67 protein-coding genes and 3 pseudogenes (1 of these 70 only partly in view) are annotated in these 56,778 nt (G+C 41.4%); 10 read left to right on the top strand and 60 right to left on the bottom strand.

Going from position 1 to position 56,778, the window contains the following annotated elements:
• The 11 genes from EV212_RS11645 to EV212_RS13575 all read right to left on the bottom strand — a co-directional run.
• On the bottom strand, nt 1–397 hold the 5' portion of the coding sequence (locus EV212_RS11645) for a DUF4365 domain-containing protein (protein WP_132093532.1). It extends 41 nt beyond the left edge of the window; the window shows 397 of its 438 coding nt (coding positions 1–397); the start codon lies at nt 395–397; its stop codon lies beyond the left edge, outside the window.
• A 12-nt stretch (nt 398–409) separates the two neighbouring features.
• Entirely contained in the window at nt 410–1,045 is a 636-nt protein-coding gene (locus EV212_RS13775) for a hypothetical protein (protein WP_243115550.1), read from the bottom strand.
• A gap of 73 nt (nt 1,046–1,118) precedes the next feature.
• Nucleotides 1,119–3,146, bottom strand: a complete 2,028-nt coding sequence (locus tag EV212_RS11635; RefSeq protein ID WP_132093529.1) for a DUF4357 domain-containing protein — start codon at nt 3,144–3,146, stop codon at nt 1,119–1,121.
• 220 nt (nt 3,147–3,366) lie between these two features.
• Nucleotides 3,367–4,485 (bottom strand): AAA family ATPase, encoded by a 1,119-nt coding sequence (locus EV212_RS11630; RefSeq protein WP_132093526.1) that lies wholly within the window; start codon nt 4,483–4,485, stop codon nt 3,367–3,369.
• Nucleotides 4,472–5,269, bottom strand: coding sequence for a DUF6414 family protein (locus tag EV212_RS11625; protein WP_207669109.1), 798 nt, complete (start codon nt 5,267–5,269; stop codon nt 4,472–4,474). Before EV212_RS11625 ends, EV212_RS11630 begins: the two co-directional genes overlap by 14 nt.
• Before the next feature lie 2 nt (nt 5,270–5,271).
• The gene (locus EV212_RS11620) at nt 5,272–8,082 is read right to left on the bottom strand and encodes a DNA methyltransferase (RefSeq protein WP_132093520.1); all 2,811 of its coding nucleotides are present in this window, start codon (nt 8,080–8,082) and stop codon (nt 5,272–5,274) included.
• Between the two features lie 12 nt (nt 8,083–8,094).
• Entirely contained in the window at nt 8,095–8,304 is a 210-nt protein-coding gene (locus tag EV212_RS11615) for a helix-turn-helix domain-containing protein (RefSeq protein ID WP_132093517.1), read from the bottom strand.
• A 158-nt stretch (nt 8,305–8,462) separates the two neighbouring features.
• Nucleotides 8,463–8,876 carry a single-stranded DNA-binding protein gene (locus EV212_RS11610; RefSeq protein WP_132093514.1) on the bottom strand — a complete coding sequence of 138 codons (414 nt, stop codon included), beginning with the start codon at nt 8,874–8,876 and terminating at the stop codon, nt 8,463–8,465.
• Nucleotides 8,877–8,896: 20 nt separating this feature from the next.
• Nucleotides 8,897–9,181 (bottom strand): hypothetical protein, encoded by a 285-nt coding sequence (locus EV212_RS11605; RefSeq protein WP_132093511.1) that lies wholly within the window; start codon nt 9,179–9,181, stop codon nt 8,897–8,899.
• Nucleotides 9,182–9,253: 72 nt separating this feature from the next.
• Nucleotides 9,254–9,409, bottom strand: a complete 156-nt coding sequence (locus EV212_RS13580) for a hypothetical protein (RefSeq protein WP_207669108.1) — start codon at nt 9,407–9,409, stop codon at nt 9,254–9,256.
• A 199-nt stretch (nt 9,410–9,608) separates the two neighbouring features.
• Entirely contained in the window at nt 9,609–9,752 is a 144-nt protein-coding gene (locus tag EV212_RS13575) for a hypothetical protein (protein ID WP_207669107.1), read from the bottom strand.
• 373 nt (nt 9,753–10,125) lie between these two features.
• Here EV212_RS13575 and EV212_RS11600 point away from each other — a divergent pair, with 373 nt between their 5' ends.
• A complete protein-coding gene (locus EV212_RS11600) occupies nt 10,126–10,365 on the top strand; it encodes a DUF6061 family protein (RefSeq protein ID WP_132093508.1) in 240 nt (79 codons plus the stop codon).
• A gap of 58 nt (nt 10,366–10,423) precedes the next feature.
• Here EV212_RS11600 and EV212_RS11595 read toward each other — a convergent pair whose 3' ends face one another.
• On the bottom strand, nt 10,424–11,737 hold the full coding sequence (locus EV212_RS11595) for a sensor histidine kinase (RefSeq protein WP_132093505.1): 1,314 nt from the start codon (nt 11,735–11,737) through the stop codon (nt 10,424–10,426).
• A gap of 23 nt (nt 11,738–11,760) precedes the next feature.
• A complete protein-coding gene (locus tag EV212_RS11590) occupies nt 11,761–12,483 on the bottom strand; it encodes a LytR/AlgR family response regulator transcription factor (RefSeq protein ID WP_132093502.1) in 723 nt (240 codons plus the stop codon).
• A gap of 293 nt (nt 12,484–12,776) precedes the next feature.
• On the opposite strand from EV212_RS11590, the gene EV212_RS11585 reads away from it, so the two are divergent.
• A complete protein-coding gene (locus tag EV212_RS11585; RefSeq protein WP_132093499.1) occupies nt 12,777–13,520 on the top strand; it encodes an ABC transporter ATP-binding protein in 744 nt (247 codons plus the stop codon).
• 16 nt (nt 13,521–13,536) lie between these two features.
• Entirely contained in the window at nt 13,537–15,663 is a 2,127-nt protein-coding gene (locus tag EV212_RS11580) for an ABC transporter permease (protein WP_132093496.1), read from the top strand.
• Between the two features lie 129 nt (nt 15,664–15,792).
• Here EV212_RS11580 and EV212_RS13980 read toward each other — a convergent pair whose 3' ends face one another.
• The 20 genes and pseudogenes from EV212_RS13980 to EV212_RS11485 all read right to left on the bottom strand — a co-directional run bounded on the left by EV212_RS13980 (nt 15,793) and on the right by EV212_RS11485 (nt 27,461).
• Nucleotides 15,793–15,948, bottom strand: coding sequence for a DUF6040 family protein (locus EV212_RS13980; protein ID WP_456298271.1), 156 nt, complete (start codon nt 15,946–15,948; stop codon nt 15,793–15,795).
• Nucleotides 15,949–16,112: 164 nt separating this feature from the next.
• The gene (locus EV212_RS11575) at nt 16,113–16,406 is read right to left on the bottom strand and encodes a hypothetical protein (protein ID WP_132093493.1); all 294 of its coding nucleotides are present in this window, start codon (nt 16,404–16,406) and stop codon (nt 16,113–16,115) included.
• 2 nt (nt 16,407–16,408) lie between these two features.
• Entirely contained in the window at nt 16,409–16,690 is a 282-nt protein-coding gene (locus EV212_RS11570; RefSeq protein WP_132093490.1) for a hypothetical protein, read from the bottom strand.
• Between the two features lie 25 nt (nt 16,691–16,715).
• Complete coding sequence (locus EV212_RS11565) at nt 16,716–17,009, bottom strand: hypothetical protein (RefSeq protein WP_132093486.1); 294 nt, start codon at nt 17,007–17,009, stop codon at nt 16,716–16,718.
• A 15-nt stretch (nt 17,010–17,024) separates the two neighbouring features.
• On the bottom strand, nt 17,025–17,213 hold the full coding sequence (locus EV212_RS11560) for a hypothetical protein (protein ID WP_132093484.1): 189 nt from the start codon (nt 17,211–17,213) through the stop codon (nt 17,025–17,027).
• Nucleotides 17,214–17,226: 13 nt separating this feature from the next.
• Entirely contained in the window at nt 17,227–17,574 is a 348-nt protein-coding gene (locus EV212_RS11555) for a TnpV protein (protein WP_132093481.1), read from the bottom strand.
• Between the two features lie 85 nt (nt 17,575–17,659).
• Nucleotides 17,660–17,809 (bottom strand): annotated as a pseudogene (locus EV212_RS11550) (Maff2 family mobile element protein); the annotation flags it as partial.
• A gap of 74 nt (nt 17,810–17,883) precedes the next feature.
• Complete coding sequence (locus EV212_RS11545) at nt 17,884–19,734, bottom strand: VirD4-like conjugal transfer protein, CD1115 family (protein WP_243115551.1); 1,851 nt, start codon at nt 19,732–19,734, stop codon at nt 17,884–17,886.
• Nucleotides 19,735–19,805: 71 nt separating this feature from the next.
• On the bottom strand, nt 19,806–20,297 hold the full coding sequence (locus EV212_RS11540) for a PcfB family protein (RefSeq protein WP_132093476.1): 492 nt from the start codon (nt 20,295–20,297) through the stop codon (nt 19,806–19,808).
• An 82-nt stretch (nt 20,298–20,379) separates the two neighbouring features.
• Nucleotides 20,380–21,177 (bottom strand): ATP-binding protein, encoded by a 798-nt coding sequence (locus EV212_RS11535; RefSeq protein ID WP_132093473.1) that lies wholly within the window; start codon nt 21,175–21,177, stop codon nt 20,380–20,382.
• Nucleotides 21,174–21,989 (bottom strand): replication initiator protein A, encoded by an 816-nt coding sequence (locus tag EV212_RS11530; protein ID WP_119201465.1) that lies wholly within the window; start codon nt 21,987–21,989, stop codon nt 21,174–21,176. The genes EV212_RS11535 and EV212_RS11530 overlap by 4 nt, the downstream gene beginning before the upstream one ends.
• A 13-nt stretch (nt 21,990–22,002) precedes the next feature.
• Complete coding sequence (locus EV212_RS11525; RefSeq protein WP_132093470.1) at nt 22,003–22,926, bottom strand: replication initiator protein A; 924 nt, start codon at nt 22,924–22,926, stop codon at nt 22,003–22,005.
• Complete coding sequence (locus EV212_RS11520) at nt 22,916–23,308, bottom strand: hypothetical protein (protein WP_132093466.1); 393 nt, start codon at nt 23,306–23,308, stop codon at nt 22,916–22,918. The genes EV212_RS11525 and EV212_RS11520 overlap by 11 nt, the downstream gene beginning before the upstream one ends.
• Before the next feature lie 12 nt (nt 23,309–23,320).
• Entirely contained in the window at nt 23,321–23,731 is a 411-nt protein-coding gene (locus EV212_RS11515; protein ID WP_132093464.1) for a single-stranded DNA-binding protein, read from the bottom strand.
• 14 nt (nt 23,732–23,745) lie between these two features.
• Nucleotides 23,746–24,144, bottom strand: a complete 399-nt coding sequence (locus tag EV212_RS11510; protein WP_132093461.1) for a hypothetical protein — start codon at nt 24,142–24,144, stop codon at nt 23,746–23,748.
• Between the two features lie 216 nt (nt 24,145–24,360).
• Nucleotides 24,361–24,672 (bottom strand): DUF6050 family protein, encoded by a 312-nt coding sequence (locus tag EV212_RS11505; RefSeq protein ID WP_132093458.1) that lies wholly within the window; start codon nt 24,670–24,672, stop codon nt 24,361–24,363.
• The gene (locus EV212_RS11500; RefSeq protein ID WP_132093455.1) at nt 24,650–25,579 is read right to left on the bottom strand and encodes a ParB/RepB/Spo0J family partition protein; all 930 of its coding nucleotides are present in this window, start codon (nt 25,577–25,579) and stop codon (nt 24,650–24,652) included. Before EV212_RS11500 ends, EV212_RS11505 begins: the two co-directional genes overlap by 23 nt.
• Entirely contained in the window at nt 25,569–26,354 is a 786-nt protein-coding gene (locus EV212_RS11495; RefSeq protein WP_132093452.1) for a ParA family protein, read from the bottom strand. The genes EV212_RS11500 and EV212_RS11495 overlap by 11 nt, the downstream gene beginning before the upstream one ends.
• A gap of 306 nt (nt 26,355–26,660) precedes the next feature.
• Nucleotides 26,661–27,251: pseudogene (locus tag EV212_RS11490) on the bottom strand (tyrosine-type recombinase/integrase); the annotation flags it as partial.
• A 15-nt stretch (nt 27,252–27,266) separates the two neighbouring features.
• Complete coding sequence (locus EV212_RS11485) at nt 27,267–27,461, bottom strand: ICEBs1 excisionase (RefSeq protein ID WP_132093449.1); 195 nt, start codon at nt 27,459–27,461, stop codon at nt 27,267–27,269.
• Between the two features lie 177 nt (nt 27,462–27,638).
• Between EV212_RS11485 and EV212_RS11480 the strand changes: the two genes are divergently transcribed.
• Both EV212_RS11480 and EV212_RS11475 read left to right on the top strand, forming a co-directional pair.
• A complete protein-coding gene (locus tag EV212_RS11480) occupies nt 27,639–28,184 on the top strand; it encodes a helix-turn-helix domain-containing protein (protein WP_132093446.1) in 546 nt (181 codons plus the stop codon).
• A gap of 18 nt (nt 28,185–28,202) precedes the next feature.
• A complete protein-coding gene (locus EV212_RS11475) occupies nt 28,203–28,967 on the top strand; it encodes a nucleoside phosphorylase (RefSeq protein WP_132093443.1) in 765 nt (254 codons plus the stop codon).
• Nucleotides 28,968–29,312: 345 nt separating this feature from the next.
• Here the strand turns inward: EV212_RS11475 and EV212_RS11470 are convergent, their stop codons facing one another.
• The 24 genes and pseudogenes from EV212_RS11470 to EV212_RS11355 all read right to left on the bottom strand — a co-directional run bounded on the left by EV212_RS11470 (nt 29,313) and on the right by EV212_RS11355 (nt 50,570).
• Nucleotides 29,313–30,173 carry a KilA-N domain-containing protein gene (locus EV212_RS11470; RefSeq protein ID WP_132093546.1) on the bottom strand — a complete coding sequence of 287 codons (861 nt, stop codon included), beginning with the start codon at nt 30,171–30,173 and terminating at the stop codon, nt 29,313–29,315.
• Nucleotides 30,174–30,296: 123 nt separating this feature from the next.
• Entirely contained in the window at nt 30,297–30,611 is a 315-nt protein-coding gene (locus EV212_RS11465) for a DUF3784 domain-containing protein (protein ID WP_132093440.1), read from the bottom strand.
• 149 nt (nt 30,612–30,760) lie between these two features.
• Nucleotides 30,761–31,113, bottom strand: a pseudogene (locus EV212_RS11460) (TnpV protein).
• A 25-nt stretch (nt 31,114–31,138) separates the two neighbouring features.
• Nucleotides 31,139–31,645, bottom strand: coding sequence for a hypothetical protein (locus EV212_RS13765; protein WP_243115549.1), 507 nt, complete (start codon nt 31,643–31,645; stop codon nt 31,139–31,141).
• 3 nt (nt 31,646–31,648) lie between these two features.
• Nucleotides 31,649–32,428, bottom strand: a complete 780-nt coding sequence (locus tag EV212_RS13760; RefSeq protein WP_243115548.1) for a MobA/MobL family protein — start codon at nt 32,426–32,428, stop codon at nt 31,649–31,651.
• 196 nt (nt 32,429–32,624) lie between these two features.
• The gene (locus EV212_RS11445; RefSeq protein WP_132093437.1) at nt 32,625–34,103 is read right to left on the bottom strand and encodes an NHL repeat-containing protein; all 1,479 of its coding nucleotides are present in this window, start codon (nt 34,101–34,103) and stop codon (nt 32,625–32,627) included.
• Between the two features lie 40 nt (nt 34,104–34,143).
• Complete coding sequence (locus tag EV212_RS11440) at nt 34,144–34,884, bottom strand: hypothetical protein (RefSeq protein WP_132093434.1); 741 nt, start codon at nt 34,882–34,884, stop codon at nt 34,144–34,146.
• A 242-nt stretch (nt 34,885–35,126) separates the two neighbouring features.
• Complete coding sequence (locus EV212_RS11435) at nt 35,127–35,936, bottom strand: TPM domain-containing protein (protein WP_132093431.1); 810 nt, start codon at nt 35,934–35,936, stop codon at nt 35,127–35,129.
• 13 nt (nt 35,937–35,949) lie between these two features.
• A complete protein-coding gene (locus tag EV212_RS11430) occupies nt 35,950–37,044 on the bottom strand; it encodes a hypothetical protein (RefSeq protein ID WP_132093428.1) in 1,095 nt (364 codons plus the stop codon).
• Nucleotides 37,045–37,065: 21 nt separating this feature from the next.
• A complete protein-coding gene (locus tag EV212_RS11425) occupies nt 37,066–37,827 on the bottom strand; it encodes a hypothetical protein (RefSeq protein WP_132093425.1) in 762 nt (253 codons plus the stop codon).
• 58 nt (nt 37,828–37,885) lie between these two features.
• On the bottom strand, nt 37,886–39,193 hold the full coding sequence (locus EV212_RS11420) for a zinc ribbon domain-containing protein (protein ID WP_132093417.1): 1,308 nt from the start codon (nt 39,191–39,193) through the stop codon (nt 37,886–37,888).
• A gap of 116 nt (nt 39,194–39,309) precedes the next feature.
• On the bottom strand, nt 39,310–39,903 hold the full coding sequence (locus tag EV212_RS11415; RefSeq protein ID WP_132093414.1) for a hypothetical protein: 594 nt from the start codon (nt 39,901–39,903) through the stop codon (nt 39,310–39,312).
• A 22-nt stretch (nt 39,904–39,925) separates the two neighbouring features.
• On the bottom strand, nt 39,926–40,408 hold the full coding sequence (locus tag EV212_RS11410; protein WP_132093411.1) for a DUF3592 domain-containing protein: 483 nt from the start codon (nt 40,406–40,408) through the stop codon (nt 39,926–39,928).
• Between the two features lie 21 nt (nt 40,409–40,429).
• Nucleotides 40,430–41,875, bottom strand: coding sequence for an SPFH domain-containing protein (locus EV212_RS11405; protein WP_132093408.1), 1,446 nt, complete (start codon nt 41,873–41,875; stop codon nt 40,430–40,432).
• Nucleotides 41,876–41,965: 90 nt separating this feature from the next.
• On the bottom strand, nt 41,966–42,316 hold the full coding sequence (locus tag EV212_RS11400) for a hypothetical protein (protein WP_132093405.1): 351 nt from the start codon (nt 42,314–42,316) through the stop codon (nt 41,966–41,968).
• Between the two features lie 234 nt (nt 42,317–42,550).
• Entirely contained in the window at nt 42,551–44,173 is a 1,623-nt protein-coding gene (locus tag EV212_RS11395; protein WP_132093402.1) for a helix-turn-helix transcriptional regulator, read from the bottom strand.
• Between the two features lie 17 nt (nt 44,174–44,190).
• Nucleotides 44,191–45,561, bottom strand: coding sequence for an extracellular solute-binding protein (locus EV212_RS11390; protein WP_132093399.1), 1,371 nt, complete (start codon nt 45,559–45,561; stop codon nt 44,191–44,193).
• Between the two features lie 15 nt (nt 45,562–45,576).
• Entirely contained in the window at nt 45,577–45,969 is a 393-nt protein-coding gene (locus tag EV212_RS11385; protein WP_243115547.1) for a hypothetical protein, read from the bottom strand.
• Between the two features lie 186 nt (nt 45,970–46,155).
• Nucleotides 46,156–46,821 carry a response regulator transcription factor gene (locus EV212_RS11380; RefSeq protein ID WP_132093393.1) on the bottom strand — a complete coding sequence of 222 codons (666 nt, stop codon included), beginning with the start codon at nt 46,819–46,821 and terminating at the stop codon, nt 46,156–46,158.
• Nucleotides 46,818–47,825, bottom strand: a complete 1,008-nt coding sequence (locus EV212_RS11375) for a sensor histidine kinase (RefSeq protein WP_132093390.1) — start codon at nt 47,823–47,825, stop codon at nt 46,818–46,820. Before EV212_RS11375 ends, EV212_RS11380 begins: the two co-directional genes overlap by 4 nt.
• A complete protein-coding gene (locus tag EV212_RS11370) occupies nt 47,822–49,477 on the bottom strand; it encodes a histidine kinase N-terminal 7TM domain-containing protein (RefSeq protein ID WP_165873367.1) in 1,656 nt (551 codons plus the stop codon). The genes EV212_RS11375 and EV212_RS11370 overlap by 4 nt, the downstream gene beginning before the upstream one ends.
• A 16-nt stretch (nt 49,478–49,493) precedes the next feature.
• Nucleotides 49,494–49,694 carry a MerR family transcriptional regulator gene (locus tag EV212_RS11365; RefSeq protein WP_132093384.1) on the bottom strand — a complete coding sequence of 67 codons (201 nt, stop codon included), beginning with the start codon at nt 49,692–49,694 and terminating at the stop codon, nt 49,494–49,496.
• A gap of 244 nt (nt 49,695–49,938) precedes the next feature.
• Nucleotides 49,939–50,127: a helix-turn-helix domain-containing protein gene (locus tag EV212_RS11360; protein WP_132093543.1), complete on the bottom strand. Its 189-nt coding sequence runs from the start codon at nt 50,125–50,127 to the stop codon at nt 49,939–49,941.
• Between the two features lie 2 nt (nt 50,128–50,129).
• Nucleotides 50,130–50,570 carry a sigma factor-like helix-turn-helix DNA-binding protein gene (locus EV212_RS11355; RefSeq protein WP_132093381.1) on the bottom strand — a complete coding sequence of 147 codons (441 nt, stop codon included), beginning with the start codon at nt 50,568–50,570 and terminating at the stop codon, nt 50,130–50,132.
• Nucleotides 50,571–50,971: 401 nt separating this feature from the next.
• On the opposite strand from EV212_RS11355, the gene EV212_RS11350 reads away from it, so the two are divergent.
• Nucleotides 50,972–51,307: a helix-turn-helix transcriptional regulator gene (locus tag EV212_RS11350; RefSeq protein WP_207669105.1), complete on the top strand. Its 336-nt coding sequence runs from the start codon at nt 50,972–50,974 to the stop codon at nt 51,305–51,307.
• A gap of 160 nt (nt 51,308–51,467) precedes the next feature.
• On the opposite strand, the gene EV212_RS11345 is transcribed toward EV212_RS11350, so the two are convergent.
• The 3 genes from EV212_RS11345 to EV212_RS11335 form a co-directional block, all read right to left on the bottom strand.
• Nucleotides 51,468–51,830 (bottom strand): hypothetical protein, encoded by a 363-nt coding sequence (locus EV212_RS11345; protein ID WP_132093378.1) that lies wholly within the window; start codon nt 51,828–51,830, stop codon nt 51,468–51,470.
• Between the two features lie 5 nt (nt 51,831–51,835).
• Nucleotides 51,836–52,627: a ParM/StbA family protein gene (locus EV212_RS11340; protein WP_243115546.1), complete on the bottom strand. Its 792-nt coding sequence runs from the start codon at nt 52,625–52,627 to the stop codon at nt 51,836–51,838.
• Nucleotides 52,628–52,914: 287 nt separating this feature from the next.
• Nucleotides 52,915–53,562, bottom strand: a complete 648-nt coding sequence (locus tag EV212_RS11335; protein ID WP_132093375.1) for a Crp/Fnr family transcriptional regulator — start codon at nt 53,560–53,562, stop codon at nt 52,915–52,917.
• A 91-nt stretch (nt 53,563–53,653) separates the two neighbouring features.
• Between EV212_RS11335 and EV212_RS11330 the strand changes: the two genes are divergently transcribed.
• From EV212_RS11330 to hcp, 4 genes are all read left to right on the top strand, one after another.
• Nucleotides 53,654–54,364 (top strand): ATP-binding protein, encoded by a 711-nt coding sequence (locus EV212_RS11330; RefSeq protein WP_132093372.1) that lies wholly within the window; start codon nt 53,654–53,656, stop codon nt 54,362–54,364.
• A gap of 13 nt (nt 54,365–54,377) precedes the next feature.
• A complete protein-coding gene (locus EV212_RS11325) occupies nt 54,378–54,710 on the top strand; it encodes a cupin domain-containing protein (protein WP_118348728.1) in 333 nt (110 codons plus the stop codon).
• A gap of 12 nt (nt 54,711–54,722) precedes the next feature.
• Nucleotides 54,723–54,926: a ferredoxin gene (locus tag EV212_RS11320; RefSeq protein ID WP_330570504.1), complete on the top strand. Its 204-nt coding sequence runs from the start codon at nt 54,723–54,725 to the stop codon at nt 54,924–54,926.
• Between the two features lie 88 nt (nt 54,927–55,014).
• Nucleotides 55,015–56,655, top strand: a complete 1,641-nt coding sequence (gene hcp / locus EV212_RS11315) for a hydroxylamine reductase (RefSeq protein ID WP_132093369.1) — start codon at nt 55,015–55,017, stop codon at nt 56,653–56,655.
• The last annotated feature ends 123 nt before the right edge of the window (nt 56,656–56,778 follow it).

The raw sequence follows: 56,778 nt of genomic DNA, 5'->3' as shown, positions 1-56,778 counted from the left end.
ATGCCTGATTCTTATTTGAAAAATTAATGCCCCACTCAGGTTTATCATAATTTCTGTCTACAAGAACAGCGTTCGGGTTCTTCCAAGCTGTCGCTGGAATTACATATATTTCCGGCAGTTCATTTTCTATAAAATGCAAAAAACAAACAAGATGCCTATCATCCATTACCAGCTTATCTTTTTTTATAAACACGTATTTTCCTTTGAACATTGATTTCACTTGCACTTCATAGAAAATACCGGTCTTTATATCTCTGGCAATAAAGTCTACACCATGATCATCCACTTCAGATGTATATACATCGAATCCGTAAGAAGCAAATTCCATTTTCGCATAATATTCCCCAAACTGACCAAGCTGCATATGATTCAGCCCTGACCATTTCTTACTCGGCATTGTGGTAACCTCCTACATTATTCCATGCTTCATAATAATATCTTCAATAAAACGTGCAGTTTTTATTTTTCCATAATATTTAAAAGGATCAACTGCAATATCCTGGTTATCATGTAGTTGCCATGCAAATGGCACTCCCTGTGAATTTTCTTTCAGCCATGGATCATAAATAGTTTCTTTTTTAAATTTGAACGAAACATAATCTGCTGAATTATAATATCCGTTACTATGATGTAATTCGTCGAGCTGTCTTATCGCCAGTTCCTCCGCTCTGGAAATATGACTTTGTACCATTTCTGCTACTTCATTCGATTTTATGGGTTCCATATATCGAATATTTTTTCCCAGCATAGATGTATAACAAATTTCAGACCATGTGCTTTCGCCGATATATCCTCCCGGGTTAATCACAAAAATTTCATCTGCCATGTCAATTTTGCTTTTATGCATATCATCCAGCATCATCTTTGTCTGCGTTTTTGTTCCTTCATCCATATTTTCCCAAACTTCACTATCTCCTGTGTAACCAAACAGCCCTACTGAGATGACAATACATCCCTGCAAAGTTAATTGCTTTTGTGCTGTCTCAAATTCTTTGCGAAATCGAGTGCTGCCACAAAGCGTAATTACCGGATATTTTTCTGCCATACTCTGTTCATTCCTCTCTTTTGTTAACCAGATCACTATTCCATATATTGTCTCAACTTCTCAGGCAAACGAATTAATGACCAACTACTTTTCCATATTGACGTCCATCTAAGGTGGTCCATTCTCTACGTCCATTTGCAGAACGACCACCTACAATAACTGCAGCTGCAGACGGACTATCGAAAACATAATCCTGAGTAAACACACCGTCTACGATAATTCCATTATCAATCAGATTCTTCCTAATTTCTACATATGAAGATTGACAACTTGGAGTAGTATCTCTAGCGATAGTACTGCCTGCCTTTACTATGAAACTCCCATCGTTCCCAACACAACCCGAAGCATTACATCCACGAATAGCTAAATGAAACATTATTTCTTCATCATCATTTAGTTCTTCTGCTGGATCAATTTTTAAATCCCATTTTTCAGAAAATAATACCAACAATGTCTTTTGACGTTCAGATACAACCTCTGGAGACCAAGAATCTTCGTTCACAACCTGTGTAGTTAAAGTATAGGAAGTAATTCCACCTTTGTTCTGGAAATAGCTCTTTTTCTTAGTGGCAAAATCATAATTCTGTGCTGCTGAATTATGATTTCTGGTTAAAGGTACCAGATTAGCAATTCGATTTAACCAAAAGGCTCGTTCGTCCTGATCAGGCCACAGTTGATCCCATTCACTGCCTTTTTCAGGATTCTGAGGAAGAACATGTTCAATAGTAAACAGCTTTACATCATATTTTGCACCACCATCCGAAACAAATGAATCCAAACGTTGGATAATATAATTACGTCTACGTGAAGGCATACTATAAATTTCGCCATTCAACGCATCTATGAAAGATCGTTTCTCATCTGTGGTCAATTCAATCGTAGTAAGTGGATGTTCTATATTATGTGATGGATTACTATCCATCTCAGCTAAAACCCATTTATAACGATCCATTCGATGATTGACGTCCTGTGCCGTTGCATGAAGAAAAGAAGCCAGACGCTCTAATTTTTTTACAAACCACAAGATATATTCTGAATCATGTAAATGTTCAGCAAAAAATTTTATAGCGGGAGGCATCCAGTCATAATTATCAATCTTATTTAACCAGTATAAAACAGCATTGACCTCATCTGCCCGGGACGAAGCTATGTATTCAAAATTTTTTAATATGGTATAGGCTTCTGCATAAGGGGTCAACACATTATCTACCAATTCTTTGGGCTTTGTACGTTTTACAACATACTCTCGAAATTCTTCCAATAATCCTTTCTTGGGACGTTCTTTTGCAAAGATAGTTCGAGTATGAGTAAATACTTCATTAAAACCTTCTCTCCCCGTTTCATTTTCGAGATCTTCCCATTTATCAGTATAAGCCTGCTGTTCTGTTTCGGAGATTTCTCCGATGATTTCAGATTTAATAATATCAATCGGAAGCAAGTCCAATCCACGACTATTCATGACAGAAAAAACACGAAAAGCGGAATCTTGACTGTCCGTACTTACTGCAACGAGAAAGCATCTGTTCAAAAGAAATGTACTGAAATTAATCAATTCATTCTGATCTCCCTCAAAAACTGACTCAAAACGACTAAGTAACACATTACAGTTTTCCTGAATATGTCGCTGTGCTTCTGTCGAAAGTGTAGTTGCATCAATGCTGATCAAAGATGGAATCTGCACTTCCTGAATGTATTTATTAAAAAAAGCCTGATCACGTTGACGAAGATGCATACGGGGTCTGGCAGGAATCCCGGCAAGTATATTACCGCTTTCCTGAAGCAGGGCATTACATGCTTCTCGCGCCTTCCCTGTCAGATTGGAAGCCAATACTGAAAAAAGAATCGTCAATGTAGTAAGACGTTGCTGTCCATCAATAACATCAGCATATGGTTTGTCTTCCTCTTTAATAAGCACAATTGTGCCAAGAAAATAATTATCTGATGGTTCTGTTCGGTAAAATTCATATAAATCATCAAATAAAATTCCTGCTTCTTCCGTAGTCCATGCATAAGGGCGTTGGTATGCAGGTATATGATACTCAAAATCAGAGCTAAAAATTTTCAGTAATGGATATTCCTTTCCTGTAATTTTACTGCTCATAGTACACCTCCAATTTTTCATTTGTTACAAAAAAGTACATACTTAAAGTACTTTACAGATAGGCACTCGTGCCGCAAGGGGAACCCTTGTCCGAAATCTTGATTTCGCATATCTCCCTGATTGAGTGAATCTTCAATCGGGAGGCAGCTCCGCAGGACGCACGATACATGGCATTGAAAAATGCATGTATAGAAGTGCGCTCTTAGCTTTGCTAAGAGATTTATTCTTCCGCATCACTACATATCTTCCTAATTGCTAAAAGTGAAAATGTATCCTTAACCAAATGTTTTATTTCTCTGGCATTTGATGCAGTAATAGCAGCTTCTTTCAATTTCTCAAACAGTTTACTATCCTCAATATTAAAATCTGTTTTCAACCTTTCTATTTCCAATTCTGCAATTTTTTTCTTTGCCTCATTTGACAATTCATCAAATTTAATGATCGAATCAAAACGGTTATAAATTGGTAATCCCAAATTTTCCTTTACTTCATTAACTGTTCTATAATTTGATGTGCATACAATAATTGCTTTATCTACCGTAACTTTATAATTATGATCCTCGTAAATACCTTCATCAAATAATTGATAAAATGCACTGTGAAATACAGATAAAGCCTTGTCGAACTCATCAAACAAAAGCACATTTGAATCTCTGGCTAAAAGGTCTTGAGCAAAACTTTTCTCATTATATCTTCCACCGAAAATATAATTTGCTGACTCATTATTCTGATACATAGAAAACTGCTTTCTTAATAACTTACCGCCCATTAGATCTGCTAAATATTGTGCCGACTCCGTTTTCCCTAATCCTGAATCTCCATATAACAAAATAACAACCGGCTTTTTTTGTTTGCCATCCATTAAAGGATATATCGCCTGCAGTAATTTACTTTTTGCCTTCTCCTGCCCGATTACTCTTTTCCTATATTGGCTGTTAAATGTCCGCAACATATTTTTTGAAACTTCTAAATAATGTTGATGTTCTTCGTGAATAATGCTCTTATCAAATACACGGTATAACTGCTCTCGAATATTTTCTGGCGGGTTCTGTATATACATATTTGTTACTGATACTCTTGAAATAAAATTAATAAAATTTATAATCACATGCTCTTGGACACTGCAATATTCATCAGCATGAATTACCAGATTTCGAACAATGGGTTTCCGCTTTTTCTGAGTTTTTGGCTTAGGCTGACCTGGAATAATAACATTCATTTCCATCTTTTTATTATCATCATCCAGTTGAGTTGCTAACTCTGTAAGATTTCTTGCCTTCTGTGGAATAATCTTTTCAAAAGCCGAATCTGATCCTACAAATATTTCAATCTTTTTCACGTACCACACCTGCCAATACTATATCATAAACGTTTAATTCATCTTTTCCATTGGATACCGATTCTTCTTCATTAGATACAGATTCGTTGTCATTCACAATATCTTCTGCTGTAATTTTTTCTTCTTCCGGTTTAAAATTAAATTCTTTGTCAATCGACAGATTATCCTCGCTACAGGTTCCTACTTTGATCCCATAATATGTCAATTTCATTTTACTTAAATCGACAAGATTATAATTATTCTTGAATGCTTTAAGATTAAATCTCAATACACTCTTTTTATCTTTTTCAGTTTTCAAAAGCATTTCATAGTAACCACGTTCACCCAATATCGCCTCATTCAGCTTTTCCATATCTATCGGCATTTCTTCTTTAGGCACGATTGTCATATATGAACTGACCATTTTATACAATGTCACTGAATTTTCAGGAGCATAGACCCCACTATTTTCAAATTTTTTCACATGACTATCTTCATATGCTGCTTGTATATAATCTGTTAACAAAGTATTTTTTATGGTTTTATCAAAAGCACTTGTCAAATCTACCGCCGCACTTGCATCTACCTTTCCCTGAAATGTTGCCTTAATATAATTCAAAATGTTAAAACCACTCTTTGCCTGAGCTTCAATCTCTGCTACTATTTTGGCTACCTTTTGTTTGTTTTCTTCTGTCGTCCAATCAAGGCGTCCCCCATTAGTAACATCAACGTAATCCTGTGCAGCGTCTTCATCAAAATATACAATTTTAAGGAATTCTGGTTTTTCAGCTTTTCTATTTTTCAAATTTATTGCTCCTTCTTATTTTGCTGTTGTGTACATAATTGCTGATATCTTTTCATAAGTTCCGCCACACAGGCTGCTTCACTTTTATATGCTTCACTCCCTTTTGTGAATCCATATGCCTGCATCACTGCTATATCATTCTGATGATGTGCTTTCCGCAGTTCCGGCGGCATGGTCAATTCATCATAAAGATCCGCAAGACTACTGTCCGGATATAACGCTCTGGCATCCAAAATTGCCTGTGCAGTCTGTTCAATTTTTTGTTTTTGTTCTTCAGTTGGTGTCGGCCATGGAAAATTGTTATATACAATATTAGCAGAATATCTGTAATCACTCTTCATCCTTCCGCATACTGCACGCATCCATGCCATATGAATATTAGAAGTTAATATTGCAAAATGATACATTGTCGCTTCAGGAATAATGAAATTCAAATCTGTTGAAATTGTATTATTATCCAAAAATCCCATTGGAACATAGCGTCGTTTCTCAGAACTTACTTTCGGTACGAGAATAAACGATACAGGATTATTTATTTCTCTAAACAAGGTTGGAGTTTCAGCCAACTTTCTCCGTCCAGCATCTGGCGATTTTTCCCTGTCTTCTTTACATGCTTCTACTCTTTGAAGTACCATTGGCATTTTTCTCAATTCAGACGGACTAATACCTACCAACCATAAGCACCAACGTTTTTTATTATTTATAAATTCTGTAGAGCCTACAAGTCTTTTCACATAAGGTCTAGCTGATGGTTCTTTCAAAAGGAACTCTTCGTAATCCTCATTTTCAATAATAAGATGTCCACCATCCGCTGGTCTATTTCCCGTAATCATTTGCGGAACATCACACAATGGTTTATTTCTATTAGAAATAAATTCATTCGGAGCTTCTAGCAAATATGCATTTATATTCTTTACTTCTTTAAAACGTCCATTTGAATATATTTTTCTTTTGTCTTGATTATTTGCAACGCTAAACCCGACAATTACACAATGCACATGAGCTTTTAAACTCGCCTCACTATCCCACCGAAATGTCCTATGGGCAAAATCAATATGAATATCAAATCTTTCATATAAAGGTTTCCAGACACCCGCAACCTGCTCTCCCTGTGTAATAGAATTCGTTGATACGAATGCAGTTCGGATTGCTGTTCCCTGCATAAATTTTGATGCTTTAAAATACCATCCTGCAACATAATCAATTTTACCGGCAGTCTTATATGGCTTTCCTTTTTCATCCACATAAATAGACAAAATATCATTTTTCTGTTCTTTACTCTGCAAGGAATATCCAACAAACGGAGGATTCCCCATAATGTACGACAATTGATTTTTGGGAACAACGTTCTCCCAATCCAACTGCAAAGCATTACCTTCCACAATAAACGCATTCGTTGTCAACGGAAGGAAATCCAGATTCATATGAACAATATCTTCTGTTTCTTTCATCATTTGGGATTCTGCGATCCACAGTGCCGTCTTTGCTACCGTAACTGCAAAGTCATTGATTTCAATACCATAGAACTGGTCAATGGATACCTGAATGGGCGATGAACCATCAAAGCCAAAAGTAATCTGACCACCCTGCAACTCTTTTATAACTACATTTTCCAATCGCCGGATACTGATATACGTTTCTGTAAGGAAATTTCCACTTCCTGATGCCGGATCCAGCCACCGCAGCCCTGCCAGTTTTTTCTGAAATTCTTTCAGTTTTTTCTCTTTTGTGCGCTGGACGGGTATTTGCCTGATCTCTTCCAGTTCATTATTCAGGTCCTCCAGAAACAGCGGATCAATCACTTTATGAATATTTTCAATACTTGTATAATGCATCCCGCCAGATCGTCTGGTTTCCGGATTCAATGTGCTTTCAAATACAGCTCCGAAAATAGTCGGACTGATTTCTGACCAATTAAAATCTGCGGATGCTTTTTCAAGCAGCAACTGACGGATTTCTTCTGTAAACTGAGGAATCTCAATATTTTCATTGGCAAATAAGCCGCCGTTTACATATGGAAACGCAGAAAGAGATTCTTCCAGATAGGGGTCTCTGTCTTCCGGTTTTGTGTCAAGCACCTGAAACAATTCGATAACAGCCTTTCTCATATGCTTTGCATCAAATTCTTCCAGATAATCATGAAACATACCATGTCTGCCAAAAACACCTGCATCCTCCGCATACAGACAGAATACAAATCTGACACATAGGATATTCAGGCTTTTCATTGCCCGTTCTGTTGTCGGGTCTACATACTGTTTTGCCAGTGCGTCATAAAGCAGCCCAACAATATCTCCCGCAGCAATAGAAACTTCCATTTCTCTCTGAAGGTTCGTATTCCCCTCTTCCACTAGAAATTGAAGCCGATAATACTCCTTTTCCAGTTCTTCCAGCAAAATAATTTCCGGATCACCACCCGGTTTTTCCATATCATAAATATAAAAGGACTTAAAATTGCTGGTGACAATCCATCTCGGACGTTTTGAATACGGTAATTCTGATGAATATCTCTTCGCCTGCTCAAACGGTGTCAGCATGGAGCCATCAGACTGCTTAATCGCAGCCGTCAGGCTCTTGTTGATACTTTTCTGTTCAATCATGACATGCGTTTTTTCAATGTATCCATCTATAAAACTGGTATGATCAAGATGAACCTGATCTTCAAAAGAAATAAACTGGGAAATATCCGTAACACCAAATACTGTTGTCAATAATTCCACCCAAAATATCTGGCTGTCTCCTTTTTCATATCCCCGATCTTTCCAGTTTTTTGCAAATATTTTTGCAGCTGCCCTTTGCTGTGCATCTGTCATTGCTGCAACCTCCTATACTTCATCATCGGTAAATTCCATCATCTCATCAATGGAACATCCCAGCTTCTTACAAATTTTCTCTACTGTTTCCATGGAAACATACTGATTTTTTCCCATCCGGGCAAGAATATTTCCGCTAATACCGGTCAGATTCTGCATTTCGATCCGTTTCATATTTTTATCAATCAGTAATTTCCACAGTCTGTTATAGCTTACACCCATACATTACCTCCTGATCTGCTTCAAACATAGTTTCATTATATCACGATTTTGTTAGGTTGAATACCAATTTTGCATGAAATATATCTGCTTATCATCCCTTATCATCCGTCTGTTGGTAGAAAAGAGACTGCACCGGGCAATCTCTTTCCTAATAGCACTTACTGAAAAGGGATTTCATCATCATCCCGCACATTCATAAATTCATCCGGATTGGTTCCGGTTTCTTTTTCCCTCTCCGAAGAAGGATTGCTTTCCTTATTCTGTGCAAATTCATGTTCCTCCACAATGACATCGGTTGTATAAACCGTTTTCCCATCCTTATCCTTATAGTTTCCGGTGCTGATACGACCACCAATCACGATACGCATCCCTTTCCGAAGATATTTCTGTGCAAATTCAGCACTCTTACCAAATGTAACACAAGAAATAAAATCTGCCTCCTGTTCCCCATCACGCTTATATCTACGGTTCACAGCCAGCGTATATCTTGCCACTGCCATATCATTGTCTTTGCCGGCATATTTGATCTCCGGATTTTTTGTCAGTCTGCCCATTAAAATAACTTTATTCATAGTTTTTGTCCTTTCTGCAGCTATGCTGCCATACAATCATCATTCGGCACCATCAATGCACTGGTTCCCGGCGGTCTGGTTCCATCATCAGGCGAAAACAATTCGCAGATATGGAAATATATCACCGAATACTGTTCTGACAAACCTCTTCTTTCCAACTTATTGCATAACCTGATGATTCTTCTCTTCATACAGTTGTTTGTCGCAAGCAACGCAACAGACCGCAGCCTTTCCTTTGTGTTCTTCAGATTTGGACAGCCAAACCAGTAAATCAGCTGCATCTCTTCCACTTTCAGATATCTCACTTTCATCACCTCTTTCTTTCAGACTTACGCCTTTATTTAAAAAATTCTTCCGGATTTGTTTTTTTACCCTGACTAGCTGTGGCTCTTGCAAACCACCTCTGCCTGCACGCAGGCAACTGCTCTAAGGCTCTGAGCAGCCCGCCCATCTCCGGGAGTGTCATTATTTCTTCGCTCAATTTCCATTAGAAACGTCATGGCGTAAGTCTGTTCACCAGTCAGGAAACTCATAAAATTGTCAAGGTACGCAGAAGGTTCTAAAAATGCCCTCACATACTAAATTCAAGTGACTTTATCCGATGCAAAATAAAAATGAGATTTTCTAACATTTTTATTATTCTTTCTTCCGTTTCTGTTCTAAAAAGCACAGTAATTTAGTAAAACCTCCTGTAAATGCCACTGTATGTAAACTTCAAATAGCTTTACCAAATCACAACATGATTTTTTCTTGCATTTTTAATCCTTCTACTAATACAGGACTGGGAAGGGTAAAAGTTGACCTGTTTTGAAAATTATATTGTATTTTTTCAGATACAAAAGCACAGGCACCGACCAGATTTCCGCCAGCTCCCATTTGGGTATGCAAAACAAAAGACACCAACTTTTTTACGGTTGATGCCCTTTGGGTTACTCACTATTCTTTTTTCACAAAACCGGAATTGATATTTCACTTATTTTAAGAAATTTAATAATTATTATATTTGCTTATCAAATTCCTCACAAACCATTGAAAACACTAAGTTTGTAGCAAGTGAACTTTCCCTTACTCTTTCCCTTGTGTTATACCATCCCATTGCTTTTCACGAACCTTAATATGGGAAAAAATAAGGGAAAGAAACTCTCATAACACAGTATAACATATAACAATATCGACATGGTGAACTGATTGAAATGTTTCCGATATTTAATTCTGTAACTGATTATTAAAAATATGGAGATGAGATACGATGAGAACAATATATGCAGAATACAACATCTATCATAATAGTATTGATGTTTATACTAGCGCCGGATATATGCTTCGCATTGATTGTTGGGAAGCTGAGAAAGATTTAAAAACCACACCCGGATCAGAGTGTGCATTAACCTCGCTAGCTGTAGATGAGCCATTAGAATATGCAAGACTATTTCTTGATGGTAATTTACATATGTGGATAGATGCGGATGATTCATTAGAACCTTATTAAAAAGAAAATGGGATGTGTTACAGTCTCTCAAATTCGTTACTGCAACATATCCCATCAACTATATATAAACAAATAGAAACACTTCAAATATTCTCTCCTGAACATGAATTTCCATCTTACCATCATTTCGTCGTACCACATCTTCTATACTCTTCAGTCCGATTCCATGATTTTTATAATCAGATTTCGTAGTAAGAAACACACCTTTTTGTTTTTCATCCTGTATCAGCATGGCATCTTCTGACACCGGATTTTTCACAGAAAGTACAAACATCCCTTTTTGCATACGACTTTCTAGTGCGATCATCCGTTTTTCTTCAGGAAGATGTTTACAAGCTTCTATCGCATTATCCAAAGTATTGGCAAACAATGCACAAATATCCATTTTATTCAGTGCTAGTTCTGTGGGAATATCCAACTTATAAGAAAACTCAATCTCAAGCTCCTCCATTGCAGCTGCCTTTACCGTAAGCACTGCATTTATTGTAGAATCTCCACAGTAGTGCGAATTTCGGATATTTACTGTATTGTCCAAAAGATTCTGTATATACTCCTCTTTTTCCTTTTCCGGCAGCACAGACAACGTCTGAAGGTGATTTACCATATCGTGACGCATACGCCGAATTTCAAAATGCTGTTGTTCCATTGATTCGTAATATCTTTGATTCATTTCTGCATACATGCTCTGTTGCTCAAGCTTACGCTGACGTGACAGAACCACTGTTGTCCATAAAAGACCGACAAAAGAAAACAATGCCAGTAAAAGTAATACTATATATTGCTTTTCCTGAGCATTTTGGGCTACCGTCAGGTAATTGTTCTGCCCGATTTCTTCTGCAAGAAACCGTTGGGTTTCTGTTGTTCCCAACACAAGCGTCAGAACAATTCCTATCGGCGTAAGATTCAAAAGTAACAACAATTTCCACATTCCTGGAGTAAGCTCGCTGTCCCGTTCTGGGCGAAATAACCGTACTGTCCAATACAATACCAACGCAAAAAAAGCTCGGAACATAGGTTTATATTTTAAGAGCTCCATTGTAGAAAAGTCATCCAACAGGGCGCTGAATGAAAATACTGCACTTGCGATCATAGTGCCTATCGCAAGTTTTTTCAGTCCACTTCCCTCACAACACACAAATATTGTTACCAAAAAAAATACAAATGAAGGAGGTAAATTTGCCCAGTCAGAAAGGAAAATAATCATGTTAAGTGCAACGGTACATGCAATCCAAAGCAGTATTCTCGACCACAAACTTTTTTTGATTTCTATTAGTTTTCCTACTGTAAAATACAGTGAACTTCCACTTATAATAATACAAATCAATCCAAATATAAGGAAAGGCATACTACTGATAGCCATTTCAATTACCATAATTACTCAGTCTCCTCATATTACTATCCTATCAGCATAATTCTTGCTAATTTTGTAGTAGCTGTTTCTTTTAGTGCCCGGCTAATTGGCAAATTCTGCATTTCCCTATTCTGTCCTAAAATATCCAGAGAAGTGCGACCTATATGTGTTACTTTTTTCCCATTCACCAGATATCTCTGATGAATCCGCACAAAAGATCTCCCCATTTTTTTTTCCAACGCATCTAATTTCTCATAAAAAGGATAAATTCCTCTAAGTGTTACCAGCTTTACTAACCTTCTATCACTGTAAAAATAGAGAATTTCTTCATAATGGAATCGGTATATTCCATCGCTATTTTTTACTATAAAAGTTTCCTGTAATCTTTCCTTCAAGATGTGCTTTACCCTGTCATACACTTCCCGAAGCCTTTGTAATCCTACCGGTTTTATTACATAATCCAACGCTCCAACACGATACCCGTCAAACACATAATCCTGATACCCGGTAACAAATACAATCAAAAGATTTTCATCAAAGGTACGGATTCTCTCTGCTGTTTCCATCCCATTCATCCCGCTCATTTCCACATCCAGAAACAGCAGATCAATCTGACCGGGATATTTCCGAAGCCATTTTTCGGCATTTACACCAGATGTAAATTCATACACAATTTCTTCTGAGTTCTCATCTATGATCTTTTCCAATTGAAACCGCAAAGCATCTCTTGCCTCTGTTTCATCATCACAAATTGCAATACGAAGCATAAGAATGTCTCCCTTCATTATTTCTTTGTTATTATAGCAGTCTTCTGAAAAATTAGCCATCCCGAAATACCAGCAAATATTTTTTACTTTTCTAAACTTTACATAGAAGCCACAAAACTTTACATTTCACTCCTCATTTTTCCAATCTTTACACTATACTTTCCAAACTTTACAACAGAAAACTTACCAATTCTCTTTTGTGATAAGGTAATGTCAGAACTTTAAATATTGTGCACAAGTAAATAGTTCTTGTATACAACTTACACATCAATGATAGAAAAGGAGAATGCATTATGCTATATGTAAAAAATCTGGAAAAATCCTATTACATCGGCAAAACAGAATACCCTGTTTTGAAAGGAGTAAATCTTCATGTAGCCCAGGGAGAATTTGTAGCTGTCATGGGGCCTTCCGGCTCTGGAAAAACCACACTACTCAACTGCATTTCTTGTTACATTCCTTATGACAGAGGAGTGATTACTCTGGGTGGACAAAAATTAGGAAACATGGATGAAACCTCTCTGGCTAAAATCCGCAATGAAAAGCTGGGATTTGTCTTCCAAGACTTCATGCTTTTAGATGGTCTTACTATTCGGGAAAATATTTTAATTCCACGTATCATCAAAGGCACTGTAGATAAAGACGGCGAAAATCTGGCAGATCAGCTGATTCAACTTTTCGGCATCGAACATATCCAGAACAAATTCCCGGCAGAGGTATCCGGAGGTGAACGGCAGCGTACTGCTGTTGCACGAAGTCTTATGAATAATCCTCTGCTGTTGCTAGCAGATGAACCTACCGGAAATTTAGACAGTAAATCCAGCCGGAACGTAATTGAATCATTCGAAGATGCCCGAACACAGTTGGGTGCTACCATTTTTATGGTTACACACGATGCTTTTTCGGCTTCCTTCTGTGACCGGGTAATTTTGTTGAAAGATGGGCACATTTACAAGCAACTGGAAAACCATAGTGAACGTTCCATATTTCACAGTCAGCTCTTAGATGCGTTAAAAGAAATGAGCAGCGACGACTAAAAAGGAGGACATCTCTATGAATATGAAAAATATAGAACAAAAATTAAGACACGCCGACTATAAACAGGCAAAACTCTACTTTTTTTGTAACTTTATTGCGCTAATGATCATCACGGCGTATGCATTGCTGATGAAATCCCCCACGATACTCACCATTTTACCGGAAGGAGGAGACAGCCGCAGACAAATGTACATGATTTTCGTACTCACATTATTTGGGTGTGTGATATTTACCATATATGCAGCAAGCCTGTTTTTCCGCAAAAAAACACGGCAGATTGGGATTTTGATGGCTCTTGGCGCTTCCAAAAAGGCACTGATACCGGGGATATTTCGAGAGGTGTTTACTTTAAGCAGTCTTTCTTCTCTGACAGGTATGCTGGCTGGTATTCCACTGATGTATCTTCTCTGGAACTCCTTTCAACTTTTGGTAGAAAGCCCCGAAATGACACTTCGTTTGGATTACACGGCGTTGCGTATATCCGGTCTGTTTATGCTTCTGGTTATTATATTTGCCTGTGTCACTGCCAATTATTACCTTTCCCGTACTGACATTATTGATGTGATTCAGGAAGAACATCGAAACGAGCCTGTCAAACAGCTTGGCAAATGGTGCGGTCCTCTCGGGCTGTTGCTTATCCTCATTGGTGCAATCATAGGGTATTCTGCACCTGGATTTTGGATAAGTGTGTTCCATCGCTATCCTTCGGTCTCGGTTAATCTGCTTTACGCTCCAGTGTTTATCGGGCTTTATTTGGTAATGCTTCACACAGTGGTTCACGGATGGCGGTCTAATAGAAAGAATCCTTACCGCAACATTATTTCCCGCAGTATGATGAAATTTCAAGGAAAACAAACCGTAAACAACCTTTTGGTCAGCACTGTACTCATAGCCGGAGCGTGTTTTGCTATTTTCTATATCCCTATGCTGGGAGTCGGACAGCTTGTTTCCGTATCTGGTTGGGAATTTGATTATATGTATGACTACCGCCTTGATCAAACAGTTCCTTCTCCAAACGAGATTGAAGAAATAGCTGCAGGCCATGATCTGGTACTGAAGGACTGGAAAGAAATTCCTTACATCACTCTCGCCCAAGATGGAGAGAAGGAAGTTGAAGATGAGGATAATCGTTTTCACTATGAATACCAACAGCTTTTATGTGAAACGAAATATGTTTCCGAGTCAGCGTTCAATCAGCTTACCGGACAGACACTGGACATTCTTCCCGGAACTTTCCGTCTGATTACAGATAAAGATGATAATGCAGCAAAGTATGCCAAGCGTTCTGACAGTATTCTTACGAATATGGACACCCGGAAAACCCTTTCAGTAACTTATGAAGGCTTGGCTTATTTCAGCATGCTTACCGGAATGGTTCCCTATTATGTACTGGATGATAAGGATTATGCTCAGATTTCTCAAGGTCTTTCCTCTGAATGGATGGGAAATGCGCACTTTTTCAATGCGGACGGTAAAGATGTATACGCATTTGCCGATGAGTTTTTCCACACTTTTGTAAAATCCTTTGGACCGGAATGTGAGTATCCTGCATATTATGACCGCATAAACAAAATTGCTGCGAATGAACAGGGTGAAGTTTACTGGGGAGATACGGATGATTTGACAAAAATCAGCCTTTCTAAACCTGACACTTCCGATTTTCGTGCCTACTGGGCTTTTATGCCAAAATTCCGGTCACTGAATATGAATGATTTTATGAACACCTTTGCGGTATACCTAATGACCTTCCTCTTTATTTTCATTGTATGTGTTACTACAGCCTGCGTCATCTGTTATACCCGTTGCCAGACTATCGCTCTAAACAACCGCTATATTTTTGACGATTTGAAACGTCTGGGTGCTTCTCCCGACTTCTTGAACCGGGAAGTCAGAGTTCAGTGTAAACGAGTCTTTCATACGCCGACCGTTGTAGGTATGACAATGATGTTCTTATTGTATTTCATGATTATGTATGCCAATGATGGACGAATTTCCATACCGGAACTTGCAGGAATGGGGGCTTGTGCTGTAGTGTTAATTCTCATTATGTTATTGATTTACCTTATTTATCGTAAGACTGTTGCCATCATGAAACGAGAGTTAGATTTAATTCCAAACATATCAAATACATCAAACAATTAAAAATTTAAGAGAGAATCTCTAAAGAGAATGTTTCCCTTCTAACAAGAAAGGAAACATTCTCTTTTATGCAGGAGAGCGACAAGTTTGCTTCTCGCTGTTCATTTTCATCATTTTTATTTTCTGTGGGAATCAAAAATTTCTCTTTTCCAACAAGACTTTCAGATAACATCTAATCCCGATATACATTCCTTGTAAAAGCATGAAAGAGATTAAAAGATTTGCGGACAATACTTTTTTGATTGATTCTCCGAAATAAATGATGACAGTAGCACTTGTCAGTATCATTAGCAGGGTATGGCATGATTAACAAAAAAGAAATTCTTCACTTCGAAAAATTACGACTTATAGCATAGTATATCACAAAATAATCCCTTATTCCATATGCTTTCCGAGTTATGGTAGTATGTGGTAGTATGCGTGAATTATTTTAATAACATTTCCCAATTCATTTAAGATATTTCCTTGATGATACTTTTTACAATCTTATGCAACCGAATCCCGTCCCTCAGCCCTAATCGGTAAAAGAACTGCTCAGCATCTGCACCGCTGTCAAAAATAGCATCGCAGTATGCCCGGACTGCTTGTTGTTTCTCCTCTGGAAGCAATGCCACCGCTTCCTCATACTTTCGTTCCACATCATCCTCATTATCCGGCTCTTTCCCTGCTTTCACCTGGCTGAATGCTTTCTGCATCCGTTCCTGAATAATAAAATCCACAAACTCCTTTAATGATTCCTCTTTCATCCTCATACATCCCTTTCTGTCTCACACACCAGACGTTCATAATCCAGAAATCCACGGATATACATTTCCCGGCTGATATACGCTTCCACTGCGTGTCTTGCCGATACGATACGGTCAATGAGCGTCCAGAACTCATGTCCATACTGCTCGATATATGGCTCCAATTCATCCATCGTTTTCTCGCATTCACCTTCCAGTTCGATCAGCTCCGGGTCAATCCGCAAATATGCCTCAAGTCTGATCTCATTCCAGTCGAAGTAGCTTTCCACTAATTCTCTTTTCATAATCGTGTCCCTTTCTGCCCTATTCCTATGTAAAAGAGCGAATATATTCTTCCAAAAGTATAATTCCTGCAATCACAATTTCAATCGTACATGGCAGGAGATAAAACAGGAATCCAGCCAGAACCATTTTCAAGCATTCCCCCGTACTTTCCAGCCCAAAACCATAGCTTAGCAATGCAGTCAAAAGAAAAATTCCTGCAATGCTCCGGAAGATAACTGCTGATATTCCTGCGAGGAACTCTGCGAACAGTCTTATTACTGTCAGCGCAATTATTACAGGCAGTAACATGATTTTCAAAATAAAACGTATGGCTTTCATCCTGTGTTCTCCTTCCTAACCGGCATTTCTATTCACATAATTCTGGTACTTTTCAAATACGGAATCTGTTACACCGTTTTTGTAGATTTTCCGAATGTCCGTAATCTCTTCATCCTTTAAGAGTTTCAGCCATTCCAGAAGGTCTTTCCGGCTGATGGCAATACTACAGCACCGTCCATCAGCATATTCAATCCGATATCTCATAGCCACTTCCCCTTCATACATAAATCAGTTCATTCAAAATAATCTCATCCACCCGATTACGGATGTTATTGCAATGCCGCACCCATTCCATAGGATTTTCTGCTTTCAATTCTTCTGTCACACCTTCTGCATCCTTCATCTGTGCCTCCAGACGGTCAGCAAGCTCCCATGCCTGTTCATTCAGATCAGCAAGATAACTGTCCAGCTTTCCAGTCAGTAGCAGATAATTGTATCTTCCAGCTTTGTATTCTTTCATATATACCTTTCGGAGCATCCCCCATCGTCCGATTTCCCGTTTTTCTTCCGGCAGTGTAAGATTAGGTAAATAATAGTCCCCTACTTTTACGTACTCGATTTTCATATGAATATCCTTTCGTTATGTGCAATTTACAAGTTACCTACGTAGGATGTGCTGATTCTCCTGTTTTTTTGTTTCTCATAGAAGGCATTAAATGTTTGATTCCCTGGCTCTTTGCGCCAGGGTTGTCATTGCCATAACCTTCGAGAAGGTTAATGACACCCCATACGCCAAGGCCCGCCCCGATTGCTACGACCAGGGTCTTAAGAGTAGTAATTGCACTGGTAAAAAATGCCATATAAATCACCAAAACTAACTTTGCCGGGTGTAACCGGGAATGAAAAACGCCGGTAACAATACCGGCGCACCCTGTTAGTTATTCCTTTCCTCATTATTTTCCTGCTCATTCCCGTCTCCTGAAAGATCCATTTCCATCACTTCCACCTCATCATCAGGTTTCGGTGTGTACTTCGGATCCAGTTCCTTTTCCACTTTAAACCGGTTCTTCTCACTATAATCTGCAAGGAGCCGGTAATTGGGGTGTTTGGTTATATCGTATTTGTCCGAATAGAACGGACGGACACCACGGATCTGCAGGATACATTTCCCGCCGTCCATGACTGCGATCTCATCCTCTGTCATCAGCTGTTTCCCGGTTTTCTGGTAATTCAGCCCGAATGACTTCTGGTTGCTGCGTGTTTCCGAGGTGTTGTAAAGGTCAATCGTCTCCTTCCCCAGAAGCTCACTCATCTCTTTCAGAGTGGTCTTTTCCTTGCCTCCAAGGAACAGCATCGTGTCACAATTCCCTAAAATTGTGTCCGCACTATCCTTGTACATTGCCTTCAGCTGGCTCTGTGACTGCAAAATAATAGAAGCAGAGATTTCCCTGCTTCGGATGGTGGCAATCAGCTTATCAAACTGCGGAATCTGCCCGATGTTGGCAAACTCATCGCAGATAACCCGTACATGGACCGGCAGCCTGCCGCCGTATTGATCATCTGCCTTATCACAGAGCAGGTTGAAAAGCTGAGACTGCAGCATGGCGATCACAAAATTAAAGGTGGTATCTGTATCTGACATAATCAGAAACAATGCCGTCTTCCGGTCTCCCACCTTATCCAGTTCCATCTCATCGTAGCTCATGATCTCCCGAAGCTCGGCAATATCAAACGGAGCCAGTCTGGCACCGCAGCTGATCAGGATAGATTTTGCTGTCTTACCTGCCGCCAGCTTGTATTTCTTATACTGACGTACCGCAAAGTGTTCCGGATTCCTTTTTTCCAGATCTTCAAACAGCATATCCACTGGATTTTTGTAATTCTCGTCATCCTCCCTGGTCTCACTTTCATTCAAAAGGTCGATCAGGGTGTTCATGTTCTTCTCATCCTCGTCCCCCTCATACCAGATCAGAGCAATCAGTGCTGTATACAGCAGTTTTTCTGCTTTGACCCAGAAATCCTCGGTTGCCTTTTCCCCTTCCCCTTTGGTGTTGGCAATGATAACCGTCACCAGTTTCAGGATATCCTTTTCGGATTTTAAATAGGCAAACGGATTGTAATGGAGCGATTTGGAGAAGTTAATGGTATTTAAGACCTTGATTACATAAGGCTCATGCACCACCTTCCCGGATTTATCTTTCACAATATTTCCATGCTTGTCTCTCTTTGGCGGTCCTTTGGCTAACATCTTCCCGCATTCTTCGATCAGTGTTCCCTTCGGGTCTGTGATGACCATGGAACAATTCATCATCATAATAGAGATCTTTACGAAAAACCTTGTTTTACCACTACCGGAACCGCCGATGACACAGATATTTTTGTTTCTGGCATACTTGGGGTTCTTTGGGCGGCTCTCCATGGTAATGGATTCTGTTGCCGTCAGCGGAATGTTCATCCAGAAATCATCTGCCATAAATGGTTTGATGTCTTCTGCTGTTCCCCACCTCGCTGAACCATACTCCACTCCTTTGCGGAGCTTTTTTGCATCTGCCTGTTTCTGCCAGATCAATATCTTCACAACTGCCGCAATCCCGACTCCCACCAGAACATCCATGTAATAAAGACTTGGCAGGAACCCAGTCAGAATCCGGTCAGCATGTTCCATGGCATATAATAGTTTGTTTCCCATATCTGCCCCGGGGCTTGCCCGGTACAGGCAGGATGCCCTGTCTGCAAACAAAAAGATGAACAGGTACGGAAGATTGGTCAGAATAAGCTTTTTCATATCCAAAGCGGACAGCGTAACTCTGGCTTTTGCTTTCAGCTTGTTGGTCAGACCCCCGGCAGTAAGCTTTCTCACCGGGATACCTCCTGATGCTTATTTCTGGCTTTGTCCTTCGTTTTCCCTGCAACAATACTTCTGTATGCCGCCAGACGTTTGTGGATAGAAGGACGGTTCGCCTTTTGGATCTCTTTCTGGGAAAATTCACGGAAAGCTGCGGTGATCGCATCCTGGTCACGTCCCTTAAAGAACACCATATAAACCGGCGGATCTTTGGTCTTATCCTTTTTCAGGGCATAATTGATCCCGTATTTTCTGGCATACCGTTCAAAAGACTTGATGTTCTTGGGTGTGATCTCAATATTCGTCATCCCGGCATTCTGCTTTGCCAGCTCCTTCACCGTGATTTTCCCCTGTTTCGGCTGATTTTTCTGTGCTTTCTTCTCAGCACTTTTCTGTTTCTGATGCCGCAGGTATGCGGCAATCACTTTTTTCAGCACATCTGCCGTCATTTTTGTGGTACGCACACAAAAAGTCACCGTTTTCTGTGTTACTTCTTCCTGCATGAATTTCCCTCCTTTCAGCGTATTACGTGCTGTCCCAACCTAAGACCATCGGTATCACCCCTTTCATCAAAGAAGGAACCGATCAGCCACTGATCAGACTCTGCATCCGACCGAGCTTTTCCGTTCCTTCTTCTCTTCGCTTATCTGCCCCGCCACAATAGACAGGCACACACATCTCCAATATTCTGCTGTAAATTCGCTTATGGGCTACATCAAGCGATTCATCTTTCATATCATTCAACCCGAGATTTGTTGTGATGATGAGAGGCTTCATTTTACAGTACCTGCTGTCAATCACGTTATAGATCTGCTCCAGGGCAAACTCTGAATTGCGTTCTATCCCCAGATCATCAATGATCAAAAGCGGGTAATCCACCAGATTCTGCACGATCTGGTTTTTATCTGCCTGATAGTTTGTCATTTCATTCAGGATACGGGAGAAGTTCGTCATCATCACCCGCTCCCCCTGTTCCAGAAGGGCATTGGCAATACACCCGGCAAAAAAACTCTTCCCAGTCCCCACCGGACCCATCAGGAGAAGCCCTACATTTTCTTTTTTCATCTTCTCCCAGTTTTTTGCATACTGCCTGGCAATGAGCATCTTATCATTCGACCCATTATCATTTTCAAACCGCCATTCCCAGAACCTCCGGTCTCTAAGTCCCACAGATTTTCTCTGGTAAAGCTCCCTCTGGGCTTCCTCCCTGCGGAGCTGCTCTTCTTTTTCTTTTCTTGCCTGAACCTCGCAGTCACACAGGCAGCCCACTACACGATCCCTTCCCATAAAATTGATCCTCAGCTGTTTTCGTTTCCCGCATACACCACACTGGAGGCATCCGTCTTCCCCAAGAAAATCAGCCACATTCCTGCTATCTGTCATAGACTCTCTCCTTCCTCAAAGTCATATCTTCCAGAACCGGTTTTCAGTTCTTCCCTTCCTGCCCAGAGAAGAAGCGTTGCGAAATGATCCTGATAGGTTTTCCCAGTGGATTTCATATAAGCAGAAAGCTGGTCGATCATCCTCTGGCAGTCATACGGATACAGTTTCCGCAGCTCCCGGTATTCTTCCACGGAAAGACGAACATTTCCAAATCGCCCATACAGACAGGAGCTTTCCTTTTCAGAAGCGTGGCTTTTCTTACTCCTATCAGTATCATTCTTATCAGTCTTATTTATATCAGTATTACTTGTGGCAAAATTCTTGCACTCCGGACTTCCATTTTTTTGCGTTCCGGACTGCAAGTTTTTTGCATTCCGGACTGCCAGATTCTTGCGTTCCGGACAGCAAATTTCTTGCATTCCAGAAGGATAATAAACTGCCGGTTTTGCCCGGATGCGTTTCACAAAGTTCTTCACATATATCACCGATGGACGGTTGCAGCCCTGCCGGTACCGTTCGATCAAACCGATGCCATGTACACTATCAAGCTCCCGGAGAAGCTTTGTGACCGTTGTGTGTGACATATGCAGCACTTCCTGAAGTTCAGCTACCGTGTAGATGATATACACATAACCATCAGCATCCACCCAGCCATTTTTCTTTGAAAGGTTGATCCTGTCCAGCAGGATGCCATACAGAAGCTTTGCATCCGTGGACAGTCCTTCAAATTCCTTTTCTGTGAACAGTGCCTTGGGAATACGGAAAAATGAAAACTGCTCGGATTCTTCTACCCGGAAGTATTCATAATCCATTTTTTCATCCTCTTTATTCCATTTCTTTGTTCTTGAACATATTCAGGTACATGTTGAAAACACTCACCAGTTCCTTCAGGTAGATACGTCTGGCACCTTTGTTGCAGGCGTGCATATCTTCAATCCATTCCGGGGAATTTCCGCAGATCACAGCCGTTATCTCCACGACAGCCATAAATTTCTTCATGGATTCCATCTTGTAGACACGGTTGAAATACTGGCGGATAGCCTCAATTCTATCTGGATTATTTTCCAGCAATTCAATCACACCGAATGCCAGGTCCATACCAAATTCACTGGCATCATCTTCAATTGCCTCATCATCCAGGTTACCGTCCTCATCGCAGTAGCATCTGAATTCCATCGGATTTAAATCTTCCGGATTAAACTCGTCCTCTCCCAGATCAGTTGGCGGGACACCGTCCTCCAGATGCCCTCCCTCCGGACAGCCTTCCCTGATAATCTCGATATAGCCTTTTTTCATAAGATCATCTACAATCTCCCTGGCAGTCTCCACCATCTTGTCCATGATCTCCTCTGCCTCTTCCGACGTTACCATTTCCATCAAATCCTTAATTGTCATCATTGCGTTTTCCTCCTCATATTTTGAAATATCATTTATATAGAAACGGTTCGGTCTGCCATTGTCTTTAACAACCCGAACCATGTTTCCCATACTTTCCAGTTCCGAAACAGCGTAATCTACCCGGTATCTGGTACTATTCAAATCCTTGATCATTTCACTTTTGGGATAGATCACATACCGTTTCCCTTTCTGGTCAATCCATCTGTTCTGTGCTGCATATTTCAGCCGGTCAAGCATGAGGCTGTATAATACCTTTGCCGTAGTGGATAAAGAGCAATATCTCTCTTCCTTAAACAGTGCCTTCGGCACCAGCAGGCACTCTACCGGCATATAATCCTGATTATTCACCATGCTTCCCTCCATTCAAATCAACCATTGCCTCTGTTGAGAAAACAGTCAAATCCAGCATTCCCACAAAAATCTGATAATACAGGGAACAAAGCTCTGCATCATCCCTTACCAGATATAACCCTTCCAGTTCTTCTGACAGATGCCTCATGGCATACATCGTCTGGCAGAGTTCATGGACTTTTTCATAGTCCTGTTTTTCCACGTTCTGCTCCAGGCGGTCAACAAAACGGCTCCAATCTGTAAAGTTGCTGTCCATTACAATCAGGCACTGGAACAGCTCGGTCGCTTCACATGCAGCCGCCAATACTACATTTTTGATATTGATGGAACCATTTTCATTTCTCATGTGATTGATCATGTACTCTTTATTTAACATTATCATTGGTTTTTCCTCCTATCGAAACGGCATTTCTTCTTCCATAGATTCCGGGATGTTCAGAAAACCATCCCCTTCCATCGGCTCCGGCATTTTCTCCGGCATTTTCTCCTGCACTTTTGCCCCGGCAAACTCGATACGGTCTGCAAAAAGTTCTGTCGTATACACCTTTTTTCCGGTCTCTTTATTATCGTAACTGCCGGTTACGATTTCACCCTCTACCATCACCTTTGTTCCCTGCACCAGGTAATCCCGGACAAACTCCGCTTTTTTTGCAAAGGCTTTCACCGGAATGAAACTGACATCGTCTGAGTAATTTCTTCTGACTGCCAGTACAAACTTGGCGATCTTATGAAGACCTTTTTCATTCTGTGTCTCGGTATAGCCCGGATCACGAACCAGTCTTCCAGAAATAATTGCTGTATTCATTACCTCGCATCCTCCTATCCTTTCAGTGTTTTATAGCACAGCCCGATACATGGACCACACTTGGCATAACAACAGTCGTAACATTCATCTTTCTCCAGTTCCTCCTGTTCCATTTCATCCGCAAACATGCTCATAAGCAGTTCATAAGCAGTTTTCAATTCCAGATATTTCTCTTCTGCTTTTTCCATCTTCCTTTTAAATTCCGGAAGCATCTGGCGAAGAACCGGATGGAAATGTTCTTCTTCATCATCCCAGGCACAATCTGCCATCATGCACCTTGGAAATTTTTCATAACTTCCGGCATAATAGGGGCAATAAGAACATCCCCTTTCCCGGAACATAGCTGGTGTAATAACCGGAAGCTGCCCTCTGATTTCTTTCGTAATCTGTTTGTTCTTGATTCGCTCTCTCATGTTCGTTCTCCTCCGTCTTTTTCTTTATGCAAAAGGGGATTCCCCCTGAATTGCCTGCTTTATTGCACATTTCGCAGCTTTGCTGCTCAATGACCGTTAGCTGTCAAATACAAATCCAAAACAATTTTGGCTTTGTACTTTCCAGCTTTATCGCACAAAAAAAAAGCAGGCTTACGAATTTGTTTTTTCGCAAGCCTGCCTCAAATCTACTATTCATTATCTTTTTACTATATACCAGATGGTCACATAGACTGCCCTCACAATATAATATGGGATCATAAGGCTTCCCAATAAACCACCCACAATAACACTCAATGCGATCATTCCAACAGTACCCCCAACATCATAGCCTCTGGGGATTAAAATGATACACATTTTATGTATTCCAAACGGAAGCCCTGCAAGGAACAGGAACATAAATAAATCTGTATTCCCGGTCACTCCCATAATCGTTTTTACCATCCAGAGCCAGAATACCATAGTTGCCAGTGGTAACAATGCCTTCTTAATCACATCCACGATTGTCATTTTGAACACGCTCCTTATTGTCTGCCCATTCCTCTAACAATTTAAAAATCACATCTTCTATCTGCTCTTTTGTATAACTCTCCGGGAAAAACATCCGGAGCTTCTTTTCCGGCAGCTTCACCTGTAATTTCTCTGTTTTACCCTGGTAACAGATACTATCAATTTCCGGATATGTCAGTAAATGTTCCTTAGAACACTTCTTCATTTCCTTTGCCTGCTTCATGGATGGAACCATTTCATGGTTACCCATATACTGCAGCAGTATATCCTGCTCCTCTTTTTTTAAATATGATAATTCAACAGCAGTATTAAACGGGAGCTGTTTATGATCAGCCATATCCAGAAGAACCGGATGTAATTCCGTCAGATGGATATACCTGAGAATCTGCCGTGTACTATCCTCTGAATTTTGGCTGATATCCTCTGCCGCCAACTTCTTGCCAACTTGGCAAGAAGTTAAATCACTTCGTTTGCCCTGACGTTTCAATGCATCATATTTCATCTTATAGGCAAATGCCTTTTCACTTATTAACAGTTCTTCACGCTGGATGTTTGAGTCAACCATAATCACAGTCGATTCATCATCTGTCAGGTCCTTAATAATAACTGGCATGGTTTTCAAGCCTGCTATCTCACACGCCCTCTTGCGGCGGTGACCTGCTATAATTTCATAACCACCAGTATCCTTTATTCTTACAATACCAGGCACCAAAACTCCATGCATCTTTACACTCTCAGACAACTCAGCCATTTTGTCATCATCCAGAACCTTAAAAGGATGATTTGAGAAAGGATGCAGATTATCCAGAGCAATCTGTTGGATGCCTGCCTGTTCCTCACTTGTCGTTCCGAACAGGGCATCTAATGACTGTAACGGGATTGGCGTTGATTTCTTTTTACCTGCCATGTTCAAGAACCTCCTCCGTAAAACTCATATATGCTTTCGCAACTTTACCTTTTGGTTCGTATTTAAAAATACTCTGTCCCTCTCTGACCGCTTCTTTCATCCTGACAGAAAACGGAATATAATTGTCAAACACATGAATCTGATTTCCATAGGCATTATGAAGCAATTCCATGTTGTTTCTGGCATCATTTGTATGGACATCCACCATACTGAAAAGGATACCGGCAATCTGCAGTTTCGGGTTAATCTGTCTTCTGACTTTTCCGATTGTCTTCAAGAGCTGCTGCAATCCCTTGATTGGAAGATAGGATGCTTCTACCGGAATCAACACTTCATCCGACGCTGCCAGGGCATTGATGGTGATCATACCCAAGGATGGCATACAATCTATCAAAATTGCATCGTACCGATCTTTTACCCTGTTTAATATTTGTTTCAGGACAAACTCACGGCTCATTGCATTCACAAGCTGTACCTCTGTTCCTGCCAATCCAATATTGGAGCATATAATATCAATACCTTCCTCTGTATGCTGGATAAAGCAGTCTTCCGGAATATCTTCATCACTCAACACCATTTCCATCAGCGTTGTTAATGTTTCATTACTATTATCGCAGTCACGGAATCCAAATCCAGCAGACACATCTGACTGCGGATCAGCATCCACGACTAACACCTTCTTATTCATAAGAGCCAACCCTACACCAAGATTTCCTGCACATGCGGATTTTCCAGTTCCGCCTTTCTGGTTTACTACTGATATAATTTTTGCCATATTCTTTATCACCTTTCTTTGATCTCAAATAAAAAAGAGGACTGAATCAGACAGCCGGAACTAATGTCCATGCGAGCTAATACAGTCCTAAAAATAAATATATTCAGTTATCACCGCTTTCGTGGTATAGTAAAAACATCTCAGCCATGTACTGAAATCTTTCTCTGTTTTAATTGGTTTTTTATAAAAGATCGGCCTTTCCTTCATAAATTCGTTGTTTCGTTGCAAGAATTTTTCAGGACCAAATCACCTCAACCCCGCATGTTTACTGGGTTTCTGTTGATTTAGACTTATTTTACCATCAGCATCCCCTATTCTCATACCCGTCCAATAAAGAAGCAGGAACGCCATTTTTGTTTCCGGCTTATCCTCTACAGTCACAAGGAACTGTTTGAACTCCTGCTTTGTCCAAAATTCCTTTTCCCCTGCATTACTTTTTCCAATACTCCCGGCTTTCCGACAAGGGTTGTCTTTCAAGTCATAGTATCGAACCGCATAATTGAAAATCGCTGATAGCTGATTATTGACTGTTTTCAAATACGTTTGAGAATAACCTTTTTTCATCAGAGCATTTTGCCATGCCCGAATGTCGGAAGCCCTAATCTCGCTTATGCTCTTTTTCTTGAAATACGGAATGATTTTCAAATCAATAATGAATTTCTTTGTCCGCATGGTATTCTCACGCAGACGGTGTTCCATATCCTCATAGTAAATTTGAACGAAATTCTCAAAATTGATATTCAAATCTTTCTGCTGTTGTTGCAGGAAATCCCGCTCCCATTGCTCCGCTTCCGCCTTTGTTTTAAAACCTCTCTTATTTTTCTTGTGGCTCACGCCCTGCCAGTCCTTATAGTAAAACTGGCAGCGCCACATTTTCCCGTCTCTTGTTGCCGACATAAAAGTCCTCCTCTCCTACATGGCTACGGTCAGACCGTAAAATTTTTCTTCAAAGTATTTTGTCGGAACCTTGCCGCAGATTGTCCGATATCCCTTTGCTTTCAATTCTTCGTTCAGCCCCCGGATAATCTTGTAGGCATAGCCTGTTGACACGCCAAGCATTTCTGCCGCTTCCTCTGCTGTTACATACATTTTTTTCGTTTTCTCCATTCATTGTCCTCCTGTTTTTATATTAGGGACTTTTGTCCCTTTCTTGTATTTTGATTATATAGGCTCTTTTGTCCCTTGTCAATATATTTTTCAGATTTTATTTGCTTATTTTAGACGCATATGTTAGAATACAAATGTCCCTATTTTTTAAATTATCAACATTAAAGGAGTTGTCCTATGACAGTAGGAGAGAAAATTAAGACGTTCCGAAATATCCGGGGAATTTCACAGAATATGCTGGGGGAACTGGCAGGTATAGACGGAACCACTATCCGCAAATATGAGTTGGGAAGCCGGAACCCTAAGCCCGACCAGCTTTTGAAGATTGCCAACGCTCTGGGTGTGAGTATCAATGTCTTTACAGATTTTGATATAGAAACCGCTTCCGATGTTCTTACTCTGCTTTTCAAAATGGATGAACAGATAGATATGGAAATTGACGGGGAAAAGGATAAGGACGGAAATCTCATTCCAGACACGATATATATTCGTTTTAAGCACCCGGAAATCAACAACCGCCTTGCCAAATTTGCAAAAGCCAAGAAATTGCAGGAAAATCTGATTGCTTCCAAAGACGCATTTCCAAGCGAAGAAGCCTTTCAGCATGAAGTCGAGCAGATGAATGAAACATGTGAGCAGATCAAGCAGCATTTAGTTGATACAAATAAAGTTGTGAAAAAGGGAACTTCTGGTATCGCTGTCAAGGTATATCCAGAAAATTAGTAGCGGGAGGTAAATATCTTGAATACAATATTTCAACGAACAAATATTTCAGAACCGGCTTTATTCAGTCCGTCCGATACAACGAAAAAAATTGATAATTTCCCGGAGATATGTGTTTCCACGTTTTCAGAGAATATTATTCAAAAATTTTCTTCACTGGACAATACCGAAAAGATATCAGAACTGTATACCGCAAATGGTATGATACCCGTTTACAAAATCCGCTATAAAGATACAGATATTGCTTTCTATCTGTCCAGAGTAGGTGCGCCTGCTTGTGTCGCTGGATTTGAAGAAATTATTGCTATGGGAGCAAAAAAGTTTGTTTTGTTTGGTTCTTGCGGTGTGTTGGATAATGATAAGGTAAAAAACAATATCATTATCCCTGTTTCTGCTGTCCGTGATGAGGGCACAAGTTATCATTATATAGCACCCTCGCCAGAAATTGAAGCAGATCCACATTCAGTTCAAATATTAGAAAGTGTTTTATCAAGTTGCGGTTATCCGTATGTAAAAGGGAAAACATGGACTTCGGACGCTATTTACAGAGAAACGCTACCCCTTATTCAAGAACGCAGACAAGAGGGCTGTCTTGTCGTAGAAATGGAATGTGCTTCCATGCTGGCAGTTGCTGAATACAGGCATATCCCTTTTATCCAATTTTTGTACGGAGCAGATAATCTTAGTTCTGATACATGGGAAATCAGAGATTTGAATTTATATGGTCTGAACAACGCAGAAAAATATATGGTACTTGCCTTTGAATGTGGACTGGCTATGTAAAACAAATAAGGCAGGTATCATGATACCCGCCCTAAATCCAGTATTCTTCAAATAATTAGAGCCATTTTAGAGTCAACCGCCATAAAACAACGCCGGAAATGCCCATTTTATCAGCATTTCCGGCGTTCTGTCCGTTATTCTAACTCGACAATTACTAATCAATTTTGTTTAGAGATTATTTATTGCCGTGTTCGCTTTTCTTTCAATTATTTGATTTATCCATATTATCCTGCCTATACGGGTTAATGTTATCAATTTGTTATCGGTATTGATAACACCCGCTCCGTAGCTGTGGATAATAGCAATATATTCCGATTCAGATTATAAGCGGTTTTGCTTAGGAAATCAACCATTTGTTTCTGTATCTTCAATAAGATTTTTCTTTAATGCCGCAATCGTATCTTGGTTCTTTCTCAAAAGCTCTAATTGCCTGTACGCTTTTTCTCTTAATATTTTCAGCCTTTCAATTTTAGGCACTTCCTGTCTTATCAGATCCGCGTTTGTATCTTCCAGATTGATAAGCACAACCAATTCTTCTACTGAAGCAAAATCTCTGATATTAGGAGTTTTTCCCTTTATTCCTTTTTCACTTCTCCATTGTGCTGCCGTTTTTCCAAACAAAGCCATATTTAAAATATCTGCTTCTGAAGCATATGTATATGCCATTTCCTGCGGAGATAATGTGGGAGTTATCAAAAATTCTTTTACTGCATCTGTGTGGATACGATAGTTTATTTTTGAAAGTTCTCTCTTTACATCCCATCCAATCGCTAACCGATCTGCTTCATCTTTCTTCAAACGCTGATAATCTTTGATGATATAAAGCTTAAATTCCGGCGAAATCCATGAAGCAAACTCGAAAGCTATATCTGTATGAGCATAAGTACCGCCATATCGTCCCGATTTTGATACGATACCGATTGCATCCGTTGCTTTTATCCATTGTTGCGGTGTCAATGTAAAAGCATTATCTCCTGATTCCGCTTTAAACCTATCGAATTCGATAGGTTTAAAATTTGGATTGTGAATTTGTTCCCACAAGCCCAAAAATGAAATCGTAGAATGATTACGCATCCAGTTTGCCACCACAATAAAGGCATTGTCTGGATTTTTATATTTTGCAATATCAGTGAGCGAAATATAAGCGTCTTCATTAACAACATCGCCCATCACCCTGATTTCTGTTCCATTGGCATCTATTTTCATGTTTTTCAATCTTAGGTTTTCCCCTTTCTACATTGCGGACACTCTCTTTCAAAATAAATTTCTAATTTTTCTTTTCAATTTCTCGCCATATGTAATTGTCACATCAATTTTCGCAACTGAAATTTAACGTTCTCTTTTATGCCTATCAATAAGCAACAAAACAAACATAATAAACCATATCCCCCATGCAATCAAACAACCAATTCCTTGATATTGGATATCTATGATTATTCCAATAATAAAAGGAACTGACATAAACATCATTCTTTTTCCATATGCCTTACACATAGCATTCTCATCGTATTTCTTTCGTTCATCCGCTGATTTCATATTATAACCCGACAAGAAATTAGCAGCTTTTCCTTCTGATTTATAGAACCATATTCCAAACAAAAACATAATCACTGCCATCACAAAGTCAAAAACAATATAGAACATATAATCATAGAACATATAATACAATTTCTCCTTTCAGCCAATTAGTCTTATCTCTTTATTCTTAATTATATACTAAACAGTATTATTGTAAAGTAGAGAACAAGCCATTTTCTACCTTGTTCTCTACTGCATTACTTTTACTGATATATTTATATTATTTCTTTGTCCACAATCTCCCTCGCACACGCCTGTATATTATTCATTCTACCAACCCACTCTCAAGCGTTATCTGCCTTTAACTGCTCTGTAATTCCCTGTGCCTGTTTCATCTGCTCTACAATCCCCTCAAAGCGTTCCTGTGCCTGTCCCTCTATATCTGCCAGATAACTGCTCAACCTGCCGCTCATCAGTAGATCCAGATATACAGTCCTGCGGTATTCTTTCAAATACTGCAAATGTCTTTGTCCCCATACTCCAACAAATCTCGGTTCTTCTTCCTCCGGTAAGGTAAGGTAAGGTTGGGGATAAAGTAATCCCCACATCTTACATAAGTGCCGCCCATTTCTTCATGTTCTGTTCCACCTTTCTCATCGTTCTCTGTCCATAGATTTTTTCTTTGTAGTCTGTTTCTGTTGCTGTCTGTTTTCCTGCTTGTAACGGTGCAATTTTTCCCGTATGCTTGCTTTTTTCGGCGGTTCTGATGACTGCTCTTTCTTCGGCTCTGCCTTATTTTCCCATGCTCGCAGCTCCTCATTATATTCCCTGACCAGTTTTTCTGATTTCTGATATGTCCTTGCGAAAGACTGCACATCTGGATATCCTGCCTGTTTTACCGTCTGTTCCATATCCGTGTAGATACGTTTTTCCTGTTTCTCTGACTGTTCAATTTTGCCCTCTAAAGATTTCCGTGCTTTCCCTTTGAAAAATCCAGTTGTCTCGGAAAGTTGTTTCTTCAATGAAGAAATCTCCTGCTGTGCGAACTTCATCGCCTGTGACTGCTTCTGAAGTTTCTCCATCAGCGTCCGCATCTCATTCCATTCCTGTAAATCAATCTTCGGTACTGACTTCGGCGGCAGCTTAAATTTGAAAATCATTTCCTACAAAAAGTCTTTTGCACCTCGGATAATCTGCTGAAACATATCCGGCAGCCAACCATGTGCCTTTATAGATTGCATTGTTTTGTCTTTGATTTTCTCCCGCTTGACCTTTAAAATACCTTCTTCTGGAACACCTTCAACCAATGCCACATCTACCATCCGATTCCATTCCTGCCTTACTGCATTGTCGGCCCGTATCTCTGCTTCTCTCGGATTGTTCTTCCCGATTTTCTTCGTTGCCAGATACACACCACCCTGCTGAAATACAGACAGCTTTTCGGATTCTTCTTTCACATGGCTGTTGATGATTTCCGTAAACATCTCCTTGATTTCTCTGGTAAACGCATCGTTTTTAAACCACTCATCTTTCTTGGTAAAAATGTGGCTTTCATAAACTTCCCCCTTGGGAATAATACTGCATCCTGCCCGAAGATTTCCCTGTTCATCTAAAATATCTTTCTTCGTGCGTCTGTGCTTGCCCTGCTCATCATAAAACATATTTCTGGTAGCAATTTTCACTTCTGGATGTTCCAGCATTTTCCGTTCGCTGAATACGAGATGAATATGGTAATTGGTCATTTTCTTGTTATGGTGAAGTGCCGCACTGCATTCCACATCGTACCTTTTATGAAAGCTGTCCGTGAAAAGCCTTACCACATCATCTGCCTTGTACTCAACAAAACTTTCCGGAAGTGCAATGATAAACTCCCGTCCTTCAATACACTTCCCAGCTGTTCCGCTTGTATTCAGTGTTATCGTATGGATTATGGCATGGACCAAAAAAGCACTCGATAAAAAGGAGGGGATCCTGATGTTGATCCTCTATGCCATTTATGTTGTATATATCTGTATATGATAAATATGAAAATTGATTCACTGATGTGATAAAATTCTACCTTTATATTGGAAACAGGAAACAGAAAAATCACTTGCCGGCAGATAAATTTCTGCCGGCAAGCGATTTTTATTTTTTCAATTAAAATCCTGTCAATCTGAAAAACATCAATTCATTTGCTGATCCATCGTCTCGTTCCTGTGTCAGCATAATTAACAGAGAGCCGTCATCTAAAAGCTGCATATCTTCCAGCCATGGATAACTGACACCAAATATGTCCTCTGTAGAAATTGCACCTACGTGCGTTCCATCTTTTGCCCAAAATTGTATTTCGCGCATATTTCCATCTGCAGCCACAAAACCATTTTCTGTTTCCGCCATGCCTGTAATGGAACCGAGCTTGTCCGGAGAACTGATATCTTCTCCACCTAATTTCAAAAGCTGATTACCATCATAATCATAAACAACAATTTTTGTGCCTTCATCTTCCGCAGCCATGGATCCGGCAACCATAATATGACTATTCGTGATCTGTACGTCATCTATCATGGAAAACAGTCCCTTGCGTTCTTCATCGTTATTTAATCCGGTCAGTATCCACGGTTCTGCCGTCAGGTTACCGCCTTGATTCTCAATCTTCTGAGTATCACTGTTCACCCAGAAACTGATTCCCCATTCTCCGGATGGATGCATATTCAGATCTCCGTCTACTGTTGTCTGAAGTGCTTTTTTCCCATCTTTTACGCCAATTACATCTCCGATTCCCGGTGAAAGATATAACATTCCACTGCTGTCCCCAGACAAATATTCAAAATCATCGTCTAATTCCATCGAAGAAACGAATTCAAGTCCACTTTCTGAATATTCATAAGTATCCAGTTTATTCTCCAGCAGATGGAATACCTGATTGCCCTGTTTTACAAACTGATGATCCATAATCTGCATAACGCCCTGTGCTTCTTTAAATGGGATATATTCCGGAACGATTGTATAAGAACCTACCATCTGCTCTGCCAATACAGGTTCAAGAGGCTCTCCCTCCCATGGCCATGGTGCGTCTTTATTTCCTTCATCCTCTAATTTCAGCACAATTCCTTCCAGCAATTCTTTGTCAGAATCATCTATTTCCTGTCCTTTTACTCTGATATCATAGGATGTGCCAGACTGTTCATAACGATACATATACGTTTTTTCTATGGAATTACTTTCCGGCATTGCTGTATATTCTGCATTTCCTATTGTTACAGTGTCCATTTTCCCTTCAGCATATGCCTCTAAATCCACTCCAAAGGCAATTAAACTCTTTCGATATGTATATGAATCCTCCTTGGTCGCTTCTATAGAAATGACATTCTCGGATCCATCTGCTGTATCTCCATCAAAAAATCTAACGTAAGAATATTCTTCATCTTTCTTCATATTCTCTTTATCGTAGTTCCATGCCTTCGGATAATACACTGTAAATAAACTTAATTTAAGACTTTCTCTGTCTTTAAATTCTGTTTCTTCCTGCTCTGCTTTTTCCGATTTTTTCTTCTCCGGATTCTTTTTTTGTCCACATGCCGCTATCATCATCATGCATATCATGATACACAGCACACACCACAGTTTCTTTTTCATGGCGTCTTCCCTCCTTTCATGATTTCCACATCCTTTTCAGTTATTCACTGTCACTTTTTACACAGTGGAATGTGTAGTAGTCATCATCATCACTGTAGTCTACTTTCAAAGTACCATCGTCATTTATCATCACTGTAAGAGATGGATTTTCTGATTCAATCGAACAATATCCCAGTGCAACTGACCATGGGAAAGTCCCAATCTCCTCCCCTTTATAAATAACTGTTACATTACGGTCACTTTTGAAATCAAGACGCAGTGCATCATTGATGTTGTCTACTCCTTCCATAGAAGTCTGAGGTCCGTCTCCTAAAAGTTCTTCCACACTTTCTGCAGCCCACTCACCTATGACTGCATTTTCCTCCTCTGTCAGATAGAGTGCCGGATCCATTGCATCCGTTCCATCCTTTGCAAAAATCACCTTTACTCCCATCTCGAGCATATTATCAAAAGAAATAATATCTTTTCCGATGATTCCCACCATTTCTTCTCCTTCGATGCTCAAGATAAACTGATCATCTTCGACAGACCATTTTCCATTCCCTGTAGTGTCTCCAGCTGAAAAGGAAACTTTTCCGCCATTTTTCACTTCAAATTCAAAATCTCCTCCGAAAACTTCATCTATACTGACGGACATTCCCATCATCTGAGCGGTCACCGCTACCCATTTCCCTTCATACGGGTTCTTTTCTCCTGTTTCTCCGGAGCCTCCACAACCAGTCAATACTATCATACTGATGATAAGCACTAGTCCAAATAACAAATTCAACTTTTTTCTCATAATCTTCTCTCCTTTCAATTACTTATTATCTAGGCGTTTGCGAAACGCCACAAGCCGCATAAATACGGCATTTTTTGTTACTAAAAATGAAATACCCCCTCACTGAATATGGTATAATAGAGTTGTCCAGAAACTATATACCCACACCCAAGAATAGAAAGCGGGTTTCCCAGAGCAAAATATATCATAGCAAACAAAAACAGATACTAGAAATCATACCAAAAGCATCTGTCACCCCCTTCCTAGAATTTCGTACCTCCACCACCATGCGTTCTACCAGAAGATGATGTGTGGGTGCTGCTGCCTGAAGAACTCTTTTCTTTTGCCGTCTTGGTTACTGTATGGTACAAGAACAAATCTCTGCTTTCTGTGATATTCATACTTCCATCTTTCACATAATTTCCTGCCGCAGCCTGGAACCGAACGGTCTTCAGCTGTGCCTTCATTCTTCCGACGATAACGAATGCCAGAATCACACCAACACCGATGGAAATAAAGATCCAATAGAATGGTAAGGCGTCTTTTGGAAGTGTGCGTGCTGTATATGGGCTTCCATTTCGTGCCTGTGTAATAAAATCATCACACAGCTCAGCAAATGTCATACATGCGGAAAAATAATCCTGCGATTTCAGATCATCCATCATCTGTTTCGGAATATACTTAATCCCCGCATCGGTAAAAGCAGTGATACCATAACCACAGGTTGATATGTAACAGTCATTATCTTCTGTACTGATCAATAAGAGCACACCATCTTTATCTGCTCCATATCCATATTCACAGTAGTCGTACATGTCATCTGCAAATTCCTCAACCGTTAATCCTTCGAGTGTATCTGTCGTCATAACGATTACGTCCATCTTCTGTCGGATACTGATTTCATCCAGCACATCAAGCAATTTGCTTTCCTCACTGTCAGTCATAAGATCGGCCAGATCATTCACCCGGTAATATTCATCCGCAAAGCCTTCGGAATCCTCTGCATATGCCGGAATTGTCATACCAAGACAAAGGATGAGGATAAGTAAAAACGATATCATTTTCTTTTTCATTCCGTCACCCCCCCTAAAATAGTCCAATAAAGTGCAGAAGCGTCGCCGCACCATAGGTTACTGCTGTGAATGCTACTGCCAGAATCGCTGTCCAGCGAGTTGCTGCCGCCTTATCAACAGGCAAATCTCCGACGAATTTTCCGGTCTGTCCATTCATTGCAAATGTGTATTTGTTTCCATTCCATGTCGTGTTCAAAAGCCATACCGGATATAATGCATATTTCGCTTTACCGTTGTTAAACTGTACACTGCTGTTTTCCGCTGTAACCGTATTATATCCCTGAACAGTCGCAGCAAATGCTTCCTCAGTTGATTGTTTCACACGTACATTTGCACGCTCGATACTTTCTTCTGCAGTCACATCATATTTATCTGCCAGATATCCGGCAAGGTATGCAGTCTGGAAATCTACCGCTTCTGCACAGTGATATGGTTCAATGGATTCCATCAGATCATCCGCCATTTTAGATGAACCATCTACCGGAACATTTTCAAATCCAACGCTACCGCCTCTGTGTACCATAAAGTAACTGGTTTCCGTATAATCGTAATCACTGTCACTCCATACACGTAATTTCGTAGCCCGGTAACGTACATTTGCATCCACATCGGTATCAAAGAGCCAGAACGGAACATAGATTCCCTTGATTTCATCAATATGGTTCTGATCCTTGAAGATCTTCGGCAAAAGACGTTTTCCGGTCAAATGCTTCATCAGTCCTTCTTTTGCCGCTTTTTTATCCAGCTTGAATGGTATTACCAAATCCGGCCTTAATGCTCCAGAGAACTGTCCCATCATAACAATCGGGTTGTCACAGAACGGACAAGAGGTCGCTGCCATATTGGCATCTCCCACAATTTCACCGCCACAGGACTTACATACGTAGGTACGTAATCCTTCGGTTTCGCCTTCCTGCCATTCTCCACCGGCATTGGTTTCCCATTCCATACTATCTGCCTGTTCTTCCTGCAGCTCATCGTCATAACCCTTTAATGCATCCATTTCGAACTCCGTATCACAGTATGGACACTTCATCTTCTGAATCGTACTGTCGAAGGCTATCGCACCGCCACAGCAAGGACATTTATATTCTTGCAAGTTTGCCATGAAAACCCTCCTTCCTTAATCTTAATGAGCCTGTCGGTCAAATTCTGCAAGCGCTTCATCCGCTCTCCGAATCCATTCTGTACGATCTCCGTAGATTGCAGCATCCAGAGAGTTCATTGCCTGCTCTGCCTTTTCTGCCATATCTGCATCTCCTCTTACCGCAGCATTGAATCCGACTGAAATATCCTTCACAGCATCCATCTGTTTCTTCCAGTTATTCATTGCATTACCCAATGTTTTCTGGATTCCAAACAGACTATCAAAATACTTTTTCAGTTTTTCAAAATCCAAGACATTATTCATCGGAACAAATACCTCATAAAGTCCCGGAGTGTTGATAAATGCAAGATGCGCTACTTCTTTTTTCTCTGTCTTATCACCATTTCTTACTTCTTCTTTTTCGAATTCATAAGCTCGCAAATCGGCGATACGGTATACACAGGCACGTGTGCTCTTTCCAAATAGGAAGAATTTATAATCCACCTGGGTAAATGCCACCAGACCAATATCCTCTGCTACGTAAAGATGACCACCGAATCGTTTCAGTTTCTGCGCTTTATTCTTTGTTTTCAGACGAGGTACAAAGAAATATTCCCAAAGTTTTGTTCCTCGGTCCACCTGCTCCAAATGTGACTGAACACTTGGAAGATTGGCATGCACATAGTCAAATGCTTTCATACCCTTACTTCTACAATTCTTTCGGCAAATGCAATTACCATCCGCCAGTTTCTGAGTTTGTACTAAATTAATTTCTGCTCCACAGATTGCACATTTATTAGCCATAATTCCTTCTCCCTTCCTACTATGTTACCGGATTCCCGGCAAATTCATTTTCTTCTGATTATGATGTTTTCATTGCTTTCATTACCCATTTTGCATTGTTTGCCCGGAAGCTATAACCACAGAACGAACAGCAGTTATGTTCATCCGGTATGAAATTGGCACCACAGGATGGACAATCCTTTTCCTTAAAAAATACACCGTCCGTTTTCCTTCTTTCCGGATATCTTGCCCTTTGCAAAACGAGGGTTTTCTTTATTTTCTTCGTATATGGTTTTCCTCTTTCAGGAAGGTAGGTCTCCGTTCCATATACCTTCACTGTTATTTCCGTTGTCTGGTCCGTATGAACCACTTTTTCTAATACAATAGAACCGACTCCATAATCCATCAGCGCTTCATCACTTACTTCTTTATAAAGTGCTTCATTGATACACGATCTCAGATAATTTTCCGAATATCTGACGATTTTCTCCGACAGTTTTTCCTGTTTTTCTTCTCTTGTTCGAAAGAATCTCGCAATTCCCAGAAGTATAAGCAGTGTAACAATTACACCTACGGTAAGAGAAACATCTGCATCTTTGATCAGATAAAGACATAGGGTCAGACATAAGAACATGACACCTGAGTAAGCAAGCAATAACAGTCCGTATTGCATATTTGCACCCATCTTCTCATAGATTTCAAATACTTCTGTCTGCCAGTCATAGAATTCACTTTGTATCACACCGCCACAATATGGACAGATGACCTGCTGACTGCTCAGCTCCACCTCAGCTCCACAGGATGGACAGGTGATCTTCCCTTTATCGGAATAAAATTCCTTGTTCCTGCCCTGACGATCCGAATGACGAATGTGCCTTGACTGAAGAATCCGAAGGTAACTGTTTTTCCGATAGATCTGATGTACTATTTCATCATCTTGAGGAGAAATCAGACGTTCCAGAGAACTACACTGCAAGATAGACTCCCTCCACTCCCGTCCGTCATCATTCCATCTTTTGAAATTATTTTTCGGAAGAGGTACAACGTCCGTCACCCGGATATCCCGGCAAAGCTTATGCTTTCCCAGCAGTTCCACCTGATGAACCATCTTTCTGCGGAATGTAAGATCCATTCTCTTTGGAAGATAACTCATATCTGCTTTTCCAAGCGGAAGTAACACATTTTCAAAGGAATCCTTGATGTCCTTCTGAAGCCTTGCCCCTTGCATCGGAGTTTCGCGCTTTGCAAGCATTCTTTTCATTTTTGCTTTTTTCAAATTCTCCGGCATAAACTGTTCAAAGTCTATGTCAATGATTTTTTCAGCAATGGCAAACGCACAGATTATGGTAGTTGCAAACGCAAGCAGCATCGCCTCTGATAAGCCCATATCCATCCCTCCTCATCTGTCAGACTATCTGGTCTCCCCATGTTCCTCTTGTGCCTTCTCCTTCTCCTTATTCTTACCGAATATTTCGTGGATTAGGAAGATGGAAATAAGAATGCCTACTTTGTTTCTTCCTCGGAATCCTCTAATGTCGCCTTAAAGGAACTCAGGAAATGCATATAGTCCTCGCTGTCAACAAATTCCTTCACATCTAAGTCTTCACACTGAAGACCTTTTCTAAAATTCACCTTCACTGCATAAACCATATTTTTATCAGATGGTTCCGTAAGCACTAATCGTATCTCACACTCATGAATCTCATCTGCTTTTCCCCAGTCTCTAAATACCTTAGATCCTTTGTAATCGCCAATCGTAATATGTTCAAAATCACTGAAACCTTCTCCGTAGTAATCAGCCTCACGCACTACAGTAGAACTTTTCGAATTCTCGTGGAAATATACAATTTCGATTAACGTATCGTTCTCTTGATTTTCAAGTTCTAACGTGTTTGTATCTGACGTTTTTTCCTGATAGCCTAACTCCTTGGCAATCTCAAAACTGATCGTTGCGTCATCTTTCTCATGTGTATAAGTATCTACCTCTTTTTTATATCCGTTACCTTTTGCATTTCCCTCTTTCGAGCCACATGCACAAAGTCCAACAAGCATAACCGCTATCAGAAATACCGATAAACTTCTATATGTTTTCATCATGTTCCTTCCTCCCATTCCATGCTTACAGTCTTCTACCTTCTTTTTCTTCTCGGCGATACTTAATAAGATCTTTACTTATTACGACGAAACCAATGATACCTAGCGGAATCATTACTGCAAATCCAAAGAAATAAATCGGAGTTGGTCCTGGTTCCAGTTTATATGTTCCCTTTGAATTCCTGTAAACCGTAATCTGTACGGTATCTCCTCTCCTCATTTCTTTATAGTAAATCTTAGAATCATCATATGTCGTTCCATCGATTTCATAAGTAAATCTTACCTTATATTCTTCTTTTCGCTCTCCATTATTATCTTTTTCTTTCGATTGTTCACAACTATAAACAGTTGCATGAAGTGTTCGAACATCCGTAGAATTCTTATACTCCAAGCTTTCGTGCTTTGTATAGATCATACCGCCAATTCCTGCGATAATAATGATAATACTCAAAATCAAAGCACCGATTGTTTCTTTATGCTGCTTTTCTTCAGATGGAAGTCTATACATAAGAATTCCTCCTCTCCTATGCTACTTTCTGTCGTTTGCGTCAAAGATGTCGCCACATTCTGGGCAGAATTTTGGTGGGTGTGCTGGATCTTCCGGTTCCCATCCACACTTATCGCAACGATAAAGAGGTACACCCGCCGGTTTCTTTGCTCCGCAATTATGACAGAACTTCCCTTTATTTACCGTTCCGCAGGAACAGGTCCATCCGTCCGCATCTGCAGGCTTCGGAGAGCCGCACTCCGGACAGAACTTCCCTGTCGCCGTGGCTCCACATTTGCACTTCCAGGCACCTGCCTGCACCGGCTCCGGTTTCTTTGCTCCGCATTCCGGGCAGAATTTTCCGGTTGCCGTAGCACCGCAGGTGCATTTCCAGCTGTTTTGCGATGGAACCGGTGTCGGCTCCGGAGCAGGCTGCTGGGTCGGCTGCATTTGCTGAGACTGCATCTGCTGCTGTCCCATGTTGTAAAGATTCTGTGCAGCACCGAAACCGCCCTGACCGCCCATTCCGACCATGCCCATGCCCATGAAGCCCGTCATGGCACCTGCCTGATTACCAGCTGCAGTCTTCATAGCATCGGCCGTTGCATTGGTCATAGTACCAGCCATCATAAACGGGTTGGAGCCGACATTTGCAGCATCCTCCAGCTCGTTGATTTTCTTCATATCCTCGGCTGTCAGCGTAATCGGGTTGAGTGCGATTTTACCAACGGAAATTCCTCTGTTATCAATCCACTCCTGTTTCAGTGCGTCATTCATTGCTGCTTTCAGCTCGTTTGCTTTCGCCGGTATCTGTGCAGGGCGAAGCTCCTGCTCGGCAAGAGCGCCGAGAGCGGGCTGTAATGCATCGATAAATTCCGATTTAAGCTGCTCGTCGATCTGATCTCTTGTAAACTCGGTTTCCACATTGCCGCAAAGCCGCGTGTAGAACAGCAGAGGATCGGAGATCACATAGGTGTATACGCCGTTGCATCGAACCTGTACAGTCCGGCTGATACCGATGCGCTTATTCACAACCTCAAAAATGATAGGATTGGGCGTACCGAATTTGTTGCCGATAATTTCCTTAGTATTAAAGTAGTACACCCGCTGATCCTTACCAGTATCGCCACCGTAGGTGAAACGCTTGCCGATCATCTTGAATGTATCCTTGATACTGTCTCCGAGACTTCCGGCGAAAATAGACGGCTCGGTGGAGCTGTCGTATGTAAATTCGCCGGGTTCGGCGCAGACCTCAACGATCTTGCCCTGCTCGACAATAATCATACACTGACCGTCCGCGACGGCGATGCCCGATCCGTTTGAAATGATATTATCATTTCCCTTAGTGTTTGAAGATCTGCCACTGACGCGCTTTTCACCCTTACGCATCAGCACATCGTTTGGAAGCGCATCACAGTAGAAAAATTCCTTCCACTGATCCGCCAGCGTTCCGCCAAGTGCTCCCATTCCTGCTTTAATAAGTCCCATAAGATTACCTCCTGTAATAGTTTGTTTTGCATTAAGATAACAAAGGTTTTTATGTTATCCTCTATACTCCTTAAATAATAAATTAGAAAGCTATCCGACAATACTGCCCTTTTCATTCAACCGTTCTGCGCACTGCTTGCACATATCCAGATCCTCGCAGACCATAAAGCAATCGTCACAAACCCATCTATGACAAATCGGACATCTGCTGAATAATTTTTCTCCAGCCTTCAAAGCCTTCAGATGCGCCTCTTTTTTCTCTCGTTGATAGAGGGCTGCATAGACCACTTTCTTTCCCTCTGTGACAGGATGGATACGGGCTTTTGAAAAAGCAATAGCCTTGCTTTTCCAGACCTTTCCGCATTCCTCGCAGACGATGGAAAACTCAAATTTATCCTCTGTCGAGCAATCTGTCAGTATATCCTGTAAAACCCTCTGCACCGTTTGACCAACCCCTTTCCAAGATTCTAAAATTTCCGAGAAACAACACATGCATCGCTTGTAACACCATCATATTGGTTAGGAAATCAAAAATCTATGGTACCAGGTCTACTCTTTGACCTCTAAAGAAAAAAGTAAACCGAGTCTACCATCGAAAAGGCTATGGTAGACTCGGTACACCATGCAAAAAGCACAAAAACCATACATGATTTTTGTGCTTTTTGCTTCATTTATTCACTTGGTTGTCCCTACTTCTGAAACGTCTGCTTTCTCATCCAGCTGAAGTTTCTCAATACAGTCACATCTCCGAAAGAGATCCAGATACATCATCAGTTCTTCATTGGATGAAATCTCCAACTTCCTGTAGATATTTCCGTTGTGCTTTTTTACGGTACTCATGCTGACACATGCTTCCGTTGGTATCTGCGCTACCTCATAACCGTTCATGTAGTATCGGAAAATATTGTACTCCGCATTGGTCAGTGTTTTTACATTCCGGGCAAAGTGTTCAAAGAGTTCTGCCATATTCGGCGGAAGTTCGTCCGCCTCTGGCGGTTTCTCCCTTTCTGACAGCCATCCGCAAAACTCCTCCAACTCTGCAAATTTGAATTTACTATCGCCTGCCTGTTGGCCATCCCTGATATCCTGAAAGCTCTGAAGGATTGGCCGGACAAATTTCTTCGACAACAACCACGCAAGAGCAATCATAATAAGGACAAATCCCAGTATGACACCCATAATGCCCACCCTATTCCTCAAAATATACTGGTCACAGTTTTCCCGCGGGATTAGCACCGCAACTGCCCATTCCTGTCCACCACTTCCTGGTATCTCTAAAGGCATCTGGATTCCATAATAATCACATTTTGTGGAGCGATACGTGCTGTAATAAACATTCTTTTCTATGATGGACAGACTTTCCGCAGTATCAAGCCATGTGCCCTCCGTATTCCCCGCCATGCCCTGATCCAGTCTCAGATTCCCGTTTTCCACTGGCGCGATAACTGTAACCATAGAACCATAGGAACTTGCTGTAGCCGGATATTCCAGGCTGAAATGAACATCATTTAGTTCAATCCCACATGCCCCCAAAAATTCTCCTGAGTCTGCATACATCGGAACAAGAAGCAAGATTACATCCTCCCAGGTATTTTTCAGATTCATACGACTGATCCAGTAATAACCAGATTCCGACTGCCCTAATCCAGTTTCAAGCTCCTGATACCCCAAAAGCCCCTCTGTATTTAATTCCATATTCCATCGGTTATGCAATTCCAATCCATTTTCCCTTGCAATTTCCGTATTCCCGCGGAACAAAATAGTTTCCGGACTTAAAATCACGTTGCTGCTCACGTTGATCAGCCGCAGGTAAACTCCACTTCGGGACTTATCAGCTTCCGAAATCTGTGTATTTACAGTCGCATTTACCAAAGCAAATACACCGCTGCTTCGTCCCAGTCTAATAGTTGTATTGAGTTCCGAATACATCATTTTCTGCACTTCCAAAAGTGCTTCTGGCTGATTATTCAGGTCGGAGACCGAAATTCCTTTTTCATCCAGAAAGTTCTTTATATCCTGCTCCAGTTCTCTGGAAAGCTGCAGGCTATATCCAGTGTAAGTCTCCATTTCCTCCGAAACTTTGTTATACGTGGTATGTAATTGGTTCTCCATTACCTGCGCAATCTGCGATTCTGCCTTCAACGGCCCGCCGATGGCTGTCAAAAGTAGCAATAAAATACCCAATGCTGCCATGATTAGACAAAGCAGATACATCATCAGCTTCCTGTGCAGCGTAACCTTTCGGTCTAAAGCCAAATGCAGGATCTTTCCAAACTCTTTCAGCATATTATTTGCCATGATACTCACTCTCTTATCTATTTGGGAAGCGACATCTTCACATTCTCCAGCGCCTCTTCTCCTAATTTTTCCACATTTTCTTCTCCATCCCGCCAATTGCTGCAAGCCGTGCGAAGCTTGCTGCGGACATTTTTTTCAAAGGTCTGCTCCAGCTCCAGATAACCGGCAAGCTGAGGTGCCGTATAGAATTCATAAGAAGATTGTGTTTCCAAAAATGCTTCATAAAGACTCCTGTACTTCGGGTCCTCCAGATTCTCTATAAAATCCGGCAGTACCTCAAAAGCAGCATCTGTCACCGGCATATACCCCACGCTGGTCACAAAGCGCACGTTGGTTTCCGGTTCGGTCAGCCATTTCAGGAAAACAGCGGCTGCACGTTCCTTCTCCGGTGTAGATTTCACCGTACAAAAGCCCGCGCCGCGCTGCATAACCAACCGTTCTCCGTTTTCAAAGCAGGGCACCGGTCTTGCGATGACTTCAATCGGTTCTGACCTGTTATCCGAATATGTCACAATATCCTCATAGTAGAGAACACTGGCTGACGAAGCCACACTGACAATCGTCTCTCCGGTCCGAAGCGGCTCCGTTGCATAACCTTCCTGCAGCCACACGCCGCCCTGAACGGCAGCGTCTGCATAAGGCTCCCAGACTTTAGAAAAGGCCTTACCGTATGTAATCCCATTTCCCCGAAAGAAATCCTCTCCCAAGGATTCCACACCTACCTGAAAATAATTGAAATGATAGTCATGGACAAAAAAGGCTTTCCCATCTCCCGGAACCTCCGGCGTCTGGGCATCCGTCCATTGATAATACTCTTTAGATAATTCAAAGAGCCCTTCCCAGGTATCAAGCTGCTCCAAAGCAGCGCCGGTATCTGCTGCGAAGCGGTCAAACAAGGTCTTATCAATAAACATGATTTCTGTAGATTTCGCCACAGGAAAAACAACCAGTCGACCGTCAATCTCTCCCTCATCCAGAAAGGCGGGAATATAGGCAGATAATTCCTCCTCGCTGAAATAATCCCTGTAGTCCACCAAAATCTCCGGATCCGGCATAGCCAAAACGGTCTTAGGATAAGAAATAAACATATCCGGAAGCCCGGTTGCTCCCGGCTCATCATTGGCTGCCCTGAGCACTGCGTCATGGATATTGTTGGTATTGGACACGACGGTGACCTGAAGCTTAATTCCCTCCTCAGCACCAACCGTTTCATTGAATTCTTCAATCAGATCATTGAGCGGTGAATCTGTTTGCCCGCCATAGACATGCCAGACGGTCAGTGTTACAGGCTCCTTCTGCCCGCCATTTACTCCGCAGGCCGTCAGCATCATAAGCCCTGCCAGCACAAGAATTCCTATTACATAAATCCAAGGTTTTCGTTTCCTCATCGTCTCTCCCTCCCCTTACAATGCATCGATAACCGCCGACAGATAGCTGGAAGAAATCGACCCATAGATAAAATTATCTACCAGACCATCTTTCTTTGCCTGTCGAACCTGGTCTGCCAGCTTTTTCTCGGTATTCTCATCAACTACCAGCACAATTTTGCAATCCGGATTACGTTTTCTCAACTCATCACGAATTTTCATCCGTTTCTCCAGCTTCCATGGTGCATATGCTGTAACCTCCATAATCAGGATGTTGGCCAGAACGGTATCGCACAACGACAGGGTTTTATCCGGGCCATCACTCATAACCGGATCAAAATCAGAATCAAACCTGCGAAGCGCTTCGGCTACTGCATCTGCAAACAGGACATTCTGCATATCAATCACAACTCTACGCAATATCTTCACCTCCAAAATTCCCGATTCACGTCCGGCTTTGTCTTCGGGACGTGAAATGACGTAACTATCCCATGTACTACTCCATTATACGGGAGTGCCATTTTCTTTTCCCTACCCATAAGGGTAAATTTTCGCCCTTTACAAAAAGAAAAAGCCCGGTTTCAAACCTGAAACCGGGAATATTACAAAATTCTATTATAAAACGATGGGATTTTCTTCTGAGTCGTCCTGTTCATCAAAAAGCTTCGGAATAATATAGCGTTTGCCTGTTACGGCAATGGCAAGCTGTGTCTTATTGGCATAACCTGTTTTTTGAAGAATATTACGGACATGATACTTTACATTATCCTTCGTATAATGTAGCTGCTCTGCAATCTCGCTGTATTCCAGTCCCTCACAGACTAGACGCAGAACCTTGATTTCTGTCGCTGTAAAATCATCGCTGGTGGTAACACCCAGCTTTACAGTCGGCGTTTCACCAGGCCATATCTGTCTGCCCTGCATGGTGGCATCCATGACGGTGATCAGATCCTCCGGACTGATCTCTTTGTACCAAAAACTGTCCACCCCGGCTTCTCTGGCCCGCTTGATATAGCTCTCCTCCACCATGGAAGTAACAACAATCATTTTCAGCTTTGGAAACAGCCTGCGAAGTTCAGCAGCCGCATCGATACCGTCCTTTGTCCCATGGGTACAGACATCCATAAGCACCAGATCCACTTGACTTCTGCGGCAGACGGTTTCAGCCAGATCTGCTTTTGACAGACTACCCACAAGCTCATAGTCCCCGCCATTTTTCACTACATTCTCCATATATTCTCTGGCGATCCGCTGATCGTCGATGACAAGTACCTTTGTCATACCGGCACCTCCTGTTTCGTTTTCTGTCTGCTGACCGGTAGGGTCACCGTCAGCACAAATACAGGCCACGACTGAATCACCATCCTGCCGCCTGCTTTCCTAATCACTTTGTCGAGATCAACAAGGCCGCCTCGGGGTGTAATTTCCTCCTCAGGCTGCTTGCCGTCATTGGTCATGTGCAGGGTAACGGTATCCGGACTCTGCTCTACTGCCACATACAGCATTGTCGCATCGGCATGTCGGGCGGCATTGACACAGGCTTCCCGCATGACAGGCAAAAGTAAATTCAATGCTTTTTCTGTTTCCGGCAAATTACCTGTGATTTTTACCTGAATGCCGGATACTGCCGCGTCCCGGATAAACTCCGTCACATCATCCTGCGGATAGGCATTTTCCTCCTGCAAGACCTGAATGGCGCGGCGAAATTGCACAACAGCGGCAGCATTTTCCTCAGAAGTGGTATTCTGGCGTAGCATCTGCCGTATAGCGGCAACGCCCATGTTCATCTTATCATGCAACCGTGATTTCATGTTGAGGATTTCCTGCTCTCTGGTCGCTTCCTGCACATTCTCCGACAGAGTTTTCAGTTCCTGGTACATTTTTTTCAGTTCTCTTGACTGCCGTTTTAGTTCCTGCCGCTTTTCGTACAGTTCGGTCACATCACTGAACACCGCCTCCGTATAAACCTTGCCGTCAGCGGTTTTGACTTTCTCTGCGGAATACTGCCAGGCTCTCCCATCTGGAAAAAGAAACACATTTCCATCCCGTACAATACCGGTCGATTTATCACAACCATTCAGTGCTTCTTTCAGTTCGTCAAAACTTTGCAGATCACTCTGGGCGATTTTTCTGAAAAGATCATACATGGTCGTATTGCACAGTTTGACTGTACCTGAGAGATTAAAGTAACAGACGGCAGTAGGAAGCGTGTCCAGCGCTTCTTTTACTGCAATGCGCAACGCATATCTATTCTTGAGCTGTCCTGCAATTTTCCACATTTTCATTTTTCCTCACCGCCTTTCCGCAGCTTGAAGGTGAAGCGATAAGCTCCGTCTTCGCAGGAGAATGAATCTGCTATCGACGCAAAAGGGGAGAGATCGGTATCGCAGACAAATTCCATATTCAGAAAAATTCCTTCTTTGCTTTCCCTGACATTGATCCATACATATTGAAGGTCGCTGAGGCTGGTTTCCACTGCCATTTCAAAGCTACGGTAAACCTGAAGCATATCTTTTGTCGCTAGAAAAATATCCAATGGCAGCGTATGGAGACAATTCACGCCAAGCAATTCCAGATTGATAAAGGACTCCTCAAAACATCTTGATAGGTCGCGGATATCCGCTGTTTCTGCACGCTCGCTGATGAGCAGCAGATTTCCATATCGTTTTATATAGGCGCCCACAACTGCTGCCCCGCCAAGAAGCCTGCTGCGTTTTCTATCATCTGTCTCCGTATCATACTGTGCCAGCATCCGATCAATCAAGTCAATCTGCCCGGCTGTTTCCCTGTGAAGCAGGTCACTTACCCGGTTCTTTTCCTGAAGCGCAAGAATCTTTTTCCGCGTTTTCAGATTTTCCTGCCGAATACGGTTGTGCTCCGCAAGATCACGACAGTTTTCTTCAATCTGCTCGATTGCTTCGGTCAGTTCAGCAACATCCTCCTGCCATAGCACATGACCAAATCCAATGGGCTGACTTTTGACAATCATACTTTTATCTGCCGAAACAGTCTGTGTTTTGGTGCTTATCCTCTGTTCTTCTGTCAATGCTCTTGCATTGGCGCTGGCAAGACAGACAGCATTCTCCTGATTTGTGATCTGTGCACCGAGCCTGCTGACCATGAACAGCTCTTCATAACCAGTATTACTCTGGATCAATCCACACTCAATGCAGCATTCCAGTATAGCGACAATAAGCAAACAGAATACAACAGTCATATCTCCCGTCAGAAATTTCAGCCACGGAACACGGAAATAATAAAGAACACCATAGATCAACGCTACTACAGCAGGGGCGAAAGGCAGCATCAAAACAGTCCGGCTGTGTGGAATACGGCATTTGATCAGCATGACAACAAGAGCTGTTATAGTACAAGATACCACCCATCCGACTGCCAGAAAATAGCCTAAGGCATAACTATAATCATTTACCCATACAATCGCATCTTCCGGAAAAACGAATACGAACTGATGCAGGTCATTGGTCAGCACAAGCAGGAACAGTGCAGCGGTAGGTATGTAAAGAAGCCCCGTCCACTTCGACAAACGAAAGTTATCCGGTTTTCCCAACGACAAAGCAACGAACACCGCCAGAAGCGGAATAAGCAACATGGGCAGATAGTACAAATACCAGAGATATCGCATCAACCATATACATTCAACCAACGAATACCGAATTGTCCTGACTGTCATCCAAAATACCATCAACACAGAAATCGAAGTGAGATAGCGGCGCACCTGTGGCTGAATGATCCGCCTGTGCAGGGAAACGCCCCAAGCGATAAACAGTTCAATGTATATGGCAGAGCGAATCATACCGCAAAACCAGTCCAGTGGGGCGTCTGCCCAACGGGCAATCTGCCGCAGCACCATCGCTGTAAAAATAGCAAGGGCTACATATAGAATGGTGCTGTATTTTTTTGAATTTGATTTCGTCATTGTGTATTCCCTCGCTTTATTCTTCTTTCGGAGTATGGGATCGGTCGTTATTCCCTTTACGTGGATCCGTCGGTTTTTCGGCATCCTCTGGAATCGCCCATGAACGCCCAAAACGCTCAGCGCCGGGAATACGCCCCTGGGTGCAATACTGATTGACACGGCGTTCCGATACACCCCATTTGTATGATATTTCCCGTATGGAGAGATATCCTTTCATACGCTTCCCCTTTCCAGTTTATATAGCATTACAGAGTACATTGTATACGAATATCCGTAGTTTTTCAAGCATGGGGTGTAAATCATTTCCTAAATTTGAGCCAGGACAAACCACACTGATATTTTACCTCTATATCAATACATTTTCGCTATATAAAAAACATTCTGATAGCAAAAGAAACATTGTAACATTCTAAATTTCACACATTAGAGGCAGTTATTGATCTGCCCCTTGAAATTATTTTTTATTCCAGCTTCTTAAAATACCGGATACACTTCAGAAGTTCCAACGTCAACTCCTGATACAGATCCTCATCAAAAATCCCATTCACCAATGCATTTTTAATCAACAAAGGGCGATACATCTCCACAATCTGCTCTATCGCCTGCTTATCATTCATTTTTGCTCGGAACAATATTTCTTCAAATTCCATCATCAGTCACCTCCCATCATTTTACGGATCTTCCGAATCGCATAATAATAGATACCCTTTGCCCGTTGTGACGATATCCCATTGGTAAGGCTGATTTGATCAAAGGTCCGTTCTTCAAACACATGCTGATAGATTACCTTCCTCTCATCTTCCCGCAAAACCAGAAGTGCCTCTACAAGCCTTTTATCTGAAAGTTCTTCCCATTTCAGATAAGTTCCGTCCGCCTCTCGTAAAAGCGCCTCCTCTCGCAGCTTCAGTTCCAAAGCTTCTTCTATAGATAAGTCCGTTTTCGTTGCTGCAGATTCTTCCAACGGCTTTTCTGCATTGCTGACTTGGATTTTCTTGTTAAGATAATCTCTCCTTTTTCCTCGGACAAATCCTAACAGATATGCCGTAAACTGGTTCTTTATCTGTGAACCGGTATATATATTTTTTTCGTTCATGATCTACCTCCAAAATATTCAAAATTTTCCATTCTGAAATTCTGGAGTGGCGATGATCGGCAACGTATTTCAATAAAATACGATATTTTTCGACAAAAAATAAGGCTAAACCAGCAAGATACCGGTTCAACCTTATAAATAAAATTATTGCAATTATGTGCTAAATGAAATGCAGATAACTCACATTCTGCACATTCCTCTGTCTCCTGTACTTTTATGCCAGTCAGGATTTTTTTAACAGATTTCTTTTATAAATTTCTTCTTTTGTATTCCCCAATCCATCCTTTCCCCTTATTTCATTTCCTCACACACGCAATATAATATTTGTTAGTACGTACTTTAACGCATTTTATATACTGCATAATTAAGATAAAATATAAGCATTAAGTGAGGTGATACGAATGATAATCAAAAAGTTGTTGGGCGATACAGTGAAAGAGGAACGCCTCCGCAGAGACTTAACGCAAATAAAACTTGCAGAAAATGCTTTGGTCTCCCTGCGAACCGTTTCCGACATCGAAACCTATAAAGGGAATCCCCAACTGGAAACTTTAATCCCGCTTGTAAAATATCTGAATATTTCTCTTGATGCGCTCATCTTCGGAGAAGAGCCGCAGATGGACTCTACCATGCGTCAAATTATGGAAGAACTGGATCAATGCACAGAAGAAGAAAAGCATCTGGCACTTTCCACTCTGCAGGGGTTATTATCAGGTATCCGGGACAACAAGCAGTAACTCTTTTGTATCCCTCTTGTAAATCCATCATTTTGAAATTATAAAAAACGAATCTGTGAGTATTCTGTTTGAAATCTGTCTGAAATCTGTGAAATTAAAAACAGCAGAAGCGGTCCGTATATCAGACTGCCTCTGCTTTCTTATATCCTTTTTCATGTTATCAAGTCTTCCGAAACGCATCCATTGCGGAAAATAAATCCTCCGCCAATTCTGCATCAACGGGAATCTCTTCTTCCAAAGTCAGATCCATGACTTCCGGTTCTTCTTGCTTTTGAATATATCCAGTTCCACCAACCAGTTTTTGCATCTCCTGCTTTACCAATTCCTGGATGAAAGGCTGAAGATTCCGAAAATCCATCTCTGAAGCTATATTGTTGTTGTCCTCTCCCATGTAATACAATACCGCTGACGCAATCAGTTCTGCTTTATCACCAGCCTGATTCAGAATATCCGCAGTTTTCTGGTGGGATGGTTTCTCCTTGTTAAACCCGATAGTGAACCGATACGGATTTTTCTTTCCCATTACAATCACTTCCCATTCTGGCTCTGGTAAACCTGATATAAAATCCCGTATCCTTTCGCATTGGCTTTCGGGTCTTCAATAAACAGAAATTTTCCGAGCCGGTCTACTTTTTCCAGAAAACGCTTCAAAATCAAAGCACCGCCACCGATGAAGATGACAAAGGTTGTCTTGGGATCTATTCCCCGTTCCCGGATGCTGTTCAACAGATCTGTCACAAAGTCCTGTACCATGCTTTCCACCAAACGTACCACATTTTCATCATAATACTGGATCTGTCCCCGGATAATACTGTCAACATCTGCATCCTCCAGCAGCATGTCATATTCGCTGTTCACACTGGAAATAATCTCGTTATACATCGTGATAACTCCCTTTTCCATTGAGTCACACACCGTAAGGTCTGGCCGCCCAAAACGCATCAGAAGATAATCGGCAGTATAACCGCCAATATCAATCCCTACTGCTTTGGGGATTTCTTTTATTTCATTTGTAATCGTAGCCATTGCCGCCAGATCCTGCATAAATGCCCGGCAGTCCTTAATACAGATGTAGTATGCCTTTCCACAGTAGTCCAGTTCCAAAACCTTGCCTTCTGCTTTAAAAAAAGCCTCATATTTTTCGCAGAGTTCTGCGTAATGCTTTGGGGGCAAACCAATCGGCAGCTCGATCTGCACCACGTCTTCCGGAAAAATCTGCTCTTTCTTCTCAAGTTCCATCGCAATCGCAAATAGCGTCAGAATAAAGAACCGATAATCCTGCGTCTTGTCCCGCTGGTAAGGAATCCGCTTTTCACACAATTGGAAATGCGTCTCCTGCTTGAGACACATTAATTCTTATTCCGCTTATTCAATACAAATCTGCCAGGGTGTGACCTGTCAAGGTCATGCCCTGATAAGGGTGCTCTGCAACCTTGACAGGCCACACCCCAGCAGATAAACAGTAATCAAGCGGAATAAGAAGAAGGTGTAGCATCATATGCTCACCGATTAAATCTATAGTATCATGCCAACATTTTTATTTTTGAAAAGTTGGTGTCACATCATTGACTAATGTACATATTCAAATTCATACCATTCCTTAAATCTCAGTCTTTGAGCAAAATACGATTTTTTTTGTATTCAATCATGCCATCTTTCTGCATTTTAGAAAGCTCGTTGCACATAGTACTGCGGTCAACATTCAAGTAATCTGCTAATTGCTGGCGGTTATATGGAATCAGAAAAGAATTGCTTCCGGCATGTTTTGCGCATTCTGAAAAATAAGACATCAATCGGCCTCGTATGGATTTGGAACTGGTGTGCAAAATCCTTTGTGAAAGTTGCAGACTTTTATGAGCACAGACAGTCAGTAGATTTCGTGCAAGGTTTGTATGAAAAGGGCAGGCGTTTGTGCAGGTAGTCAGAACACGTCCCACATTCATAAACAACACAGAGGTATCTTCCACGGCAGACACTGTAACCAGCGTCGGCTGTCCCGGAATACAGGCATATACCTCAGCAAATACAGAGCCAGGAGCAACACTTCCTAAAATGCTGGTATTCCCCCAAATATCGTTACAAGATATCATTGCCATGCCTGACAGCACAATGCCGATATTCTCTATAATACTCCCTTCTGAAAGAATTACTTCTCCTTTTTTATAATTGCGTTTTACACTATTCAAACAGCTTAAAAGTGAGGAGATGTCATCTTCTTCTAACCCACGGAATAGCTGCATATCGGATAATTTCATATTTTTCGCCCTTTCGTTGTTAAAACAACAGATTTCTATTTTTGATTATAATATACTATGCCCAGAAAGACAAGAGAAAGGATAGTATAAAATGATTCGAAAAATTATCCAAATAGATGAAAAAAAATGTAACGGATGTGGTGCGTGTGCCGAAGCTTGTCACGAGGGTGCAATCGGCATGATAAACGGTAAAGCAACACTTCTGCGAGATGATTATTGTGATGGTTTAGGAGATTGTCTGCCAACCTGCCCAACAGGTGCAATTTCCTTTGTGGAGAGAGAAGCTGCTGCCTATGATGAAAAAGCTGTGCAGGAAAATATGAGGAAAAAAGCGAAAAGCAATCATGCCGCTGTTCTCCATACAGGCTGTCCCGGCAGTCGAATGCAGCATATTCAACATTCACAAGAAACAACTCCTCCTGCCCGGGTACAGACAGAATCACAGTTGGGACAATGGCCATGCCAAATCAAACTGGTACCGACTAATGCACTATATTTTGACGGCGCAAAATTGTTAATTGCAGCGGATTGCAGTGCATACGCCTATGCCAGAATGCACGAGGATTTCATGCGTGGAAAAATTACGATTATCGGCTGCCCAAAGCTTGACAGCATAGACTACAGCGAAAAGCTGACGCAGATCATTCAAAACAACAATATTCAAAGTGTAACGGTTGTACGCATGGAAGTTCCCTGCTGCGGCGGACTAGAATTAGCTGCCAAAAAAGCGTTGCAGGCAAGCGGAAAATTCATTCCTTGGCAGATTGTTACGATTTCGTTGGATGGTAAAATTTTGGAATAAAAGGAGAGATACTATGAGTAAAAAAATGAAAAACATCGCTCAATCAGAAGTACTGACGCTGAGAGAACAAATTTCCTATCAGGAGGGGCAGATTGTCAGCAAAACTTTGACACAAAACCAGGCATTAAGTATTACCCTGTTCTCATTCGCAAAAGGTGAAGAGATCAGCACCCATGAATCGGGTGGGGACGCCTTCGTCACCTGCTTGGATGGTATCGGAAAAATCACGATTGATGGCGTTGAATATCTGCTGCACGAAGGAGAATCTATTGTCATGCCAGCAGGCCATCCCCATGCGGTATATGGGAAGGAAGCGTTCAAAATGCTTTTAGTAGTTGTATTTTAATCAAACGCAAAATTGACAAAAGAAGGTGATTTTATGAAAGCAACAAAAGTAGATAAGGATCTCTGCATTGGCTGTGGGCTTTGCTGTGGGATCTGCGGCGAAGTTTTCCGTATGAACGAGCAGGGAAAGGCGGAAGCGTATCAACGAGCAAACGCTGAAAATCAAGGTGCTGTACAGGAGGCCGCCGACTCGTGTCCTGTGTCTGCAATCGCCTAGGAAGATTAATTCAAACGTGTCTATATGCTTTTTTGATCAAAAAGAAACCACATTATTTCAAATTTTAATAGTTTTTAGGAGGTATATTATGGAACAAAAAATGTTTTGCTATCAGTGTCAGGAAACCGCCGGGTGCAAGGGCTGCACCATGTCCGGCATATGCGGAAAGAAACCTGATGTAGCGGCCATGCAGGATCTGTTGGTCTATGTTACAAAAGGAATTTCGGCTATTACGACTGCATTGCGTCAGGAAGGTAAACAGGTCTCTGCAAAAATCAATCACTTGATTACTCTGAATCTGTTCACTACCATTACCAACGCAAATTTTGATAAAGAGAGCATTGAATCAAGAATCCGTGCTACACTGACCGAAAAGGAAGTTCTGCTAAAGCAAGTTACCAATCTGACTGTTCTGCCTGAAGCCGCAAAATGGAACGGAGCTGAAAACTGGGAAGAAAAAGCCAGAACTGTCGGTGTTCTTTCTACCGAAAACGAGGATATTCGCTCTCTGCGCGAGTTAATCACCTACGGTTTGAAGGGACTTTCCGCTTACTCGAAGCACGCAAATGTGTTGTTGGAGGACAACGATGAAGTTGACGCATTTCTTCAGAAAGCACTGGCTGCCACGCTGAATGATAACCTTAGTGTAGAAGATCTGATTGCTCTAACAATGGAAACAGGAAAATACGGAGTATCCGGTATGGCAATGCTGGATAAGGCTAACACAGACAGCTATGGAACCCCCGAAATTACAAAGGTAAATATCGGTGTCAGAAAGAACCCCGGCATTCTGGTATCTGGCCACGACCTGCGCGATTTGGAAATGCTGTTAGAGCAGACACAGGGAACTGGAGTGGATGTGTATACACATTCCGAGATGTTGCCGGCTCATTATTATCCCGCTTTCAAAAAATATCCTAACTTTGTTGGTAATTATGGGAATGCTTGGTGGAAACAAAAAGAAGAATTTGAATCCTTTAACGGGCCTATTCTAATAACAACCAACTGCATTGTTCCTCCTAAGGATAGTTACAAAAACAGACTTTACACTACCGGTGCTGCGGGATATCCGGGATGTACACATATTCCGGGAGAAATTGGCGAACAAAAAAATTTTTCTGCGATTATTGAGCATGCAAAAAAATGTGTCGCTCCGAGTGAAATCGAAACCGGTGAAATCATCGGCGGATTTGCCCATGCGCAGGTTCTGGCTTTGGCAGATAAAGTTGTAGAAGCTGTAAAAAGCGGTGCAATCAAAAAGTTTGTAGTTATGGCGGGCTGTGATGGTCGAGCAAAGAGCCGCGACTACTATACAGAATTTGCTAAGGCTCTACCAAAGGATGCTGTCATCCTTACTGCCGGTTGTGCAAAATATAAATATAACAAGTTGTCTTTAGGCGATATCAATGGCATCCCACGTATTCTGGATGCAGGTCAATGCAATGATTCCTATTCCCTTGCTGTTATCGCTTTGAAACTCAAAGAGGTCTTTGGACTTGACGATATTAACGATCTGCCAATTATCTATAATATCGCATGGTACGAGCAAAAAGCTGTTATCGTTCTTCTGGCTCTTTTATATCTTGGCGTGAAGAATATCCACCTTGGTCCTACACTTCCAGCATTTCTCAGCCCGAATGTTGCAAAGGTCTTGGTCGAGAACTTCGGCATTACAGGAATTGGCACCGTGGAAGATGATATGGAGAAGTTTTTCAGTATTAACGCATAAATAATACGTAAACGGTAAAACGTAAGTACCTTGACAAATATTAGACCGCTTTTGCGGCCATACTATTTATCATTTTGAAGTTTTGGGCTTCCGGATGTGCTCAGGCAGTGCTTCTGACCAGGG

It is taken from the genome of Frisingicoccus caecimuris (genome assembly GCF_004340975.1).
GTDB lineage: Bacteria > Bacillota > Clostridia > Lachnospirales > Lachnospiraceae > Frisingicoccus > Frisingicoccus caecimuris.
The sequence above is the reverse complement of the archived record's forward strand: the minus strand, read 5'-3'. Positions and strand labels throughout refer to the sequence as shown.

What these genes read in the sequence shown, in the direction of transcription:
- EV212_RS13775 (WP_243115550.1), bottom strand. Translation starts at nt 1,045, where the DNA reads ATGGCAGAAAAATATCCGGTAATTACGCTTTGTGGCAGCACTCGATTT.
- EV212_RS11635 (WP_132093529.1), bottom strand. Translation starts at nt 3,146, where the DNA reads ATGAGCAGTAAAATTACAGGAAAGGAATATCCATTACTGAAAATTTTT.
- EV212_RS11620 (WP_132093520.1), bottom strand. Translation starts at nt 8,082, where the DNA reads ATGACAGATGCACAGCAAAGGGCAGCTGCAAAAATATTTGCAAAAAAC.
- EV212_RS11615 (WP_132093517.1), bottom strand. Translation starts at nt 8,304, where the DNA reads ATGGGTGTAAGCTATAACAGACTGTGGAAATTACTGATTGATAAAAAT.
- EV212_RS11610 (WP_132093514.1), bottom strand. Translation starts at nt 8,876, where the DNA reads ATGAATAAAGTTATTTTAATGGGCAGACTGACAAAAAATCCGGAGATC.
- EV212_RS13580 (WP_207669108.1), bottom strand. Translation starts at nt 9,409, where the DNA reads ATGAGTTTCCTGACTGGTGAACAGACTTACGCCATGACGTTTCTAATG.
- EV212_RS13575 (WP_207669107.1), bottom strand. Translation starts at nt 9,752, where the DNA reads ATGGGAGCTGGCGGAAATCTGGTCGGTGCCTGTGCTTTTGTATCTGAA.
- EV212_RS11600 (WP_132093508.1), top strand. Translation starts at nt 10,126, where the DNA reads ATGAGAACAATATATGCAGAATACAACATCTATCATAATAGTATTGAT.
- EV212_RS11595 (WP_132093505.1), bottom strand. Translation starts at nt 11,737, where the DNA reads ATGGTAATTGAAATGGCTATCAGTAGTATGCCTTTCCTTATATTTGGA.
- EV212_RS11590 (WP_132093502.1), bottom strand. Translation starts at nt 12,483, where the DNA reads ATGCTTCGTATTGCAATTTGTGATGATGAAACAGAGGCAAGAGATGCT.
- EV212_RS11585 (WP_132093499.1), top strand. Translation starts at nt 12,777, where the DNA reads ATGCTATATGTAAAAAATCTGGAAAAATCCTATTACATCGGCAAAACA.
- EV212_RS11580 (WP_132093496.1), top strand. Translation starts at nt 13,537, where the DNA reads ATGAATATGAAAAATATAGAACAAAAATTAAGACACGCCGACTATAAA.
- EV212_RS13980 (WP_456298271.1), bottom strand. Translation starts at nt 15,948, where the DNA reads ATGATACTGACAAGTGCTACTGTCATCATTTATTTCGGAGAATCAATC.
- EV212_RS11575 (WP_132093493.1), bottom strand. Translation starts at nt 16,406, where the DNA reads ATGAAAGAGGAATCATTAAAGGAGTTTGTGGATTTTATTATTCAGGAA.
- EV212_RS11570 (WP_132093490.1), bottom strand. Translation starts at nt 16,690, where the DNA reads ATGAAAAGAGAATTAGTGGAAAGCTACTTCGACTGGAATGAGATCAGA.
- EV212_RS11565 (WP_132093486.1), bottom strand. Translation starts at nt 17,009, where the DNA reads ATGAAAGCCATACGTTTTATTTTGAAAATCATGTTACTGCCTGTAATA.
- EV212_RS11560 (WP_132093484.1), bottom strand. Translation starts at nt 17,213, where the DNA reads ATGAGATATCGGATTGAATATGCTGATGGACGGTGCTGTAGTATTGCC.
- EV212_RS11555 (WP_132093481.1), bottom strand. Translation starts at nt 17,574, where the DNA reads ATGAAAATCGAGTACGTAAAAGTAGGGGACTATTATTTACCTAATCTT.
- EV212_RS11545 (WP_243115551.1), bottom strand. Translation starts at nt 19,734, where the DNA reads ATGAAAAAGCTTATTCTGACCAATCTTCCGTACCTGTTCATCTTTTTG.
- EV212_RS11540 (WP_132093476.1), bottom strand. Translation starts at nt 20,297, where the DNA reads ATGCAGGAAGAAGTAACACAGAAAACGGTGACTTTTTGTGTGCGTACC.
- EV212_RS11535 (WP_132093473.1), bottom strand. Translation starts at nt 21,177, where the DNA reads ATGACAGATAGCAGGAATGTGGCTGATTTTCTTGGGGAAGACGGATGC.
- EV212_RS11530 (WP_119201465.1), bottom strand. Translation starts at nt 21,989, where the DNA reads ATGGATTATGAATACTTCCGGGTAGAAGAATCCGAGCAGTTTTCATTT.
- EV212_RS11525 (WP_132093470.1), bottom strand. Translation starts at nt 22,926, where the DNA reads ATGGTGAATAATCAGGATTATATGCCGGTAGAGTGCCTGCTGGTGCCG.
- EV212_RS11520 (WP_132093466.1), bottom strand. Translation starts at nt 23,308, where the DNA reads ATGATAATGTTAAATAAAGAGTACATGATCAATCACATGAGAAATGAA.
- EV212_RS11515 (WP_132093464.1), bottom strand. Translation starts at nt 23,731, where the DNA reads ATGAATACAGCAATTATTTCTGGAAGACTGGTTCGTGATCCGGGCTAT.
- EV212_RS11510 (WP_132093461.1), bottom strand. Translation starts at nt 24,144, where the DNA reads ATGAGAGAGCGAATCAAGAACAAACAGATTACGAAAGAAATCAGAGGG.
- EV212_RS11505 (WP_132093458.1), bottom strand. Translation starts at nt 24,672, where the DNA reads ATGACAATCGTGGATGTGATTAAGAAGGCATTGTTACCACTGGCAACT.
- EV212_RS11500 (WP_132093455.1), bottom strand. Translation starts at nt 25,579, where the DNA reads ATGGCAGGTAAAAAGAAATCAACGCCAATCCCGTTACAGTCATTAGAT.
- EV212_RS11495 (WP_132093452.1), bottom strand. Translation starts at nt 26,354, where the DNA reads ATGGCAAAAATTATATCAGTAGTAAACCAGAAAGGCGGAACTGGAAAA.
- EV212_RS11485 (WP_132093449.1), bottom strand. Translation starts at nt 27,461, where the DNA reads ATGGAGAAAACGAAAAAAATGTATGTAACAGCAGAGGAAGCGGCAGAA.
- EV212_RS11480 (WP_132093446.1), top strand. Translation starts at nt 27,639, where the DNA reads ATGACAGTAGGAGAGAAAATTAAGACGTTCCGAAATATCCGGGGAATT.
- EV212_RS11470 (WP_132093546.1), bottom strand. Translation starts at nt 30,173, where the DNA reads ATGAAAATAGATGCCAATGGAACAGAAATCAGGGTGATGGGCGATGTT.
- EV212_RS11465 (WP_132093440.1), bottom strand. Translation starts at nt 30,611, where the DNA reads ATGTTCTATATTGTTTTTGACTTTGTGATGGCAGTGATTATGTTTTTG.
- EV212_RS13765 (WP_243115549.1), bottom strand. Translation starts at nt 31,645, where the DNA reads ATGATTTTCAAATTTAAGCTGCCGCCGAAGTCAGTACCGAAGATTGAT.
- EV212_RS11445 (WP_132093437.1), bottom strand. Translation starts at nt 34,103, where the DNA reads ATGAAAAAGAAACTGTGGTGTGTGCTGTGTATCATGATATGCATGATG.
- EV212_RS11440 (WP_132093434.1), bottom strand. Translation starts at nt 34,884, where the DNA reads ATGAGAAAAAAGTTGAATTTGTTATTTGGACTAGTGCTTATCATCAGT.
- EV212_RS11435 (WP_132093431.1), bottom strand. Translation starts at nt 35,936, where the DNA reads ATGAAAAAGAAAATGATATCGTTTTTACTTATCCTCATCCTTTGTCTT.
- EV212_RS11430 (WP_132093428.1), bottom strand. Translation starts at nt 37,044, where the DNA reads ATGGCAAACTTGCAAGAATATAAATGTCCTTGCTGTGGCGGTGCGATA.
- EV212_RS11425 (WP_132093425.1), bottom strand. Translation starts at nt 37,827, where the DNA reads ATGGCTAATAAATGTGCAATCTGTGGAGCAGAAATTAATTTAGTACAA.
- EV212_RS11420 (WP_132093417.1), bottom strand. Translation starts at nt 39,193, where the DNA reads ATGGGCTTATCAGAGGCGATGCTGCTTGCGTTTGCAACTACCATAATC.
- EV212_RS11415 (WP_132093414.1), bottom strand. Translation starts at nt 39,903, where the DNA reads ATGATGAAAACATATAGAAGTTTATCGGTATTTCTGATAGCGGTTATG.
- EV212_RS11410 (WP_132093411.1), bottom strand. Translation starts at nt 40,408, where the DNA reads ATGTATAGACTTCCATCTGAAGAAAAGCAGCATAAAGAAACAATCGGT.
- EV212_RS11405 (WP_132093408.1), bottom strand. Translation starts at nt 41,875, where the DNA reads ATGGGACTTATTAAAGCAGGAATGGGAGCACTTGGCGGAACGCTGGCG.
- EV212_RS11395 (WP_132093402.1), bottom strand. Translation starts at nt 44,173, where the DNA reads ATGGCAAATAATATGCTGAAAGAGTTTGGAAAGATCCTGCATTTGGCT.
- EV212_RS11390 (WP_132093399.1), bottom strand. Translation starts at nt 45,561, where the DNA reads ATGAGGAAACGAAAACCTTGGATTTATGTAATAGGAATTCTTGTGCTG.
- EV212_RS11380 (WP_132093393.1), bottom strand. Translation starts at nt 46,821, where the DNA reads ATGACAAAGGTACTTGTCATCGACGATCAGCGGATCGCCAGAGAATAT.
- EV212_RS11375 (WP_132093390.1), bottom strand. Translation starts at nt 47,825, where the DNA reads ATGAAAATGTGGAAAATTGCAGGACAGCTCAAGAATAGATATGCGTTG.
- EV212_RS11370 (WP_165873367.1), bottom strand. Translation starts at nt 49,477, where the DNA reads ATGACGAAATCAAATTCAAAAAAATACAGCACCATTCTATATGTAGCC.
- EV212_RS11365 (WP_132093384.1), bottom strand. Translation starts at nt 49,694, where the DNA reads ATGAAAGGATATCTCTCCATACGGGAAATATCATACAAATGGGGTGTA.
- EV212_RS11360 (WP_132093543.1), bottom strand. Translation starts at nt 50,127, where the DNA reads ATGGAATTTGAAGAAATATTGTTCCGAGCAAAAATGAATGATAAGCAG.
- EV212_RS11355 (WP_132093381.1), bottom strand. Translation starts at nt 50,570, where the DNA reads ATGAACGAAAAAAATATATATACCGGTTCACAGATAAAGAACCAGTTT.
- EV212_RS11350 (WP_207669105.1), top strand. Translation starts at nt 50,972, where the DNA reads ATGATAATCAAAAAGTTGTTGGGCGATACAGTGAAAGAGGAACGCCTC.
- EV212_RS11345 (WP_132093378.1), bottom strand. Translation starts at nt 51,830, where the DNA reads ATGGGAAAGAAAAATCCGTATCGGTTCACTATCGGGTTTAACAAGGAG.
- EV212_RS11335 (WP_132093375.1), bottom strand. Translation starts at nt 53,562, where the DNA reads ATGAAATTATCCGATATGCAGCTATTCCGTGGGTTAGAAGAAGATGAC.
- EV212_RS11330 (WP_132093372.1), top strand. Translation starts at nt 53,654, where the DNA reads ATGATTCGAAAAATTATCCAAATAGATGAAAAAAAATGTAACGGATGT.
- EV212_RS11325 (WP_118348728.1), top strand. Translation starts at nt 54,378, where the DNA reads ATGAGTAAAAAAATGAAAAACATCGCTCAATCAGAAGTACTGACGCTG.
- hcp (WP_132093369.1), top strand. Translation starts at nt 55,015, where the DNA reads ATGGAACAAAAAATGTTTTGCTATCAGTGTCAGGAAACCGCCGGGTGC.